53 protein-coding genes (2 of these 53 cut by a window edge) are annotated in these 56734 nt (G+C 71.1%); 31 read left to right on the top strand and 22 right to left on the bottom strand.

Annotated features, from left to right (window positions below; genetic code table 11):
- Positions 1-1493: the 3' portion of a glycoside hydrolase family 76 protein gene (locus tag ACWDGI_RS36110; protein WP_450766443.1), read on the top strand. Its footprint begins 511 nt before the window's first position; the window shows 1493 of its 2004 coding nt (coding positions 512-2004); its start codon lies beyond the left edge, outside the window; it ends in the stop codon at positions 1491-1493.
- A 194-nt stretch (positions 1494-1687) separates the two neighbouring features.
- Here ACWDGI_RS36110 and ACWDGI_RS36105 read toward each other — a convergent pair whose 3' ends face one another.
- Together ACWDGI_RS36105 and ACWDGI_RS36100 are read right to left on the bottom strand one after the other, a co-directional pair.
- Complete coding sequence (locus tag ACWDGI_RS36105) at positions 1688-3079, bottom strand: amidohydrolase family protein (protein ID WP_450766441.1); 1392 nt, start codon at positions 3077-3079, stop codon at positions 1688-1690.
- 55 nt (positions 3080-3134) lie between these two features.
- A complete protein-coding gene (locus ACWDGI_RS36100) occupies positions 3135-3896 on the bottom strand; it encodes an Atu4866 domain-containing protein (protein ID WP_450766439.1) in 762 nt (253 codons plus the stop codon).
- A 271-nt stretch (positions 3897-4167) separates the two neighbouring features.
- On the opposite strand from ACWDGI_RS36100, the gene ACWDGI_RS36095 reads away from it, so the two are divergent.
- From ACWDGI_RS36095 to ACWDGI_RS36080, 4 genes are all read left to right on the top strand, one after another.
- The gene (locus tag ACWDGI_RS36095) at positions 4168-4458 is read left to right on the top strand and encodes an Atu4866 domain-containing protein (RefSeq protein WP_450766465.1); all 291 of its coding nucleotides are present in this window, start codon (positions 4168-4170) and stop codon (positions 4456-4458) included.
- A gap of 213 nt (positions 4459-4671) precedes the next feature.
- On the top strand, positions 4672-5211 hold the full coding sequence (locus ACWDGI_RS36090; protein WP_450766437.1) for a MarR family winged helix-turn-helix transcriptional regulator: 540 nt from the start codon (positions 4672-4674) through the stop codon (positions 5209-5211).
- Positions 5212-5230: 19 nt separating this feature from the next.
- Positions 5231-6136 (top strand): sugar phosphate isomerase/epimerase family protein, encoded by a 906-nt coding sequence (locus tag ACWDGI_RS36085; protein WP_450766435.1) that lies wholly within the window; start codon positions 5231-5233, stop codon positions 6134-6136.
- Entirely contained in the window at positions 6133-6903 is a 771-nt protein-coding gene (locus ACWDGI_RS36080) for an IclR family transcriptional regulator (RefSeq protein WP_450766433.1), read from the top strand. Before ACWDGI_RS36085 ends, ACWDGI_RS36080 begins: the two co-directional genes overlap by 4 nt.
- Before the next feature lie 30 nt (positions 6904-6933).
- Here the strand turns inward: ACWDGI_RS36080 and ACWDGI_RS36075 are convergent, their stop codons facing one another.
- Positions 6934-8364, bottom strand: coding sequence for a carboxylesterase/lipase family protein (locus tag ACWDGI_RS36075; RefSeq protein WP_450766431.1), 1431 nt, complete (start codon positions 8362-8364; stop codon positions 6934-6936).
- Between the two features lie 293 nt (positions 8365-8657).
- On the opposite strand from ACWDGI_RS36075, the gene ACWDGI_RS36070 reads away from it, so the two are divergent.
- The 5 genes from ACWDGI_RS36070 (at position 8658) to ACWDGI_RS36050 (ending at position 12910) form a co-directional block, all read left to right on the top strand.
- A complete protein-coding gene (locus ACWDGI_RS36070) occupies positions 8658-9965 on the top strand; it encodes a Rieske 2Fe-2S domain-containing protein (protein WP_450766429.1) in 1308 nt (435 codons plus the stop codon).
- Complete coding sequence (locus ACWDGI_RS36065; protein WP_450766427.1) at positions 9962-10915, top strand: PDR/VanB family oxidoreductase; 954 nt, start codon at positions 9962-9964, stop codon at positions 10913-10915. Before ACWDGI_RS36070 ends, ACWDGI_RS36065 begins: the two co-directional genes overlap by 4 nt.
- Before the next feature lie 39 nt (positions 10916-10954).
- On the top strand, positions 10955-11188 hold the full coding sequence (locus tag ACWDGI_RS36060) for a hypothetical protein (RefSeq protein ID WP_450766425.1): 234 nt from the start codon (positions 10955-10957) through the stop codon (positions 11186-11188).
- A gap of 175 nt (positions 11189-11363) precedes the next feature.
- Positions 11364-12392 (top strand): LLM class flavin-dependent oxidoreductase, encoded by a 1029-nt coding sequence (locus ACWDGI_RS36055; protein WP_450766423.1) that lies wholly within the window; start codon positions 11364-11366, stop codon positions 12390-12392.
- Positions 12389-12910 carry a flavin reductase family protein gene (locus ACWDGI_RS36050; protein WP_450766421.1) on the top strand — a complete coding sequence of 174 codons (522 nt, stop codon included), beginning with the start codon at positions 12389-12391 and terminating at the stop codon, positions 12908-12910. The genes ACWDGI_RS36055 and ACWDGI_RS36050 overlap by 4 nt, the downstream gene beginning before the upstream one ends.
- Before the next feature lie 34 nt (positions 12911-12944).
- Here ACWDGI_RS36050 and ACWDGI_RS36045 read toward each other — a convergent pair whose 3' ends face one another.
- Positions 12945-13478: a GNAT family N-acetyltransferase gene (locus ACWDGI_RS36045; protein ID WP_450766420.1), complete on the bottom strand. Its 534-nt coding sequence runs from the start codon at positions 13476-13478 to the stop codon at positions 12945-12947.
- 234 nt (positions 13479-13712) lie between these two features.
- On the opposite strand from ACWDGI_RS36045, the gene ACWDGI_RS36040 reads away from it, so the two are divergent.
- On the top strand, positions 13713-14453 hold the full coding sequence (locus tag ACWDGI_RS36040; protein WP_450766418.1) for a 3-oxoacyl-ACP reductase family protein: 741 nt from the start codon (positions 13713-13715) through the stop codon (positions 14451-14453).
- Between the two features lie 102 nt (positions 14454-14555).
- On the opposite strand, the gene ACWDGI_RS36035 is transcribed toward ACWDGI_RS36040, so the two are convergent.
- Positions 14556-15200, bottom strand: coding sequence for a GNAT family N-acetyltransferase (locus ACWDGI_RS36035; protein ID WP_450766416.1), 645 nt, complete (start codon positions 15198-15200; stop codon positions 14556-14558).
- A gap of 272 nt (positions 15201-15472) precedes the next feature.
- On the opposite strand from ACWDGI_RS36035, the gene ACWDGI_RS36030 reads away from it, so the two are divergent.
- Together ACWDGI_RS36030 and ACWDGI_RS36025 are read left to right on the top strand one after the other, a co-directional pair.
- Complete coding sequence (locus ACWDGI_RS36030; protein WP_450766414.1) at positions 15473-17170, top strand: stealth family protein; 1698 nt, start codon at positions 15473-15475, stop codon at positions 17168-17170.
- 15 nt (positions 17171-17185) lie between these two features.
- A complete protein-coding gene (locus ACWDGI_RS36025; protein ID WP_450766412.1) occupies positions 17186-19033 on the top strand; it encodes a stealth family protein in 1848 nt (615 codons plus the stop codon).
- A gap of 184 nt (positions 19034-19217) precedes the next feature.
- On the opposite strand, the gene ACWDGI_RS36020 is transcribed toward ACWDGI_RS36025, so the two are convergent.
- Positions 19218-19868, bottom strand: a complete 651-nt coding sequence (locus ACWDGI_RS36020) for a YybH family protein (protein ID WP_450766410.1) — start codon at positions 19866-19868, stop codon at positions 19218-19220.
- Between the two features lie 36 nt (positions 19869-19904).
- Here ACWDGI_RS36020 and ACWDGI_RS36015 point away from each other — a divergent pair, with 36 nt between their 5' ends.
- A complete protein-coding gene (locus ACWDGI_RS36015; RefSeq protein WP_450766408.1) occupies positions 19905-20039 on the top strand; it encodes a hypothetical protein in 135 nt (44 codons plus the stop codon).
- 367 nt (positions 20040-20406) lie between these two features.
- Here the strand turns inward: ACWDGI_RS36015 and ACWDGI_RS36010 are convergent, their stop codons facing one another.
- Positions 20407-22689: a caspase, EACC1-associated type gene (locus tag ACWDGI_RS36010; protein ID WP_450766407.1), complete on the bottom strand. Its 2283-nt coding sequence runs from the start codon at positions 22687-22689 to the stop codon at positions 20407-20409.
- On the bottom strand, positions 22686-23177 hold the full coding sequence (locus ACWDGI_RS36005) for an effector-associated constant component EACC1 (RefSeq protein ID WP_450766405.1): 492 nt from the start codon (positions 23175-23177) through the stop codon (positions 22686-22688). Before ACWDGI_RS36005 ends, ACWDGI_RS36010 begins: the two co-directional genes overlap by 4 nt.
- A gap of 440 nt (positions 23178-23617) precedes the next feature.
- Here ACWDGI_RS36005 and ACWDGI_RS36000 point away from each other — a divergent pair, with 440 nt between their 5' ends.
- A complete protein-coding gene (locus ACWDGI_RS36000; RefSeq protein ID WP_450766403.1) occupies positions 23618-23917 on the top strand; it encodes an NUDIX domain-containing protein in 300 nt (99 codons plus the stop codon).
- A gap of 121 nt (positions 23918-24038) precedes the next feature.
- Here the strand turns inward: ACWDGI_RS36000 and ACWDGI_RS35995 are convergent, their stop codons facing one another.
- Positions 24039-25220: a magnesium and cobalt transport protein CorA gene (locus ACWDGI_RS35995; RefSeq protein ID WP_450766401.1), complete on the bottom strand. Its 1182-nt coding sequence runs from the start codon at positions 25218-25220 to the stop codon at positions 24039-24041.
- Positions 25221-25421: 201 nt separating this feature from the next.
- On the opposite strand from ACWDGI_RS35995, the gene ACWDGI_RS35990 reads away from it, so the two are divergent.
- The 3 genes from ACWDGI_RS35990 to dmpI all read left to right on the top strand — a co-directional run bounded on the left by ACWDGI_RS35990 (position 25422) and on the right by dmpI (position 27943).
- Positions 25422-26525, top strand: a complete 1104-nt coding sequence (locus ACWDGI_RS35990) for a winged helix DNA-binding domain-containing protein (protein WP_450766399.1) — start codon at positions 25422-25424, stop codon at positions 26523-26525.
- 276 nt (positions 26526-26801) lie between these two features.
- Complete coding sequence (locus ACWDGI_RS35985) at positions 26802-27668, top strand: LysR substrate-binding domain-containing protein (protein WP_450766397.1); 867 nt, start codon at positions 26802-26804, stop codon at positions 27666-27668.
- 92 nt (positions 27669-27760) lie between these two features.
- Positions 27761-27943 carry a 4-oxalocrotonate tautomerase DmpI gene (dmpI, locus tag ACWDGI_RS35980; protein WP_360475260.1) on the top strand — a complete coding sequence of 61 codons (183 nt, stop codon included), beginning with the start codon at positions 27761-27763 and terminating at the stop codon, positions 27941-27943.
- Positions 27944-28041: 98 nt separating this feature from the next.
- Here dmpI and ACWDGI_RS35975 read toward each other — a convergent pair whose 3' ends face one another.
- The 3 genes from ACWDGI_RS35975 to ACWDGI_RS35965 form a co-directional block, all read right to left on the bottom strand.
- Entirely contained in the window at positions 28042-28833 is a 792-nt protein-coding gene (locus tag ACWDGI_RS35975; RefSeq protein ID WP_382542516.1) for a S1 family peptidase, read from the bottom strand.
- A 202-nt stretch (positions 28834-29035) separates the two neighbouring features.
- Entirely contained in the window at positions 29036-31852 is a 2817-nt protein-coding gene (locus ACWDGI_RS35970) for a helix-turn-helix transcriptional regulator (RefSeq protein ID WP_450766395.1), read from the bottom strand.
- 143 nt (positions 31853-31995) lie between these two features.
- A complete protein-coding gene (locus ACWDGI_RS35965) occupies positions 31996-32829 on the bottom strand; it encodes a response regulator transcription factor (RefSeq protein ID WP_450766393.1) in 834 nt (277 codons plus the stop codon).
- A gap of 128 nt (positions 32830-32957) precedes the next feature.
- Here ACWDGI_RS35965 and ACWDGI_RS35960 point away from each other — a divergent pair, with 128 nt between their 5' ends.
- Positions 32958-34628, top strand: a complete 1671-nt coding sequence (locus tag ACWDGI_RS35960) for an AMP-binding protein (protein ID WP_450766391.1) — start codon at positions 32958-32960, stop codon at positions 34626-34628.
- Positions 34625-36238 carry an AMP-binding protein gene (locus ACWDGI_RS35955; protein ID WP_450766389.1) on the top strand — a complete coding sequence of 538 codons (1614 nt, stop codon included), beginning with the start codon at positions 34625-34627 and terminating at the stop codon, positions 36236-36238. The genes ACWDGI_RS35960 and ACWDGI_RS35955 overlap by 4 nt, the downstream gene beginning before the upstream one ends.
- Before the next feature lie 46 nt (positions 36239-36284).
- Here the strand turns inward: ACWDGI_RS35955 and ACWDGI_RS35950 are convergent, their stop codons facing one another.
- Positions 36285-36956 carry a hypothetical protein gene (locus ACWDGI_RS35950; RefSeq protein ID WP_450766387.1) on the bottom strand — a complete coding sequence of 224 codons (672 nt, stop codon included), beginning with the start codon at positions 36954-36956 and terminating at the stop codon, positions 36285-36287.
- Positions 36957-37154: 198 nt separating this feature from the next.
- Here ACWDGI_RS35950 and gcl point away from each other — a divergent pair, with 198 nt between their 5' ends.
- A complete protein-coding gene (gene gcl, locus ACWDGI_RS35945) occupies positions 37155-38939 on the top strand; it encodes a glyoxylate carboligase (RefSeq protein WP_450766385.1) in 1785 nt (594 codons plus the stop codon).
- 299 nt (positions 38940-39238) lie between these two features.
- On the opposite strand, the gene ACWDGI_RS35940 is transcribed toward gcl, so the two are convergent.
- From ACWDGI_RS35940 to ACWDGI_RS35925, 4 genes are all read right to left on the bottom strand, one after another.
- On the bottom strand, positions 39239-39484 hold the full coding sequence (locus tag ACWDGI_RS35940; protein WP_360475240.1) for a hypothetical protein: 246 nt from the start codon (positions 39482-39484) through the stop codon (positions 39239-39241).
- A gap of 441 nt (positions 39485-39925) precedes the next feature.
- Complete coding sequence (locus ACWDGI_RS35935; protein WP_450766383.1) at positions 39926-41383, bottom strand: catalase; 1458 nt, start codon at positions 41381-41383, stop codon at positions 39926-39928.
- A 174-nt stretch (positions 41384-41557) separates the two neighbouring features.
- Entirely contained in the window at positions 41558-42448 is an 891-nt protein-coding gene (locus ACWDGI_RS35930) for a 2-hydroxy-3-oxopropionate reductase (protein WP_450766381.1), read from the bottom strand.
- A 138-nt stretch (positions 42449-42586) separates the two neighbouring features.
- Positions 42587-43444, bottom strand: a complete 858-nt coding sequence (locus ACWDGI_RS35925; RefSeq protein WP_450766379.1) for a TIM barrel protein — start codon at positions 43442-43444, stop codon at positions 42587-42589.
- 133 nt (positions 43445-43577) lie between these two features.
- Between ACWDGI_RS35925 and polX the strand changes: the two genes are divergently transcribed.
- From polX to ACWDGI_RS35880, 9 genes are all read left to right on the top strand, one after another.
- A complete protein-coding gene (gene polX, locus ACWDGI_RS35920; protein ID WP_450766377.1) occupies positions 43578-45317 on the top strand; it encodes a DNA polymerase/3'-5' exonuclease PolX in 1740 nt (579 codons plus the stop codon).
- A gap of 50 nt (positions 45318-45367) precedes the next feature.
- Entirely contained in the window at positions 45368-45898 is a 531-nt protein-coding gene (locus ACWDGI_RS35915) for a YbhB/YbcL family Raf kinase inhibitor-like protein (RefSeq protein WP_450766375.1), read from the top strand.
- 166 nt (positions 45899-46064) lie between these two features.
- A complete protein-coding gene (locus tag ACWDGI_RS35910) occupies positions 46065-46319 on the top strand; it encodes a hypothetical protein (RefSeq protein WP_450766373.1) in 255 nt (84 codons plus the stop codon).
- A complete protein-coding gene (locus tag ACWDGI_RS35905; RefSeq protein ID WP_360475216.1) occupies positions 46316-46684 on the top strand; it encodes a helix-turn-helix domain-containing protein in 369 nt (122 codons plus the stop codon). Before ACWDGI_RS35910 ends, ACWDGI_RS35905 begins: the two co-directional genes overlap by 4 nt.
- Positions 46685-46811: 127 nt before the next feature.
- Complete coding sequence (gene uraD / locus ACWDGI_RS35900; RefSeq protein ID WP_450766370.1) at positions 46812-47324, top strand: 2-oxo-4-hydroxy-4-carboxy-5-ureidoimidazoline decarboxylase; 513 nt, start codon at positions 46812-46814, stop codon at positions 47322-47324.
- A 4-nt stretch (positions 47325-47328) separates the two neighbouring features.
- Entirely contained in the window at positions 47329-47724 is a 396-nt protein-coding gene (gene uraH / locus ACWDGI_RS35895; protein ID WP_450766368.1) for a hydroxyisourate hydrolase, read from the top strand.
- A 4-nt stretch (positions 47725-47728) separates the two neighbouring features.
- Entirely contained in the window at positions 47729-48661 is a 933-nt protein-coding gene (gene pucL, locus ACWDGI_RS35890) for a factor-independent urate hydroxylase (protein WP_450766366.1), read from the top strand.
- Between the two features lie 120 nt (positions 48662-48781).
- The gene (locus ACWDGI_RS35885) at positions 48782-50158 is read left to right on the top strand and encodes an 8-oxoguanine deaminase (protein WP_450766364.1); all 1377 of its coding nucleotides are present in this window, start codon (positions 48782-48784) and stop codon (positions 50156-50158) included.
- A 269-nt stretch (positions 50159-50427) separates the two neighbouring features.
- A complete protein-coding gene (locus ACWDGI_RS35880) occupies positions 50428-51816 on the top strand; it encodes a nucleobase:cation symporter-2 family protein (RefSeq protein WP_450766362.1) in 1389 nt (462 codons plus the stop codon).
- 607 nt (positions 51817-52423) lie between these two features.
- Here ACWDGI_RS35880 and ACWDGI_RS35875 read toward each other — a convergent pair.
- Positions 52424-53761, bottom strand: coding sequence for an MFS transporter (locus ACWDGI_RS35875; protein WP_450766360.1), 1338 nt, complete (start codon positions 53759-53761; stop codon positions 52424-52426).
- A 259-nt stretch (positions 53762-54020) separates the two neighbouring features.
- On the opposite strand from ACWDGI_RS35875, the gene ACWDGI_RS35870 reads away from it, so the two are divergent.
- Positions 54021-54422 carry a winged helix-turn-helix transcriptional regulator gene (locus ACWDGI_RS35870; protein WP_450766358.1) on the top strand — a complete coding sequence of 134 codons (402 nt, stop codon included), beginning with the start codon at positions 54021-54023 and terminating at the stop codon, positions 54420-54422.
- A 201-nt stretch (positions 54423-54623) separates the two neighbouring features.
- Here ACWDGI_RS35870 and ACWDGI_RS35865 read toward each other — a convergent pair whose 3' ends face one another.
- The 4 genes from ACWDGI_RS35865 to ACWDGI_RS35850 form a co-directional block, all read right to left on the bottom strand.
- On the bottom strand, positions 54624-55253 hold the full coding sequence (locus ACWDGI_RS35865; RefSeq protein WP_450766356.1) for a hypothetical protein: 630 nt from the start codon (positions 55251-55253) through the stop codon (positions 54624-54626).
- 268 nt (positions 55254-55521) lie between these two features.
- The gene (locus tag ACWDGI_RS35860) at positions 55522-56130 is read right to left on the bottom strand and encodes a histidine phosphatase family protein (protein WP_450766354.1); all 609 of its coding nucleotides are present in this window, start codon (positions 56128-56130) and stop codon (positions 55522-55524) included.
- A gap of 3 nt (positions 56131-56133) precedes the next feature.
- On the bottom strand, positions 56134-56664 hold the full coding sequence (locus tag ACWDGI_RS35855) for a hypothetical protein (RefSeq protein ID WP_450766352.1): 531 nt from the start codon (positions 56662-56664) through the stop codon (positions 56134-56136).
- A gap of 39 nt (positions 56665-56703) precedes the next feature.
- Positions 56704-56734, bottom strand: the end of a protein-coding gene (locus tag ACWDGI_RS35850; RefSeq protein WP_450766350.1) for a pyridoxal phosphate-dependent aminotransferase. Its footprint extends 1178 nt past the window's final position; only the last 31 of its 1209 coding nucleotides appear in the window; its start codon lies off the right edge, out of view — the gene reads right to left on this strand; the stop codon is at positions 56704-56706.

Raw genomic sequence — 56734 nt, 5'->3', positions numbered from 1 at the left:
CCAGGACGCTGATGTACAACATCACCGACCCCCGCGACCACCGCCGGGGGCTGGTCCGGGCCTGCGGTGACGCGGCAGGCGTGGGCTGCACGAACTGGGTCTACCCCACCGTCTGCGACACCCTCTGCGACGGCACGGGCGCGGGCCAGGCGGCCGGCGACGACCAGCCGGTACCGTCCACCACCCTCTACGGCCGCACGATCCGGCTGCACGTCGACCAGCGGAACTCGATGGCCTGGGCGAGCATCGACACCGGTGGCGCCGGTGACGAGATCTGGCTCGACCGCTCCTGGGACGGCGGCTCGACCTGGCCGGACGGTTCCTCCCTCGGCCGTACCAGCACCCCGTCCGGAGCCACCGGCACCCGTACCGCGATGTACGCCACCCGTGACCCGCGCGGCCTCCTCTACGGCGGCGCGGTCCGCGCCTGCGGGCGGGAGGCGAGCCACAACGAGGGCAGCTGCACCGCCTGGGTCAGGCCCGCGCCGACCCGGGCGCGTGCGGCGGCGGACGCGCTGATGGCGTCCTACGACCCCTACAACGGCTGGTGGCCGAGCAGTTGGTGGAACTCGGCCGCCACGCTCACCTCCCTCATCGACTTCGCGAGGACCACCGGCACGCACGACTACGACTGGGTCGTCGCGCGCACCTTCGACCAGAACAAGGGCGTCTTCGCCGCCGGGGTGCGCAGCTCGGACGCGATCGAGGGCGACTTCATCAGCCGGTCCATCGACGACTCGGGCTGGTGGGCCATCGCCTGGATCGACGCGTACGACTACACCCACGACGCGCGCTATCTCGACGAGGCCGTCACCATCGCCGACTACGTCCAGCAGTACTGGGACACCGGCACCTGCGGCGGTGGCGTGTGGTGGGACCGTGAGCGGACCTACAAGAACGCGGTGACGAACGGGCAGTACCTGTGGCTGACCACCGCACTGCACCAGCGCATCCCGGGCGACACCGTGTGGCTCCAGCGGGCGAGGACGTCCGCCGCCTGGTACCGGGCCAGCGGGATGATCGGCTCGTCGGGTCTGGTGAACGACGGCCTGACCTCTTCGTGCGCCAACAACGGCTCCACCGTGTGGAGTTACAACCAAGGGCTGGCCATCGGCGGCTTCACGGAACTGTGGAGGTCCACCGGGGACAGCTCGCTGCTGACCACCGCGCGAACCCTGGCCGACGCCGCGGTCGGCCGTCCGGCGCTGACCGTCGGCGGAGTGCTCACCGAGTCCTGCGACGTCGGCTCGGCCTCCTGCGACGACAACCAGAAGCAGTTCAAGGGCATTTTCATGCGGAACTTCGCCGACCTGGCGACCGCCACCGGCTCCAGCACCTACCGGAGTTACGTGCAGAAGCAGGCGGACACCCTGTGGGCACAGGACCGGACCTCCCTCAACTCATTCGGCGAGCGCTGGGCCGGCACCAGCCCGAACCAGACCGACTGGCGGACCCAGGCCAGTGCCCTCGGAGCGCTCACCGCCGCCGGGTGAGGACGGAACCGGTCGGCGCCGGGGCGCACTTCGGGCCTGGCCGCAGACGGGTCCTGCACGGGCGCAGGGGCTCGTCCGGGGAGCACGCCGACGGCGACGACGGCGATCAGTTCCAGGCTTGCCATGGCGGATTCCTTCGCTGTGCGTACGTGCGGGGCCGAGCGGCCTGGGACCGCGCGACGGGGCGGGGGCTTTCAGACGGCCGGGGTGTTCAGCACGTACTCGCGCGAGGCGTGCACCTCGGAGCGCAGGGCGGCCAGGTTGACGTCGAGGACCTGTCCGTCCCACTTGCGGGGCTCGCCGTTGACGAGGACGGCGCTGATGTTGCGGGCGTCGGAGCCCAGCACGATCGTGCCGATCGGGTCGTTGAGGGGCATGTTGTTGAGGTCCTCGGCCCGGATGACCAGCAGGTCGGCCTTCTTGCCCGGGGTGAGTGAACCGGTGACACCGGCCAGGCCGTTGGTGCGGGCGCCCTGGAGGGTGGCGAAGTCGAGGACGTCGTGGGTGGTGATGCGGGAGGGCTGCCGGTCGGTGCCGTAGGCGGCGTTGACCGCGCGCATCCGCTGGATGGCGTGCAGGGCCCGCATCTGGGTGAACATGTCGCCGGCCAGGGCGACTTCGACGTCGATGCTCAGTCCGGGGCGGATGCCGACGGACAGCGCCTCGTCGACTGCGGGGACCGCGGTCTCCAGGCCGATCTGGGCGTCCGAGGTCGGCGCGAGGGCCACGGTGGTGCCGGACTCGCCCATCGCCTGCCACGCCTCGGGGGTCAGCCCGGTGGAGTGGATGAGGGTGACGTCGGGGCCGAGGACGCCGTCCTTGGCCCAGCGCAGGACCGCGTCGGAGGACGCGGTGCCGAAGACGGCGTCCACGCTCACCCCGATGCCCAGTTCCCGGGCGGCACGGGCGAGTTCGGGGCCGTAGGCGAGGGCGGGTCCGGCGATCTCGTCGGTGGCCAGGGCCGCCAGGCGCAGGGTGAGCAGCTGGTCGTCGCTGCTGAAATAGCGGTCCTTGAGGCGGGCGAGGTCGCCGGGCCACTGCCGGTCCCAGTCGCCGAAGTGCGGGCCCATGGAGGCGTGCACGCCGCGGATACGGGTGTCGAGCAGCGCCTGGACGGCGGCGTCGGAGTGGTCGCGGGTACGGGAGTTGTGGGAGAAGTCGAGCATGGTCGTGATGCCGCTGTCGATCGCGGTCAGGGCGGCCAGTCTGGTGCCGATGTACATGTCCTGGGGCCGGTAGACCGTGGCGTAGCCGGCCAGGGTGGCCCTCACATAGCCGCCGAGGTCGTCGACGTCCGGCATGATCCGGCGCAACTGGGCCTCCCAGGCGTGCCGGTGGGTGTCGACGAAGCCGGGGGCGAGGACCGTGCCGGTGGCGTCGACGACCACGGCGTCGGCCGCGTCGAGACGGCGGCCGACGGCGGTGATCGTGTCGCCCTCGACGAGGAGGTCGCCGCCGTCGAGGACACCGAGACCGGGGTCCATGGTGACGACGGTCGCGCCGGTGAACAGGATGCGCCGCCGGTCGGCGGGCCGGCGCCGGAGCTCTTCGAGTACGGCGGCGCTGCTGGTGTCGTCGAGGTTCACGAGGGGTCTTCTTTCGGTACGGGGAAGAGGGCGGGGGAGGACGGCAGGAGGGAGGTCAGCCGAGCTTCATGACGTAGCCCGCGTGGTGGAGTTCGTCGCCCCGGAACTCGCCGTAGGCCCAGAAGCCGAGGTCGTCCAGGTAGTCGATACGGTCGCCGTCGACCCAGTACCGGCCCTGGTAGGCGTGCGGGCGCCCGCCCCGGGTCTCGTCGTAGCGGCCGTCGGCGGTGAGTTCCTGGTGCAGGAAGTCGTTCCGGTCGGTCCAGACGCCGACGCGCGGGCTGCCGGTCAGGTCCGCCGCTGCCGGGACGCCCGTCTCGGGCGCGGCGGCCCGGCCGGGGACGCCGGTGCCGGCCCACAGGACCGGGTGCCCGGCCGCGACGAGCGCGCGGACCTGGTCCGGCCGGGTCAGGAGGGTGGCCACCGCACCCGGCACGTCGTCGGCGAGTTCGTCGGGCACCACCAGGAAGTCCGCGGCGTTGCCCGGTGCCAGTGCCGCGACGTACTCGCAGCGCCGGCCGCGGCCGCCGGCCAGCGCCACGGTGTCCATGACGGCGGGGACGATGGTCATGCCGGTGCTGTCGACGACGATGGCGTTGTCGTCCCCGGCCGCGGTGACGATGCCCGGGCCGACCCCCACGATCAGCTCGCCGACGAACAGGATGTCGGCGCCGACCATGGCCCCGATCAACGGGTCCGTCGTCAGGATCCGGGCATTCGTGAACAGGACGGGACGCCCCTCGTCGTTCGAGAGGATCGCGCCGAGGGCCTCGGCGTTCCAGCTCACGGTGTCGGCGTCGGTGAGGGTGATGGTCATTGCGTGCTCCTCGATGGAGTCGCCCCGTCGGTGCGTGCGCTGCGGGAGTGAGCGTCGACGCGAAGTCCGAGGCGCGGGTCCGGCGGCCGGGGAAGCCGCCTGACCATCAGGTTCGTCGCGCGGCGGAACCGGAACCAGGCCGCCTTGTCCCTAGGTGTCGGGCACCCACGATCGGGCCGGCTCGCAATGGTGGGTGCGCGGTACCCAGGAAGCCCTCACCTGGGGATACGGCGGCCTGGTCGCCACCGGCCGCCCGGCCGATCGTAGAAACATGACCAGCGACGACACGCCCCGCGACCCGCACCCGTACGTCGGGATGTGGGTCACCGGCGACGGATTCATCCGCCAGGAACTGCTGCCGAACGGCCGCTACGACGAAGCCCGCGGCAACCGCCCGAGCGCCTACACCGGCAGCTACACCGTCACCGGCGACCACCTCGACTACGTCGACGACACCGGCTTCACCGCCACGGGTGACGTCCGTGACGGCGTTCTCCACCACGAGCACCTGGTGCTCTACCGCGAGGGCGGCACTCCGCACGGCTCCGTCGACGAGGGATAGCCGAAGACTTGGTCACGGCCCTCGTGCCGACGGTGCGCTTCGCTTCGGCCGGGGGCGCGCGGCACTCGTCGCCCCGGCCGGGCGGCTCCCGCGCCCGGACCCGGTGACGGCTCGGCGATTGACGTGCGGAGACGTGAAGAGTTAGGCTTCCATGGAAGTTAGCTTCCGAAGAAGTCCGATGCTCGTGGAGCTCGGTCGAGGAGAGTGGTTCCCGTGGCGCTGCGGGCGGACAGGCATTCCCGGGCCGAGGCATCGGAGCTGAGCGAGAACGCCGCTGCCTGGGCAGGCGAACTGCCCGGTCTGGATCTCACGCCTTTCCTGGTTTCCGCCGGGATCCTGCGCCTCGCGCAGCAGGTCGAGCAGGCCTTCACGGCCCTTGCGCGAAGCAGCGGTATCGGGCCCGGCGACCTCCGCGTGCTCCTGGCGCTTCGCAGGTCCCCACCGCAGTACGCGATGAGCCCGACGGCGTTGTTCAGGCGGCTGATGATCACTTCGGGAGCGGTCAGCAAGCAGGTCGACCGCCTCGCCGAGCTGGGGCTGGTCGAACGCGTACCGGATCCCGAGGTCCTGCGCGGGGTGCTGATCAGCCTTCGGCCGGCCGGGCGCACGATCGCCGAGAACGCGATGCGCCGGATCGCGACGTCCTTCTGCGGCCTGGAGCACCTGAGCGCCGCCGAGGCGAGCCGGGCGATCGACGTGCTCGGCGGCTTGCAGCGGACGATGGACGCGGCCGCCACCACGGAGCGGACATGACGGGCGGGGGAGGGAGGCCATGATGCCACTCGACGTTCCCTATGCCGTGAACGCGACCTCGATGCCGCACTCGACGGTCTGGGAAGACATCGAGAACGTGGCCGCGACCGGCGCGCGCGGCCTGGGACTCTGGGAGCGCAAGCTGGTCGGCGTCTCGGACGCGGAGGTCGCGCACCGGATGCGTGCGGCCGGGATCTCCGCGACCTTCTGCGTGCCGACCGTCAACTGCGTTCTTCCCTCCCAGATCGACCCTCCCGGCGCGCCCCAGGACATCCTGGCCAGACGCGACCTCATCTGCGCGAGCATCGAGCGGCTCGCGGCGTTCGGGCCGGAGGTGATCACGATCGCCCCTGGGGCGTCCGGAGACCCCGACAGACCGGCGGGTCCGCCGGCTGCTCTCCTCGAGGTCCTGCCCGACATCGCGGACGCCGCCGCGGCCTGCGGCGTCCGTATCGGGCTGGAGCTGCTGGCCCGGCGGCGAGGCTCGGCGGTGCCGTCGATGCGCGAGTTGGTCGACCTCGTCGACGCCGTGGGCCGGGACAACGTGGGGATCATGTTCAGCGTCTTCCACAGCTGGTCGGAGCCCGGGCTGCACGAAGACCTGCGCCGGTACGCCTCGCGGATCAACAGCGTCCAGGTCTGCGACATCCGCGATCCGGAGCGATGCGCGTTCGATCGTGAGCTTCCCGGAAGGGGGCGAGGCGTCGCACCGGAGATCATGGCCACTCTCATCGAGGCCGGGTACTGCGGATGGTGGGAGCTGGAGATCTTCTCCGACGACGGAACCTACGGCACGGTACTCCCGGACTCCTACTGGGCCATGCCGCCGCGGCGTTTTCTGCGCCAGGCGCGAGAAGCCTTCGACCGGACCCACGCGGCGGCTCTCGGCATCCTGGCGAACCGGGAAGGCCCGAGGACGCGATGACCATGCCCGAGGACATCCCCGAACGCTCGCTGCCCAGACGCATCTTCGGCCTCCTCGACATCGTCGCCACGGCCCCGCACCCCCTGACGCTGAGTGAGATCGCACGCCGCGCCGGCCTCCCGGTCTCCACGGTCCACCGCTTGCTGGGCGAACTGCTGCAGAGCGCTGTGCTGGTGCGCACGGCGGCCGGCCGGTACCAACTCGGGATGCACATCTGGCGCCTCGGCGCCGCCGCGCCCTGGGAGCGGGAGCTGCGCAGAGCCGCGGCGGCGCACCTGCACGCCCTGGCGCGCCGCACCGGCGCGGGGGTGGCACTGGCGACACTCAGCGGCGACCGCCTGGTGTGCCTCGACACCATTGCCGCCCCCGGCGTCGGCCTGGTTCTCGCCGCTTCCGGCGACGAACTCCCCCTGACGGCCACGAGTGCGGGAAGAGCACTGCTGGCGACCACGGCACGGGACCGGCTGGGCAGCGTGCTGAGCGGACCGCTGCCGCGCCTGACCCCCTTCACTCTCGTGGCCCCGCACCTGCTGGTGGCGCAAGTGGAACGTGCCCGCCGGAACGGCTACGCGACCGCACACAACGAAGCGGCCGCCGGCCAGGCTTCCCTCTCGGTCGAGGTGCCTACCGGGCCGGACCGCGCGCCGATGGCGCTGACCGTGCTGACGCCCGCGCCGCACCACGCGCTCATGCGGATGCTGCCCCCGCTTCGGGCGGCCGCCACCGCCATCTCCGCCGCCGTGGCGTCCCCGCACCCCCAGGCCTGACACGGCCCCGCTGCCGGCCCGGCTTCCGCCTCACAGGAACCGCTGTACGTAGGCGTCGCCGGGCAGCCAGGGGCGCCACGGGTGTTCGGCGCTCGCCGGGGCACCGGTGTGGAGGAAACGGGACATCGCTCGCTGCAACGTGGCGGACAGGTCCGGCGCCCGGACGTCGCGTGCGTAGAGCACGGCGAACTCGGAAGCGGTGAAAGTGCCGAACAGCAGAGGGATCTCGACGGTGTGAGTCGCGCCGAGCCGACCGTCCCAGGCCGGGCTGGGATGCGCGTACCGGGCGCGGAACACCCTCGAACCGGCCGCTGCCGCACGGCCGGCCCACTGGTCGGCCGGCACGGTGTACAACTGCTCGGTGATGACCGCCGCCGCCGCGGTGCTCGGCGTCTCGGCGTGCCGAACCGCAGCCGCGTACCGCTGCGCGACTGCCGGCCCCAGCATCGCGGTGAGTACCGAGACGGCCTTGTCCCGGCTGACGTCCTCGGGCCATCGGTCGTCCACGAAGAAGAAGGTTCCCTCGTCCGCCGTGGTCGTGATCAGGGTCGGACGCCCAGGTGCGGCGGACTGCAGATCGGCGAGCGGACCTGCCAGCCACCCGGTGGCGGTCGGCCAGAAGCGATGTTCGGCGGCGATGTCCCGGGTCGCGGAGAGGATGCGCGCACCGGGCACGGCCACCAGTTCGGGCACCCGGACGCCGAGCCGGGACGCCAACGCCTCGACCGCACGCTCCGAAGCCGCCGGTGACTGCGGAGCCGGGACGCCGCTGTGCAGCACCACCTGGGCGAAGAGGTGGCCGTACGCGGGTGCCAGGGACAGCAGGGCGACGCACATCGCTCCCGCGGACTCACCGCCCAGCGTGACGCGCCCCGGGTCACCGCCGAACGCGGCGATGTTCTCGTGCACCCATTCGAGTGCCGCCACGAGATCGCGCAGGCCGAGGTTGGCCGTGTCCGCACCCGCACCCGCCTCCGCACTCGCCGTGTCCGCCCTCAGCGAATCGTGGCAGGCGAAGCCCAGGGCACCCAACCGGTAGTTGACCGTCACGACCACGGCCGACGCCGCCTCCGCGAGCGACGCGCCGCGCAACGCGGGCACGGAACCCGCCCCGTTCACGAAGGCGCCGCCGTGCACCCAGACCAGTACCGGAAGGCCGGACGGCGCGTCTGCCGGTGTCCACACGTTGAGGCTCAGGCAGTCCTCGTCGGTGGCTCCGGGATCCCCCTGCAGCAAGCGGGCGCGGGCACTCCCGGGTTGCAGGGGCGCCGCACCGAACCGGGTGGCATCGCGCACGCCGCCCCAGGCGGGGGCGGGCCCCGGCGGCAGGAACCTCCGTGGCCCGACGGGCGCCGCCGCATACGGGATGCCGAGGAACTCGTCGACGGTTCCCGTGCGACGGCCTCGCAGACGGCCGGTGCGCACGTCGATCTCGACCGAATCCCTGGGCGTAACTCTCATGTCTCGGCTCCCAGCCGGCTACGAGCGGGCCCGACGTCCTGACCGGCCACCGCTCCTCCTCGAACAGGCCGTCCGGCGTTGAACGGGCCGTCCGGCGTTGAGCCTGTCAGCCAACGCCCTCGTCCCAGGGCTCGGCAAGCAAGGTTTTCCGCCTCGCGGGAAACGGGACCGGGCCCGCCGGGGCCGTTGACATCGGCCGAATCCGCACTTAGCTTCCAGGGAAGTTAACTTCCATGGAAGTAGCCGCGTGGGCGGCCACAACGGGGGACCACCAGCGACGAAAGGACCCCAGCATGCTCACCACCGAGGAGAACGAGATCCTCACCCGCGTAGGACCCGACACCCCCATGGGCCGCATGATGCGCCGGTTCTGGTTCCCGATCTGCACCTCCGCCCAACTCCCCGCGCCCGACAGCGACCCCCTGCGCACCAGCCTGCTCGGCGAGAAGCTCGTCGTCTTCCGTGACTCCTACGGCCAGGTCGGCGTACTGGAAGAGCTGTGCATGCACCGCGGCGTCTCCCTGGCCCTCGGCCGAGTCGAAAAGGGCGGCATCCGCTGCCTCTACCACGGCTGGAAGTTCGCGGCGGACGGCACCGTTCTCGACACTCCCAACCACTGCAACGCCCGCTTCCGCCAGCGCGTGAAGGCCCCGGCCTTCCCCGTCCACGAGGCCGGCGGACTGGTGTGGACCTACATCGGTCCCAAGGACCAGCAGCCGCCCTTCCCTCATTACGCGTTCATGGACGGCCCGGCCGAGCACCGCGCCGTGATCCGGCTCAACACGCCGGCCAACTACCTCCAGCTCTTCGAAGGCGGCGTCGACAGCTCACACGTCGGCATCCTGCACAGCGACCAGGCCAATCCGACGTGGATGGACGACCGGTTCACCGCTCGCGACGACGAGGACTTCAACCCCGGCGCCCTGGCCAGCGGCGACAACGCGCCCGCCATCGACGTCGAGGACACCGCCTTCGGCTTCCACTACGTGGCCAAGCGGCAAGGACCCCCCGCCGCGGACGGCTCGCCCACCCACAGCATCCGCGTCACCCCGGCCATCCTGCCCGTCACCCGCATCATCCCCGCCCCCGCCTTCCAGTTCTTCGTCTTCGAAGTCCCCCAGCACGACACGGTCACCAGCACCTACATCGTCGCCCACGGTCCCAAGCCCATCGACCGCGCCGAGATCATCCGCATCATGGGTCTCAAGGAACCGTTCTGGAACGACGAGGACTGCGACTTCCGCGCCACCTGGGCCGACGGACTCGGCCAGGACCGCTCCCGGATGACCACCGACTGGACCGGCTTCGACGGCATCGAACAGGAAGACGCCATCCTCGCCATCAGCATGGGCCCCATCCTCGACCGCAGCAAAGAACACATGGTCGCCGCCGACCGCGCCGTCATCCACCTCCGCGCCCGCCTCCTCGAATCCGTCCGTCACCACGAAGAAGGCCACGACCCGATCGCCCACGGCATCGGCCTCACCGGCGTACGGTCACTGCCGGACACGGTGATCGCAGCCGACGACCGCTGGCAGGACCTGGTCCCGGGCAACGTCGATGCCGGCACGACCACCACGGCGGAGACCACGCAATCATGATCAACACCGTCGTGCGCAGCACACGCCAGGCCGCCGACGGCGTGCGGCTTCTCGAACTCGCACCGGTCGACGGCGGCCCGCTCCCCGCGTTCGCCGCCGGCGACCACATCGACGTCGAACCGGCGCCCGGACTGACCCGCAGCTACTCCCTGCTCGGCGCCCCGGGACCGAACCCGTCGTCCTACCAGATCGCGGTGGCTCTCGACCCGGCGAGCAGGGGAGGCTCTCGCGCTGTCCATGAGTCCGTCCAAGCCGGCTCTCGCCTGGTGATCAGCGCGCCGGTCAGCGATTTCCCCCTCACCGAAACCGCCCCGCACAGCGTCCTGATCGCCGGTGGCATCGGCATCACCCCCATCCTGAGCATGGCCCGCCGGCTCACCCGGCTCGACGCGTCCTGGGAGGTGCACTACGCGGCTCGCTCACGCCACACCGCCCCGTTCCTCCCCGAGTTGACCGCCCTTGCCGCATCCGGCGCCGGCCACCTGCGGACCTACCTCGCCGACGAGGACGGGCCACGCACACTCAAGATCACCTCTCTGGTGGCCGACACCCCTGGCGCAGCCCACCTCTACTGCTGCGGACCGGCTTCGATGCTGGCCGACTTCGAGGAGGCGACCCAGGGACTCGAACCGGAACGCGTGCACCTGGAACGGTTCCGGGGAGACCCGCCGACCGCCTTCGGCCGAGGCTTCACCGTGGAACTCGCGCGATCCGGCAAGACCCTCCACATAGCCCCCGACGAGACCATCCTCGACGCGGTGCTCGACGCGGGTGTCGACGTCGGCTTCTCCTGCATGGAAGGCATCTGCGGCTCCTGCCGCACGCCCGTGCTCTCCGGGGAACCCGAGCACCACGACACCGTCCTGACACCGCAGGAACGCGCCGCCGCCGACACCATGTTGATCTGCTGCTCCGGCGCCAGAGGCACGCGCCTCGTCCTCGACCTCTGACCACACCACCCCAGACCGCCACCACCACAAGGGGAGCAGATGAACACCGACGGATGGATCTGCTCGGTACTCGATCGCGCCAGCGCCCAACTGCTCGCCCTCGAGTACCTCGGCGTCCACCCCACCGAACTGCGGGTCAGCAGTTCCGTCTACCGCAGCCTCCTGCGGTTGCGGCACCGCGAGCTGACCGACGGCAACCCCCTCCTCGTCCTCGGCACCCCGGTCACCGAGGACCCCCGGCTCACCGCCGACGCCTTTCTTCTCCGGCCGTGAGCGCCCGGCCTGTCACAGACCTCCCCCCGAGAACTCCCCCAGCACGCCGGTGAATTCGGTGACCTGACCGAGTACTTGCCGTTTCCCACCGGGCGGGAAGGTTCGCTCGGTCCTTTCCCGGACCCCTGACAGGCTGGCAGCAATCCGAACGCATCACCAAAGGACCCGGAACACCATGACATTCAGCTTCGGAATCTTCGACTCCTTCGATCTGGGTGACTCCACTCCCGGTCAGGTCATCGCGGACCGCCTCGACTTCGCCGTCGCCGCCGAGAACGCCGGCATCGAGCACTACCACGTGACCGAACACCACGGCACCACGCTGTCGGTATGCCCGTCGCCCAACCTGTTCCTTGCGGCGCTCAGCCAGCGCACCGCCACGATGCGGTTCGGCGCCCTCGTGCACGTCCTGCCCGCCTACGACCCACTGCGCCTCACCGAGGAGATCGCCACCCTCGACCAGATGAGTCACGGGCGACTCGACGTCGGCGTCGGCAGCGGGGTCAGCCCCTACGAGCTGGCGTTCTTCGGCGTCGCCTCCGATCAGGCGCGCGCCCTCCACACGGAGACACTGGAGGTCCTCACGCAGGGGCTGAGCACCGGTCGCATCGACCACCGCGGCCGCCTGCTGCGGGACTACGACGTCGAGCTGTCCATAGGCCCCGTCCAGCGTCCCCACCCCCCGCTGTGGTACGCGTCGAGCAACACCAGGACGGCGGAGTGGGCGGGCGCCAACAACGTGAACTTCGTCGGCCGATGGAACGGCGGCGAGTTCCCCGCGGCCGCCGAGACCTACTGGCGCGCCTGGCGCGACCGCCAGGAGACCACGCCGGACAGCACACCGCCGCGCGTGGGCGTAGCCGCCGGCGTCTACATCGCCGAAAGCGACCAGGAGGCACTGGCGCGCTACACCAAGGCGAACGACGTCTTCGCCCGTCAGGTGACCAAGCTGTGGCACCAGCACGGCGACCACCGGCTCGACGGCTTCGCCGACGCCGAGGACGCCGTGCGCCAGGGCACGGCACTGATCGGGTCAGCCGCGACGGTCCGCGATCTGCTCGTGGAGCAGGTTCAGCAGGCTGCGGTCAACTACTTCGAGGCGACACTGGCGTTCGGGGACCTGACTCCCGAAGAGGCCAGGGCCAACCTGGACGCGTTCGCGACGACCGTCATGCCCGCCGTGCGCGAAGCGGCCGCCCGATGAGCGCGCCGGCTCGGGCACGGGCCGGCGGCCCCGCCGCCTTCCGTTCCGTCCTCGGCACCTTCTGCACCGGAATAACCGTCATCACGGCGCTGGGACCCGATGGACCGCTGGGCTTCTCCTGCCAGTCCTTCGCCTCGCTGTCCCTCGACCCACCGCTCATCCTGATCAGCCCTTCCAGGAAGTCGACGACCTGGCCGAAAATGCGGGAGATCGGGCACTTCTGCGTCAACGTCCTCGCGGAGGAGCACGAGCGGCTCAGCGGACAGATGGCTCGCCCCGGAACCGACAGGTTCGCAGACGTCGAATGGGACACCACCCCCCTCGGCGCACCGCGTCTCGGCGGTGCCCTCGCCTGGCTCGACTGCGCCGTCACCGCGGAGTACGACGGGGGTGACCACACCATCGTCGTGGCCGCGGTCCACGACCTCGGCGCCTCGCCGCACGGCAACCCGCTGCTCTACTACCGGAGCAGGTACGCCGCCCTCGGCCAGGACGGAGAGCGAGCGGGGTCTTCGTGAGGTTCTGGGGTTGATGATCGACGGCCCGGCCGGCTCAGCCCTGGAACTCGGTGAGGTCGATGCTGTGAACGCGCAGTGGATAGCCGTACACCGGGTGCGCCGTCTCTCGTTCCGGCACCATGCCGAGCTTGCGGACGACGTTCTCGGAGGCGTCGTCACCGAGACGGTTGATGCTGATGACGCGGTCGAGGCCACGGTCCTGGAGCGCGAATTCCAGCGTGGCCTGGGCGGCTTCGGATGCGTACCCCTGGCCCCAGAACTGCGAGCCGAGCCGCCAGTTGATCGCCACGGCGGGCAGGACCTCCGGCAGGAACTCGGGCACGGACAGACCCGTGAGGCCGGCGAGCTCGCCCGAGGCGAGCAGCTCGACGGCGAAGAGCCCGAAGCCTTCCTCGTCCCACTCCTCCTCCCACCGCTCGATGGCTTCCGCGGTCTGGTCCAGGTCGCGCACCGAGCCGTCGTCGATCCAGCGCATGACCCGGGGGTCCGCGTCGATGTCCGCCATGGGCACGAGGTCGTCGTCATGCCAGCGACGGAGGAGAAGGCGGGGGGTACGGATCTCGGTCATGGCCCTCATCCTGCCGAAGGCGACGGCCCCATGGGTAATCGACACCAACCCCCAGCGCCGCTCCGGGACGGCCCTGACCTCTGATTTCGCAGAAGCTTCGGGCGGGGGAGAACGCCGGCGCAGGGTGTCCGACGCGAGCGGCACCTGTTCCACGCGGTGTTCGCGACCGACGATCCGAACGCGGGGTCGGTTTCCCGCCAGCCCGCGGTGCCGGTGTCGGCGATGCTCGACGTCATGAACCGACTTGAGGGAAACACGGCCTTGATCACGGGCGGCAGCCGGGGCATCGGCGCCGCTGTGGCATTACGGCTGGCCGAAGAAGGCGCCGACATCGTCCTGACCTATGAGAACAGCGCGGAACGCGCCACCCGGGTGGTGGAGCGGATCAAGGCCGGAGGGCGCCGGGCACTGGCCGTCCATGCCGACAGCGCCGTCCCCGGGGCACTCACCGCCGCGGTGGACGAGGCGGCCGCGACGTTCGGCGGACTCGACATCCTGGTCAACAACGCCGCGGTCTTCCTCGTCGGCCCGCTCGAGGACCTGGGGCCGGCGGAGATCGATCGGACCCTGGCGGTGAACGTCCGGGCGCCGTTCGCGGCGTCCCAGGCGGCAGCGCGTCACATGGGCCGGGGCGGCCGCATCATCAGCATCGGCAGCAATGTCGCCGAGCGTGCGGTCTTTCCCGGACTGGCGCTGTACTCGATGAGCAAGACGGCGCTGATCGGGATGACGAAGGGCCTGGCCCGGGAACTCGGTCCGCGGGGAGTCACCGTCAACCTGGTGCATCCCGGGCCCACCGACACGGACACCAACCCCGCTGACGGGCCGAACGCCGAGGCGATCGCCGGCTTCACGGCTGTGGGCCGCTACGCGGAACCGGCCGAGATCGCGTCCACCGTCGCCCACCTGGCGAGTGCGGACGGCGCGTACATCACCGGAGCCTCGATCCATGTCGACGGCGGCTTCACCGCCTGACCCGCGCTGGTCGAACCGGCGCGGACGCCGCCAGGTCACAGCCCGGCGCTGCCGCCGCAGCCGACGAACCCACCGGAAAGACCACGAAACCGAACCGGCGTACTAGCCGATGCCCAGGACGGGCAGGCACTCCTCGACGCCGGTCAGCTCGATGTCGTCCCGGCGGATCCGCTCCCACGCGTCCCGGGTGAGCCGCCACCGCTGGATGCGCGCGGGCTCACCGCGGCGGGTGTCCCAGTCCGTGCCGTTCGGTTCGTAGCCCAGACCACGGGAAACGCGGTTGGACGCTTCGTTGTCGACGAAGGCGTCGCTGCCGGCCTCGCGTGCGCCCAGCCCGGCGAAGGCCAGCTGCAGGACCGCCGATCTCATCTCCTTGCCGAGCCCCTGTCCGCGGCTGCCGGGGGCCAGCCACGAGAAGCTGGACACCGTGCCGAACCGCGCGAAGTCCCTGCCGATGAGGTCCTGCATGCCGACCGGTTCACCGTCGACGAGCACCGCGAAGTACAGCCGCCACGCATCCGGGCGCACGCGGGCGCGGCCGGCCCAGACGGCGCGCAGCCATCGCCATTCCCGTTCGGGGCTGTCGGCGTAGAACGAGATCGGGTCGTCGAACGGCCACGGTTCGGCGTCGGCGACCCCGGCCCGCACGAGCGGCACGAGACGTTCCAGCAGCTCGTCGGAGGCGCCGGCCAGCGTCAGGCGCGGTGTGCGGACTTCGACGTTCAGCGGGGGATAGGTATGGTCCACGGCCGGACGGTAGCCAGCCTGCCCGGCCGCCGCATCCGGATTTCCCCAGGCGCCGGAGGGGTGCCACCACCGCGTCGCCCGGCCGGGAGACCCCGCTCCCCGCCACCGGTGAGGGTGGGGTCGGTGACTTGTAGCACATACATGTATGAGTGGGGTGTGTGCAAGATCCGTTTTTCCTTAATTCTCTGAGAAAATTTCTACAACCATCTGCCCTAGGTGTCCGTCTGGTTAACGCAAGGCTGTGTAGAGGTTGATGTAGAGGAGCTCAGAACGTGACGGTGCGTTCCTTTGCCCGGCGGGTACGACCGCGAGTCGAGCGGAAGGCCGCCGAGAAGGTGTGGCAGCTGCGTACCCTGCGGCGCCGCCGCAGGGCAGCGGTCACGGACCCGGTGCTCCGCCCGGTGGCGGTGCGCGGCCAGCAGCTCTACGGACGGGTCGTGACCCGGTTCACCGCCGCCGATGCGGCCGCCGCCAACCTCGGCCTGGTCCTCGCCGCGCTGGAGCAGGAGGGCATCCCCTACTTCCTGGTGCCGGCCTCGCGCACCCGCCACACCATCGGCGTGAACGCCCTCGACCGGGAGCGTCTCCTCACCGCCCTCGAGGCGCGGAACGCGGGGAAGGCGGTGTTCATCGGCAGACCGCTGCCCGGCGGAAAGCTCAAGCACCCCGCCCTGTTCATGGACGGTGTCCTGCCGGCCCCGCTGCGTACGGCCCCGGTCCTGCGCGTCGGGGAGAACCTCCTGGGCCCCGCGGGCCAGCTGCTCGCCGGCCCGGAGCTCGCCTGCGACGTCGAGTTCTGGGAGGACGGCGCAGAACTCCTCGCCTCCGACAAGGGCCCCCGGCGCCTGGCCGCGGTCCAGCCGCAGGCGTCCGAGGACATCTTCGCGGAGTCCCTCGTCGCGCCGCGGAACAACGGCATCACGGACGTCCTGCCGGCGTCCGAGCAGAAGCCGGCCATGGTGCGGATCGGCGACCGGGAACTGCCGAGCTTCGCCGCCCTCACCCAGCCGACCGTGAACGACGTGACCTTCCCCGTCGACGTCGTATACACCTGGGTGGACGGCGAGGAGCCGGAGATGCGCGCCAAGCGCGCCCGGTACCAGGAGCGCGGCACCGCCGAGATCCTGGACAAGGAGACCAACGCGTCCCGCTACACCAGCCACGACGAGCTGAAGTACTCACTGCGCTCGCTCGCCATGTACGCCGACTTCGTCCGCCACATCTACGTCGTGACCGACGGCCAGAAGCCGCACTGGCTCGACGACACCGCCCCGGGGATCACGGTCGTCGACCACCGGGACATCTTCCCGGCGGACGTCCTGCCGGTGTTCAACTCGCACGCCATCGAGACCCGGCTGCACCACATCCCCGGACTGTCGGAGCACTACCTCTACTTCAACGACGACGTGTTCGTCGGCCGCCGGGTCACCGCGGAGCACTTCTTCCACGGCAGCGGTCTGATGAAGATCCCGGTGTCCCCGCTCAAGATCGGCGTCGGCAAGCCGCACGCCGAGGAGACGGCGACGAACTCCGCGAGCAAGAACGTCCGCCGGCTGCTGCTGGAGAGGTTCGGGCGGATGACCACGAACAACTTCATGCACACCCCGCTGCCGCAGCAGCGGGAGACCCTGCGGGCCCTGGAGGAGCTCTTCCCGGAGGACATCCGCCGCACCACGGCGTCCCGCTTCCGTTCGCCGCAGGACATCGCCCTGACGGCCCCGCTGCTCTACCAGTACGCGCTGATGACCGGCCACGGCGTGCCGGGCCGGTTCGGCTTCCGGTACGTCAACATCAGCCGCCCGGACGCGGAGGCCCGCCTGGCCGATCTGCGCCGCAACCGCCGCTTCGACTTCTTCTGCCTCAACGACGTCGACGTGCCGCCCGAGGAGCGGGAGCGGGTCGGTCTCCGGATGAGTGAGTTCCTGGAGGACTACTTCCCCTTCGCGAGCCCCTTCGAGAAGCAGGACTGACGGGGGTCGGGGGGCATGGACATCCGTCACCGTTTCACGGCGCCCGCGGGCCTGCGCGCCGCCGGCAGTCTTCTGGTACGCCTGTGGACCTGGGTGTCGGCCAGGCTCTGGGCGCTGCGCACGACCCGGGCCCGGCGACGCCTGCGGGCCGCCGTCCCCGGAACGCGGAGGATCACCCTCGGACCGGCGCGGCTGTACGGCCGTACGGTCGCCGCGTACACCGCCTCGGACGCCGTCGAAGCCGATCTCGAGCGCGTCTGCACCCTCCTGGAAGGGCTGCAGGTCCCGTACTTCCTGGTTCCGTCCGATCACGGGTACGGCGCGCCGCGGCAGATCGTGGGCGTCGAGGAGTCGTACCGCGGCGCGGTCCTCGCCCGGGCCGCCCAGCGTTTCGCGGGTACCGCCGGGTACGTCGGTGCCGTCGGACCGGACGACGCCGTGACGTCCGCGGTGCTGTGGGCCGACGGCAGGCTGCCGCGGGCCCTGCGGCGGGCCGCGGTGCTCCGCACCGGTGTGGTGCGCCTCGGCCCGGCAGGGCAGGTGCTCAGCGGCCTCGAAACGGGGTGCGACATCGAGTTCTGGCGGCACGGCCGGGATCTCGGCGCCGTCCCGGACACGGCCGCGGGCATCGCCCCGGGTACGGCTGCGGGCACCGATCCCGCCTGGCTCACCGTGCCCGGCAGCCGCCTGCCGGACGTCTTCGGCCCGGCGCTCGTCGCTCCGCGCCGCAACCCGGTGGCGGAGGTGCTGCCGGTGGCCGCGCGGCAGCCGGCGGCGGGTCGCCGCCGCACCGTCCCTACGTTCGCCCCGTTCGCCGAGCCGGGCATCGACGAGGTGCTGTTCCCCGTCGACGCCGTGTACACCTGGGTCGACGGGGACGACCCGGCGATGGCCGCGAAGCGCCGCGCCCATCAGGAACACTCCGACAACGTCATCGCTCCGCGCGAGACCGGCGCCTCCCGTTACACCAGCCATGACGAACTGAAGTACGCGCTGCGCTCACTGGAGATGTACGCCGGGTTCGTCCGGCGCGTCTACCTCGTGACCGACTCCCAGATCCCCGCCTGGCTGGACGCGGACGCGGAGGGTCTGACGGTGATCGACCACCGGGACATCCTCCCGGCCGACGCGCTCCCCGTCTTCAACTCCCACGCCATTGAAAGCGGCCTGCACCGCATCCCCGGCCTGTCGGAGCACTACCTCTACTTCAACGACGACGTCTTCATCAACCGCCCGGTGGGCCCCGGGCACTTCTTCCACGGCAACGGCATCGCCCGTATCCCGCTGTCCCCCCTGAAACTCGGGGTCGGCGCCCCGCACCCGCTCGAACCGGCCCCGAACTCCGCCGGCAAGAACGCCCGCGAGGTGATCAGGCGCTTCCACGGCAGACACGTCACGCACAAGTCGCTGCACACCCCGCATCCCCAACTGCTCTCGGTCATGCGGGAGATGGAGAGCCTCGGCATCGAGGAGCTGGAACGGACCGCCTACTCGCGCTTCCGTTCCATCTCCGACGTGGCCCCCGCGTCCACGCTCCACCACCACTGGGCGATGGCGACCGGCCGGGCCGTCCCCGCCGACTACCGCTTCCGCTACGTCCAGCTGGGCACACCGGACATGCGCCGCCGGCTGGCCCGCCTCGCGGCCGGCGAGGACATCGACTTCTTCTGCCTCAACGACGTGGACACGCCCCCGGAGACCAGACCGGCCGCCCAGGCCGCGATCCACGCCTTCCTGGAGCGGAAGTACCCGTTCCCGAGCCGCTTCGAAGGAGCACCCCGCAGTACCGCCCGCCCAGTCCCGTCGCTCACGACGCGAGTCCCCTCCCAGCCGACGCGGGAGGAAGCACAGCGCCGCGAGTGAACCGGCCCGGAAACGGGCCCGGACCCCACCGAGGCCGCCGGCCGCCGAGCGCAACCCGCGCCGGCCGCCGGCCGGCCGGCTCCGACGGAAACGTATCGGAGTGCGCCGAGCCCTGGGAGGGGCGGGCGGTCTGTGCTTCCGTGCCGGGCCGCCCGACGCTTCCGTGCCGGGCCGCCCGACGCGATCAGCCGAAGAACGGGTCGTCCACGACGTGCACCCAGCCGCCGCCCGGCTGGCGTCGGAGGATCTCGGTGGTGGTGGAGACCACCGGCTCCGGTCCGACCCCGGTGAGGGTGGCGGTGTTCGACACCAGGGCGACGTCGTCGACCTGTCGGATCTCGCGCGGTTCGAGCTTGAGGCGGGCACCGCTGTCGACCATCTGCCGCATGGCCGTGCGGATGGCGTCCGTGCCCACCAGGTGGGTTCCGGGAGTGGGGACGAAGTGGGCGTTCGGCTCGTAGAGCGACACCAGACCCTCGACGTCACCGGCCTCCAGGTACTCCATGTACAAGGTCCCCACCTGCTGGGGCGTCTCGGCACGGCGCCGGGCGGTGACGCCGACCGGCTTGTCGCCCCAGCCGGCCGCGTCGATCAGGTCGTACCAGTTGGGATAGGCGCCGTAGGGCAGGTGGCGACGCAGCAGGTCGCCGATGAAGGTCGTCGGGGACGCCTTGTGGGGCTTGGCCACGGCCTGGGTGACGATGAGGTCGCTGAACCCGTGGGCCAGGTCATGGCGCGGCAGCAGGGCGTGCACTTCGTCGGCGAGGCCGGCCGGAAGGCTCTCCCGCTGGATCCCGAGGATGTCGGTGGCGATACCCGCCTGGGCCAGCGCCACCTCCGTGCCCTTCCGCGAGGCGATGCCGTCCGAGGTGTGCAGAGCGATGGCGTCCCAGGCGACGGCGACACGCTCTTCCTCGACTCCGCGCTCGCGGAGGAACGCCGCGGCGAGGTCGGCGCCGTCGACCTCGAAACGCTGGTCGCCGTTGCTGCCCTCCTCGCTCAGTGACGGCCAGCGACATCGCCACCGCCGAGGCGCTGGGGCGTCGCGTCGCGGACGCCGCCGCCACGTGGGCGGCCGGCCGCGCCGCACGCGCCGCCTGATCGCGGGCCCTTCGCCCCGGCCGCCGGGTTGAGCGTCTGGCCGATGCCCTCGCCCGCCCGCACTGTGCCCCCTACGTGGGCCGCCGCTCCTGAGTCCCCGAATCGAGCGCGCCTCTCTGATCATCGGCCTGTCGTCCGGCGCCCGTGGCCGGCCGAGTGTGGTTCGCGCGATGGCGGCGGGGCGGTCGGCCGTCGGGACTGCCCCGCCGCCGCCCGCCCTTGGTGACCCGACATGCCCATCCGCAGGACATGACGCTGCGCGTTTCCGGATGTCAGTGGGCTGGTGGAAGCCACCCAGGGGGCGGGGGAGGGGCGTAGGGTCCCTTGGGCATGGAGTGGAGCCAGTATGCGATCTTGATGCGGGTGTCGGAGGTGTCGGGGTGGTCCTCCCCGAGACTGCGTGCCTGATCGGCCGCGACCTGGTGCAGGAGGTTGGTGGCCCGGACGGTGTCGCCCAACTGTCCGATGGAGACGGCATGTCCCACTCGCGCACTGAAAGTGGCGCGGTGGTCCGGACCCAGTACCCAGGCGAGGTCGTCACCGACCTCGGAGTAGATCTGGGCCGCCGCCGCGTGGTCCCCGATCTGGCCGGTGTACGTGGCGAGATTCAGGCGGCTTTGCAGGGCGTCCAGGTTCTCGCGAGGCAGAACCCGCGCCTCGATCTCCACGAGGTCGCGGTAGAGCCGATGCGCGCGGGACGGATGACCCAGTTCACCCGTCCATTCGGCCAGCCACCGGTGACAGTTCAGAGTGTCGTTGTGCTCGGACCCCAGGACGCCGGTCATGTCCTCCACCAGACCTTGCAGAAGGTTGGCGGCTTCCTGGTTCTGTCCGTCGGCGTGAAGCGTCAGGGCCAGGTTTCTTCGAGGGACGAAGGTACTGGTGTCCCGGCGTCCCGTACGGGCTTCCCGCGCCTGGCAGACCTCTCGGAACAGCCTGATGGCCGTTGTCCTGTCGCCTGAGTTGGACAGGTGAGAGGCGTGGTAGTGGCGAACCTCCACGGATTCGGGCGAGTCCGGACCGCAGACGCGCTCCATGTCGGCGAGGAGTGTGCGGGAGAACTCGGCGGCCGCGGCGAAGTCCCCTGACTGACCGATCGCGTCCATGTGGTTCTTGCGTTCACGCAGCGTCGCCGGGTCGTCGGGCCCGAGAAGACGTTCTGCGACATCCGCCGCCTGGCGGTACAGGTCAGCGGCGGTGGCGGCTTGCCCTTTGGCGAGGGCGTTGTCCGCCAGGGAGCTCAGACAGGCGCGTACGCGAAATGAATCCCTGCCGAGCGTGCGGGTGTACCTGTCGATGAGGTCCTCGTAGAGAGCGCTTGATTCGTCGATCTGTCCGGCCACGCCCTTGAGGTAGGCGAGACTCTCCCTGGCCCGGAGGGTGTCCTCGTGGTCGGGGGACAGGGTGCGGGCACGAATGGAGTGGACGTCGGTCAGGATGGCGAATGCCTCGTCGTCCTGCTGACCGCGGAAAAGGTTGTGGGCCAAGGTGATGCGGCTGCGCAGGGTGCCGGAGTTCTCTGGGCCGAGCACGCGGGTGAAGTCGACGACTACCTCGCGGGAGTGGCTGATGGCGACGGAGGGGCCCGATTGCTCGTCATATCCCAGCCAGTTCGCCAGTGTCTCCCGCAGGGCAAGGGTTTCCGGGTGGTCGGCGCCCAGCCGCAGAGTGCGGCGCGACACGGCTGCGCGGGCCAGCTCGACGGCAGCGCGGACATCGGCCCTACCGGCTTCCCGGATCTGTTCGGTCAGTTCCTCCACGGAGGTGAGAGGGCTCGTGTCGTCCGCTGGAGTGCCGGCCGCCCCTGTGCGGTTGCGACTGATCGCGATCATCGCCGCCGTACGTTCGGACGCCTGCTGCGGCAGGGGCAGTCCAGCTGAACTGAACAGTCGGCGCAACTCGGTGTAGATGGCTCCCACGGCCAGCAGGTCGGGACCGCCCGCGATGCCGCGTTCGAGGACGTTCAACAGGGCGCCGGTAAAGGAGGTGTAGGTGTCTCCGACGGGCGCCTGCGCCAGGGCCATGGCGGGAACCGATGTCATGACGTAGGTGCCGTCGATGTCCACCTGGCCGATGATGGAGGTTTCGGTGGCCGACATGACTCCTGAGATCGCCAACCCCGAGTGACAGCTGTCGAGGATCAGCACACGTGAACGCGCCCGTGTTCGGGAGAACGCCTCCCGGACCAGGCGGTAGGGCAGTCCCGTCCACTCGGCGAGCTCGGGATCGGTCCCTGCCAGCGCCAGGTACAACTCCCGGTCCTGTCCGGCGATCAGACCGTGCCCGGCGTGATAGACGAGGAAGACGTCCTCGGCGGCGGCGGCCGCGCTCAGCAGCGGTTGGGCGAGAGCCCCCTGGTCCCGTGGATTCTCGATCACCAGGCACCGGTCGGAAGCGAACGAGCCGTTGTCCTGATGGGTCAGCGCGGCGTGCAGGGCGTGGACGCCCCGTCCGACCGACGGAAGGTCCTCCAGCCTCTCGGACTCGTAGCTGCTGACCCCGATCAGCACCGCCCGCGAACCGACGGCATCGGGCAACCGGACCATCTCACTCATGCCACGTCCCCCTCGTGTGCCTCTGCGGTTCCCCTGCTCGGCTTTGATCCCGGTGCGTCCGCCTGGCGCGTGGGCTGCCCATCGACGATCGCCGGAGTTCCGGGTGCCTGTTCTGCTGGAGGGGGCGGAGCATCGAGGTGCAGGTCCACGACCGCTTTGATGAGGGTGTCGGCATCCCGGACACGGTCACCGTCGATCTCCACCCGGCGGCCGTCCGAGGCAATCAGCCGGATGCGCACCTTGCTTCCCCTGGGCTGCCGACACCACACCACCAGGGCCTGCGCCAGAACGGTGCCGACCCCGCCGGCACCCAACGCGACCGCCAGAACCTCGGTCAGCCCGCCACCCGCCATCTGCCCCGGCCCGGCCGGCGAGCTCACGGACTCCACCCGCCCCCGCAGAGCATCTTGCAGGTTCAGCCACTTGAAGAGATCTTCCACAGCCCCGTCGTCGTCCCCGACGACCTCGACAAGCACACGGGAATCCATGCACGCCCCCTCGCCCCCGTAACGCGCATCACGTGACTTTTCACGATAGCGACTCGGCCGTCGGCCCAACCCTCCTTTGTGACATGTTGATCCGGCCCGGAGTCCGGGATATCCGGCTGGAGTCCCATGCCGGCCACCCATGCGCCCCGCGCCCCACACTGCATGGACGTCAGGCCGGAAGGGCAGCACGCCGTGGTGGGCGGCGGGCTTGAGCGAGACACACGTGGCGGGTGGCCGGTCGGCGCGCCCGCCGTCGTGGCCGACTTTCTGTGGCAGAGGCCAGAACCCCCACAGTCATGGGCACGGCACGCACGTGAGGACCCGTTCCTGCCGGGGCTGACGAGTCGCCGCCATGAGACAGGCGGCATGTTCGACGCCTACGCCGAGAACTTCGACGCGGTATGGGCGACAGCAACCCTCGTACGAGAGGAAGGCTGACCGTGGCCCGTACCGAGTACTACGACGACCCCAACGCACCCAAGCCGAACAGCCTGGTCGTCGCCGCCTCCGCCGTCGTCACCGACGACCTCGGGCGCATCCTCCTCCAGCGCCGCCGCGACAACGACCTGTGGGCCCTGCCCGGAGGCGGCATGGACCTCACCGACTCCCTGCCGGGCACGGCCGTCCGCGAGGTCAAGGAAGGGACCGGCCTCGATGTCGAGATCACCGGCCTGGTCGGTACCTATACCGATTCGGCCCCACGGCGACGACGTTCCCGCTGGCTGCGATGTACGACCTGAACTGGACCGACCACGTGCCCAAAGGGCTGTGGTTCTCCGCATATCGGTGCTGCAGCGAAGCAGCTTCCGCAGCAGATGTGTGAGCAAAGTGTGAACAGGAACTCGAGCGCAGCGCGAGCGGCTAGAGCCAGTCCTTGCGCTTGAAGATGAAGTACAGACTGGTGCATACGACCGCCATCAGGACGATGGCGAAGGGATAGCCGAGTACCCAGTGCAGCTCCGGCATCTCCCTGAAGTTCATCCCATAGATCGTCCCTACCAGCGTCGGCGCGAACAGAATCGCCGCCCACGAGGAGATCTTCTTGATCTCCTCGTTCTGTTCGAAGCCCGCTTCCGCCAACGCTCGCATTTCCGCGTTCTGTTGCTGGGTGACCAGGGTCGCGTTGACCGTGAGGATCTCCGTGAGGGCCTGGCGGAAGCCGTCCACGCGTTCGCTGATGTGGGTGACGTGGTCGGCGACGTCGCGGAGATAGCGCTGGAGTTCCTCGTCCGTGTCGTACTTGGCGAAGCCGGCGATCAGGCTGTGCAGCATGCCGACCAGGGGGCGGGTGGCGCGCTGGAACTCGACCATCTCGCGGGAGAGTTCGTAGATGCGGCGGGAGACCTCCGGGTCGCCGCGGAAGACCTCCGTCTCGATCTCGTCGATGTCGTTCTGGACGCCCTCGACGACCGGGGCGTAGCCGTCCACCACCGCGTCGAGTATGGCGTAGAGGACTGCCTCCGGGCCGAGTTTGAGCAGGTCGGGGCTGTCCTCCATGCGGTGGCGGACCGCCGAGAGGTCGGGTGCCGCGCCGTGCCGCACCGTGATCACGAAGTCCGGGCCCACGAAGACGTGCAACTCGGCGAAGTCGACCTCCTCCGGCGCGTCCAGATAGCGGGCGGCACGCAGGACGACGAAGAGCGTGTCGCCGTACCGCTCCAGCTTCGGGCGCTGGTGTGCCTCCATCGCGTCCTCGACCGCGAGCGGGTGCAGGTCGAACTCGGCGGCCAGGGAGAGGAGTTCGTCCGAGGTGGGGCGGGCCAGACCGATCCACGCCATCCCCGCGGGCTGGTCGCGCAGTTCGCGGTACGTCTGCGCGAGAGTCGCGGGCGTCGACACCCGCACCCCGTCCCGGTACAGCGCCGCCTCCACCACGCTCGGCGGCTCGCCCGGTGTCGCCGCCGTCGCGGAGCCCGGCTCCGGCAGCTCGGCCGTGTCTTGGTCCGGCGGCAGGGCGCGGCGCCAGACGGACCTTCTGGTGTTCCGGCCGTTCCTGCCGTTCCCGGAACTCTTCGAGGCCGGGCTGGGGCGTCGCTCGGACATCGCGGCCGCCTCTCGATGGGACTGCATCGGCGTGACCCGTGTGATCGTAGTGGTCGGGCGCGGTCAGGTGTGGTCAGGCGTGATCACCGGGTCTTCGAGCAGGATATACGGGGCATACAGGCCCGGCGGAGGGAATCAAGGACGGGATTCGGTGAGAGAAGCGGACAGGATCTGTCCGCGACGGGCGTTAGCGTGCACGCTATGACGAAGACGTCGACTGGCCCGCTCCTCGGCACCCGCGCCCTCAACCGTGCCACCCTCGACCGTCAGCTCCTGCTGCGCCGCTCACCCCGGTCGGTCAAGGACGCCGTGGCACACCTCGTCGGTCTGCAGGCGCAGAACGTGAAGCCGCCGTACCACGCCCTCGCCGCCCGCCTGGACGGCTTCGACCCCGAGCGGCTCTCACAGCTGATGGCGGACCGGGAGGTCGTGCGTATCGTCACGCTGCGGTCGACCATCCACACCCACACCGCCGACGACGCCCGCACCCTGCGCCCGCTCGTCCAGCCCGCCCGGGACCGGGAGCTGACCGGCTTCCACAAGGGCCTCGCCGGCGTCGACCTGGACCGGCTCGCCGTCCTCGCCCGTGACCTGGTCGAGGCCGAGCCGCGCACCATGGCCGAGCTGCGCCAGGTCCTCCTCGCCGAGTGGCCCGACGCCGACCCGCAGTCACTCGCCATCGCCGCCCGCTGCGTCCTGCCCCTCGTCCACGTCCCCCCGCGCGGCCTGTGGGGCCGGTCCGGGCAGGTCGCCCTGACCACCGCCGAGCACTGGCTGGGCCGCCCGGCCGCACCGGCCCCGGCGCCGGACGGCACCGTGCTCCGCTATCTCGCCGCCTTCGGCCCGGCCTCCGTCAAGGACATGCAGATCTGGGCCGGACTCACCCGGCTGCGCGAGGTCTTCGAACGGCTCCGGCCCCGTCTCCTCGCCTTCCGGGACGAGCACGGCGTCGAACTCTTCGACCTGCCCGACGCACCCCGCCCCGACCCCGAGACCCCCGCCCCGCCGCGCTTCCTCCCCGAGTACGACAACCTCCTCCTCTCGCACGCCGACCGCACCCGGGTCATCCCGCCCGAGCACCGGGGCCGCCTCTGGCAGGGCAACCAGCCCCACCGCGCCCTGCTCGTCGACGGCTTTCTGGCGGGCGTGTGGAAGCCGGTGGACAACACCCTGGTCATCGAGGTCTTCGGGCCGCTGAACCGGGCTCAGCGGGCCGCCGTCCTGGAGGAAGGCGAGCGGATGCTGGCCGTCCTGCACCCCGGGACGCCGTACGACATCCGGTTCGGAACCGTCGTAGCCCGGTGATCTCCCAACTCTGCGCGATCGCCGTGACGCCTCCCGTGCCGCCCGCTCGGAGCACGTTCGCGTGATGCCGCCCGCGCCGCTCGCTCGGAGTAGGTTCGCGTGACGTGCGCCCGTGCCGCCCGCTCGGAGTACGTTCGCGTGACGCCTCCCGTGCCGCCCGCTCGGAGCACGTTCGCGTGACGCCTCCCGTGCCGCCCGCTCGGAGCACGTTCGCGTGACGTGCGCCCGCGCCCCTCATTCGGCGCACATACGAGCGGGGCCTCTAGAGTCGGGGCCATGGAACTGCGGCAGCTCACCTACTTCGTCGCCGTCGCCGAGGAGTTGCACTTCGGGAGGGCCGCCGACCGGCTGCACATCGTGCAGTCCGCGGTGAGCATGCAGATACAGCGGCTGGAGCGGGAGCTGGGCGCCGAACTGTTCGACCGTTCGCCGCGCCGGGTCCGGCTCACCGGCGCGGGGGAGCGGCTGCTGCCCGAGGCGCGGGCGGTGCTGGCGGCGGCCGAGCGGGCCCGGGCCGCCGTCGCCCCGCCGACCGGGCTCAGGATCGGCACCAGTACGGGGCTCGGCGCGCACCTGGACCGGGTGCTGGCCGCGTTCGCGCACCACGCGCCGGACGTGCCCGTCGAGCTGTACTCGCTGCCGGTCGCCGAGCGCCTCGCGAGGGTCGCGGGCGGGCGGCTGGACGCCGCGTTCGTGCGCGCCGTGGAGCCGGTGCCCGGTGTTCGGGTCCATCCGCTGTGGCCCGACCCCCTGGTGGCCGCCGTCCCCGCCGGCCACCCGCTCGCCGGACGCCCGGAGATCGGCGTCGGCGAACTGGCCGGGCTGCCCCTGGCGCTCACCGAGCGCCGCAACAACCCGGCCCTGGTCGACCTGGTCGTCGGTGCCTGCCGGGACGCCGGCTTCGAGCCGACGCCCGGACCGTCGACCGGCTCCCTCCAGGACACCCTCGCCAGCATCGGCACCCGCCCCCTGTGGACGGTCGTCTACGCGTCCCACGCGCGCGTGCTGCACAGCCCGAGGGTGACCTTCGTACCGTTCCGGGCGCCCGGCCTGGCCCTGCCGACCGGTCTCGCCGTGTCCGCCGTCGCGCCGCCTCCGCACCTGGACGCCCTGCTGCTGGCCTGCGACGATCACGAACGCTGATCGCTGCGGTCGCGACCTGCTTCTTGGTCACGGACGCACCGTGCGATGGACTGGACCCACCGAACAGGAAGCGCACTCGGAGGAGTTCAGCGATGCCGATCGTCACCATCCAGCAGGGCCCCCGCGACACCGAACTCAAGCGGGACCTCGTCAAGCGGGTCACGGACGCCTTTGTCGACGCCTACAAGATCCCCGCCGAGACCGTGCAGGTGTGGATCCACGAGGTCCCGGCGGACAGCTGGGGCGCGGCGGGCAGACTCACCGCCGACAAGTAGCCCGGCCGGGACATGGATAGGGGGCGTTGCGGGCTGCTCGTGGTAGCCCGCAACGCCCCCTGGTCACTCACCCGAGCGAGGCTCGGGAGGTCTTCTGGTTACGAGTTGACCTGCGTGGTCACCAGGTTCGAGAAGGTGGTCAGCCGGGTGTAGACACCCGGGTAACCGGCCTCCGCGCACCCCTCTCCCCAGGAAGTGATCCCTGCCAGGACGCCCCCGATGAGCAGGGGACCGCCGCTGTCGCCCTGGCAGGTGTCTACGCCACCGGAGGTGTATCCGGCGCAAACCATGTCGGTCTGGACGAAGTCCGAACCGTAGGAGCTCTTGCAGCTGGTGTCGGACACGATCGGGACGGTCGCGGTCCGCAGCTGGTTGGAGGAGCTGCCGTTCTCCGAGGTGGTGCCCCAGCCGAGGATGCGGGCCGTGGTGCCGGCCGCGTACACGCTGGTCTGGGAGGAGCTGACGTACGACACCGGGGTGTACGACATCGCCGTCGAGAGGGTGAGGACCGACACGTCGTCGCCGTTGGTGGCGTCCGTGTAGTCCGGGTTGATCCAGATCTTGCTGACCCGGCTGACCGTGCCGTTGGTGCCGTTCAGGTTCGTACGGCCGCCGACCACGCGGACGCTGCTGGTGCTCTCGCCCTCCATGCAGTGGGCGGCGGTCACCACCTTGGTCGCCGACACCAGGGTGCCGCCGCAGAACTGGCTGCCGGACGCGTCCGTGATCTGCATCATGAACGGGTACGCGGTGGTCGTGGTCGTCGTGCCGCCGACGATCGGCTGGGGGGCGGCTGACGCGGTGGGGGACGCGATCAGCGCGGTCGCTGCGGCGGCAGCCGTCGCCGCCAGGACGGCGGCGGTCTTTCTGGCGCGGTTGAGCCCGAACATGAGTCTCCTCAGTGGGGGTTGCCGGTGGGGGGTCGCGCGGGTGTGGGGGGTGCACGGGGGTCGCGGGACCGACCCCCGTATGCCCGGGCGAGCGGCACATCCATAAGCTAGAACCCGGAACCCCACCCTCCCAATGAGGGAACCCCCTAGGGGGATGGGGGAGGGAAAACCCTCGGTCCGCCTCAGTTAACCGGGAGCGCTCTCACTTCGCGCGCCGCCCTGCCGCCAAACGGACTATGTCCACGCGCGATCGGATGCCCAGCTTGCGGTAGACCCGGGTGAGCGTCGCCTCCACCGTCTTGACGCTGATGAACAGCCGGGCGGCGATCTCCCGGTTCGTGGCACCCTCCATGACCAGCGCGGCGACCTGACGCTCCATCGCGGCCAGCCCCTCCAGGGTCGCGGCCGGCTCGGCCGGCGCCTCGACCGCCGGCTCGGGCTCGGACCCGGGCACCGAGACGGCCTCGTCCACCTGGCGCAACCACGGCAGCGCCCGGCACCGCCGGAACAGCCGGGTGGCCTCGTCGTACGCCGTGGGGGAACGACGCTCGCGCAGCGAGGCCAGGGCGAACGCGGCCCGGGCCTCCTCCAGGCCGTAGCCCAGTTTGGCGAACTGGTGCTGAGCCGAGGTCAGCTGGGCCACGGCCGCCTCGTGCTCGCCGTGCGCCGCCCGGACGAGTGCCTCGGCCCGGTCCAGAACGGCGAGAACACTCTCCCGGCCGAGCCTGAGCGCGTGCTCCCGGGTGACGTCGATGACGTCCTGCGCCTCGGCCGTCTCACCCACCCGGACCAGCGCCTCGGCCAGGTCGCCCTGCCAGCGGCCGCGCGCCGGGTCGGTGATGCCGAGGCTCTGCTCCAGCTCCCGCACCCGGCGCAGCGAGCGCACGGTGCCCGCCGGGTCGCCCGCCACCAACTGGGCGTATCCGAGGGCGCCGAGAGCCCGGGACAGGTACATGGTGTCGCCGTCCTGTTCGGCGTGGTCCACCGCCTCCCGGGCCAGCGCCAGACCCCGGTCCACGTCACCGCCGGAGGCCTCGGCCAGCGAGGTGAGCATCGCGGAGGCGGTCTCGCCGATCCCGCAGTCGTGGGCCAGGTGCAGGCCCTCGCGGGCCAGGTCGAGGGCCCGGCCGCAGTGCCCGGAGCGCAGTTCGGTCTCGGCGAGCCCGCGCAGGAAGTGCACCTCGCTCTCCACCTGGCCGCGCCGGCGGACCTCGCGCAGCAGCGCGGTGACCGTGGCCCGGGCCTCGGCCAGCTGATCGCCCATCACCAGCCAGCGGAACCGGGCGCTGCCGGCCCCGTTGTGATGGCACGACACGTTCGGGTCCTGCGGTTCCTTCAGCGCGCGCTTGATGGTGGCGGGTGCCCCCGGATGGCCCATCAGGGTCTCGACCTGGGCCTGCAGGGACAGCGCGAGCAGCTCGGTGCGCCGGTCGTCGCCGCGCGCGGCGAGGCCGGCGGAGTGCGCGGCCGCCTGCCGGGCCTCGGTGAAGTCGCCCTCCACGATCAGGGCCCGCCAGGCCAGCTGGTAGTGGACCTTGCCGAGCAGCCGCGGGTCGTCGCCGGCGTCGGCGAGGGCGTGCGGGAAGGCCGCGTCGACCTCGGTCATGGTGTGGCCGGCGGAGTCGATCACCAGGATCCAGGCCCGCACCCGGTCGGCGGGCCGGGTGGCCCGGGTGAGCACCTCGCGGGCGATGTCCTGGGCGAGGTCCACCTCGCCGGCGCTGATCGCGTCCTCGGCGGCCAGCAGCCGGCGCTCGTCCGGGCCCGGTCTGTTGTCCCCCGGCGTGTGCCGGGCGGAGAGCAGCCCGAGCTGTGCGGCCACCGAGGGTGCGCCCCGGTCCCGGGCCTGGGCCGCGGCCTCGGCGAGCCGGGCGGCCACCTCCGGGTCGGTACCGGTGGCGGCCAGGGCCAGATGCCGGGCCCGCTCGATCGGGTCGGAGGCGGCCGTGGACAGCGCCGCGTGCGCGGCCCGGCGCTCCTGCGCGGGGGCCTCGGCGTACAGCGCGGCGGAGATGAGGGGGTGCGCGAAGCGTACGGCCGGACCCTCCGGCTCGGTGGCCAGCAGCCCGAGTTCGGCCGCCTGGGCGCACTCGGCCTCGGCGTTCTCCCGGCCGGCCGCGTGCAGCAGGGCGTGCGTGGGCCGGGCGCCGGCGCTGGCCACCAGGAGGGTGCGGCGGGCCTCGACGGAGAGCATGTCCAGGCGGGTGAGGACCAGGGCGCGCAGCGAGGTCGGCACCGGCAGCGGCTCGCCGGGCCGGGGCGGGGTGGGGTTCTCGGCGAGGGCGCGGCCGAGCTCCAGGGCGAACAGGGGGTTGCCGCCGCTGGTGCGGTGGATCTCCCGGACCGCGGCCCGGGTCAGCGCCGCGTGGCCGCGGTGGTCGAGGAGGTCGGCGACCTGCCTGCGGGTGAGCGGGCCGAGGCGGACGGCGACGGTGTCCGGCGGTGACGCGCGTAGGTGACGGTCGTACTCCTGGCCCTCCGTGCGGACCGCGCAGAGCAGTTGGACCGGGGTGCCGCCGAGGCGGCGGGCGGCGAAGCCGAGGAGTTCGGCGCTGGCCGGATCCAGCCACTGGAGGTCGTCGGCGACGATCAGTACCGGGCCCTCGGCGGCCAGTGCGCGCAGTGCCGACAGCACCGCGAGGCGCAGGGCGAGGCCGTCGCGCTGGAGGGTGGACTCGCCGCGGCCGGTGAGCGCCGACTCCAGGGCGGTGCGCTGGGCGCCGGGCAGGTGGGGCGCGACCTCGTCGAGGACCAGCCCGAAGAGGTCGGCGAGGGCCAGAAACGGAAGATGGGATTCGGACTCGGTGGCCGAGCAGCGCAACACGGTGCGCGCCGCGCCGGCGTATTCGGCGTCCAATGCCCCCAGGACGGTCGATTTCCCTATTCCGGCGGGCCCGTGCAGGAGCACGCTGCCGCCCGAGGTGAGCTGTTCACGCGCGGCCGAGAGCAGCTCCGCCCGGCCGATGACCAGGTCGGGGCGGCATCGGGCAGGCTCCTGGAAGTCCCGTCGCACGGTCACCGCTCCCCTCGTGTGTCGTGTTCGGGCCAAATTCTAGGCAACGAACCCTGAAATCCGGCCGAACGGCATGGTGAGGGAAATAACAGCGGCCTTGCATCGGGTAATTCAAAGCGCGCATGCATGAATGGAATGGGTTCCCTCCGCTACGGCAACAACCCCGTCCGACGAGCCGCCGACACCGCCTCCCCCCTGGTGTGCGCGCCCAGTTTCCGCATCGCCGAGCGCAGATACCCCTTGACCGTCTCGGGCCGCAGGCCGAGCCGCTCGGCCACCGCCGCGTTGGTGGCGCCGGCCGCCACCCAGGCCAGCACATCCAGCTCCCGGGGCGCCAGCGTCCTCTCGGCCGCAGGCGCCGGGGCGGCCAGCAGTCCGCAGGCGGCGAGGAGTTCGGCGCGCAGCTCGGGGTCGGGGATCCGCGGGGCCAGCGCCCGCAGTGCGGCATGCGCCTCCCGCACCTGCTCCCAGGCGGCCCCCGGATCCGCCCCGGCGGCGGGCTCCGGCCGCGCCGCCGCCAGCAGGCCCCGGGCCTCGTCCCGTACGACGAGGGCCTGCTCCACGTCCCGCGCCGCCGCCACCGCCGCGCCCAGCGTGCGGTCACCCAGCGGCTGGGCGGTGCGCAGCGCGCCGTACAGCACGCCCCGCACCCGGCGCCGTACCACCACGGGCACCGCGAGCACCGAGCGGATGCCCTCGGCCGCCACCGGGATGTCGTACTCGTGGCTGATCTGCCGGGAGACGGAGTAGTCGGTGACCGCGCACGGCCGGGCCAGCATGACCGCCTTGCCGCCCAGTCCGTTGCCCGAGCTGACCGCGAGCGAGCGCAGGGCGGCCGTGTTGGCGCCGCTCAGCTCGCTGATCCGGACCTGCGGCCGGTCGGCGTCGACGAGCCCGCCGAAGGCGATCGGGAGCCCGGTGGCGCGCCGGAGTCTGGCCAGCGCACCGCGTATCTCCACCGCCCCCGCGACCTCTGCTGCCACCTGTCCTGCCCCTTCGACCCCGGCTTCGTGCTGCCCACACCCCCGTTCGGGGGTAGTGAGACATGCATCACGGATTACACGATGCCAGAGAGCCGCCCGGCAATGGTCCGGTACCGAAGGAGACGCGTATGACGAGTGCGACGGAGGACTTCCGCAGGGCACGGGACTTCCTGCTGGAACACCGATCGGACTATGCCACCGCCTACGAGGGCTTCGTGTGGCCGCGGCCGGACCACTTCAACTGGGCGCTCGACTGGTTCGACGTCATCGCCGAGGGCAACGACCGCACCGCCCTGCACATCGTCGAGGAGGACGGCACCGAGACGAAGCTGTCCTTCGCCGAGCTGTCCGAGCGCTCCGACCGGGTCGCGAACCATCTGCGGGCGCGGGGCGTCGAGCCGGAGGACCGCGTCCTCGTCATGCTCGGCAACCAGGCCGAGCTGTGGGAGACCGCGCTGGCCGCGATGAAGCTGCGCGCCGTCGTCATCCCGGCCACCCCGCTGCTCGGCCCGGCCGACCTGCGCGACCGGGTCGACCGGGGCCGGGTGAAGCACGTCATCACGCGCGCCGAGGACACCGCCAAGTTCGCCGAGGTGCCGGGCGCGTACACCCGGATCGCGGTGGGCGGGCCGGCGGAGGGCTGGGAGGCGTACGAGGACGCGTACGTGGCGTCCGCCGAGTTCCTGCCGGACGGGCCGACGCTCGCCGACGACCCGCTGATGCTCTACTTCACCTCGGGCACCACCGCCCGGCCCAAGCTGGTCGAGCACACCCACACCTCGTACCCCATCGGCCATCTGGCCACCCTGTACTGGATCGGCCTCAAGCCCGGCGACGTCCATCTGAACATCTCCTCGCCGGGCTGGGCCAAGCACGCCTGGTCGAACCTGTTCGCGCCGTGGAACGCGGAGGCGACCGTCTTCATCCACAACTACAGCCGCTTCGACGCGGGCCGGCTGATGGCCGAGATGGACCGGCACGGGGTGACCTCCTTCTGCGCTCCGCCGACGGTGTGGCGGATGCTGATCCAGGCCGACCTGACCCAGCTGCGCACCCCGCCCCGTGAGGTGGTGGCGGCCGGCGAGCCGCTCAACCCCGAGGTGATCGAGCAGGTCCGGCGGGCCTGGAACGTCACCGTCCGGGACGGGTTCGGGCAGACCGAGACGGCCGTACAGGTCTCCAACAGCCCCGGCCAGCCGCTGAAGACCGGGTCGATGGGCCGGCCGAGTCCGGGATACCGCGTCGAACTGCTCGACCCGGTGTCGGGCGCGCCGGGGGCGACGGAGGGCGAGATCGCCCTCGACCTGTCGGCGGGGCCGGTGGGCCTGATGACCGGCTACCACGGGGACGCGGACCGTACGGCCGAGGCGATGGCCGGCGGCTACTACCGCACCGGTGACATCGGCGCCCGGGACGAGGACGGCTACATCACCTACGTCGGCCGCGCGGACGACGTGTTCAAGGCGTCCGACTACAAGATCAGCCCCTTCGAGCTGGAGAGCGCGCTCCTCGAACACGAGGCGGTGGCCGAGGCGGCCGTCGTCCCGGCGCCGGACGAGCTGCGGCTGGCCGTGCCCAAGGCGTACATCGTCCTCGCGGCGGGCTGGGAGCCAGGACCGGACACCGCGAAGGTGCTCTTCGAGCACTCCCGCCAGGTCCTGGCGCCGTACAAGCGGGTCCGGCGGCTGGAGTTCGCGCCGCTGCCCAAGACCGTGTCCGGCAAGATCCGGCGGATCGAACTGCGCGAGGCGACCGCCGCGGGCTCGGCCGGGGAATACCGTGAGGAGGACTTCCGGTGAGCACCTCGTACACACACGGCACGAGCGGGACCGTGCTGCTCGGCGACACGATCGGCGCCGACCTCGACCGGGCCGTCGCGGCCTGGCCGGACCGGGAGGCACTCGTGGACGTGCCGTCCGGACGGCGCTGGACCTACGCCCGGTTCGCCGCTGACGTCGACCGGTTGGCGTACGCCCTGCTGGCGAGCGGCGTCGCCAAGGGCGACCGGGTGGGCATCTGGGCGGTCAACTGCGCCGAGTGGGTGCTGGTGCAGTACGCCACCGCGCGCATCGGCGCGATCATGGTGAACATCAACCCGGCCTACCGCACCCACGAGGTCGAGTACGTCCTCAACCAGGCGGGGATCTCCCTGCTGTTCGCCTCCCTCAGCCACAAGAGCAGCGACTACCGGGCGATGGTGGAGGAAGTGCGGGGCAGGTGCCCGGAGTTGCGGGAGGCCGTGTACATAGGGGATCCGAGCTGGGATGCGCTCATCGCGCGCGGTACACCGGAGCGGAGTGCCGAACTGACGGCCCGCACCGCGGAGTTGTCCTGCGACGACCCGATCAACATCCAGTACACCTCGGGGACGACCGGCTTCCCGAAGGGCGCCACCCTCTCCCACCACAACATCCTGAACAACGGCTACTTCGTCGGAGAGCTGGTCTCCTACACCGAGCAGGACCGGATCTGCATCCCGGTGCCCTTCTACCACTGCTTCGGCATGGTGATGGGCAACCTGGCCGCCACCTCGCACGGCGCCTGCATCGTGATCCCGGCCCCGTCCTTCGACCCCGAGGCCACCCTGGAGGCCGTCCAGCGGGAGCGCTGCACCTCGCTGTACGGCGTACCGACCATGTTCATCGCGGAGCTGAACCTCCCCGGCTTCGCCTCGTACGACCTTTCCACGCTGCGCACCGGCATCATGGCGGGCTCGCCCTGCCCGGTCGAGGTGATGAAGCGGGTGGTCGCGGAGATGCACATGGCGGAGGTCTCCATCTGCTACGGCATGACCGAGACCAGCCCGGTGTCCCTGCAGACCCGTATCGACGACGACCTGGAACACCGCACCGGCACGGTCGGCCGGGTGCTGCCGCACCTGGAGGTGAAGATCGTCGACCCGGCCACCGGTGTCACCCGGCCCAGGGGAACGGCAGGCGAGCTGTGCACCCGGGGTTACAGCGTGATGCTCGGCTACTGGAACGAGCCCGAGAAGACCGCGGAGGCCGTCGACCCCGGGCGCTGGATGCACACCGGCGACCTGGCGATGATGCGTGACGACGGATACGTCGAGATCGTCGGCCGGATCAAGGACATGATCATCCGGGGCGGCGAGAACGTCTACCCGCGCGAGATCGAGGAGTTCCTCTACGCCCACCCCAAGATCCGTGACGTCCAGGTGGTCGGGGTGCCGCACGAGAGGTACGGCGAGGAGGTCCTGGCCTGCGTCATCCCGCACGACCCGGCCGAGCCGCTCACCCTCGAGGAACTGCGGGCCTTCTGCGAGGGCCGCCTGGCCCACTACAAGGTGCCGAGCCGGATCCAGATCCTGGAGAACTTCCCCATGACGGTGTCGGGGAAGGTGCGGAAGATCGAGCTGAGGGAGACGTACAGCGCCGGCGCTCCGTAGGGGCGCGGGGAACTGCGCGACCAGCCCCCACCGGGCCCGCAGGTGATCACCGACCTGAGGCGTGCAGTTCATCGGCGGGACCGTTGACCGGCTGAGGCGTCCCCGTGAGGTCCAGCACGAAGAGCGGTATCCCCAGCGCGTCGGCCCGCTCGCGCGCGTCCTCGGCGTACCCCGCGAGGGAGAAGTACACGCAGCCGGAGTCCTCCGTCATCGCCGTCAGCCACAGGCACTCCACATCCCGCAGTGCGGCCGGCCGCACGGTCGGGTCCACCTGGGCGACCAGGCCGCGCGCGGCCAGGCCTATGCCGGACGGCGGTCGCTGGTCGGCGCGGCGTATGTCCCGGTAGCCGAGCCAGCGCAGATAGAGCGCGGCTGCGGTGACCGCGTCCCGGGCGGTCCGGATCGTGACCGGCTGGAAGGGCGTCCGCGGCTCGGGGGCCGGCGCGGGCGCGGACCCGGTCCCGGCGACCGGGACGCGCAGCACCGCCCCGCACGGGCAGCCCAGCTCCGGCTGTGGCCACTGGTCCCGGCGGCCGCAGGAGCCGCAGCTCACCGTCACCCAGTCCTCGTCCCAGGAGCGGTGCGCCACCGGGGTCGGCGCGGTCCCGCCGTCGAGGGACGGGGTGACCGGGGCACCGCAGGCGCAGGGGTACGACGGCGCGATGTAGACGTGCTCGCGCCGACAGGCCGGACAGCGCACCGGCACGGTCTCGGACATGGCCCCACCCCAGGCGTCGCGTCGGTTCGGCGGTCCCATGGTGCTCCCGTCGGGGCCCGGTTGTCCCTCCCTTGACGACGTTCGTCCCCGCGCCTACATTGATTTCAGATAGTAGAAGTTAATTTCCGTATTGCGGAATTATGCTCACCGCGGGGCGCGACGGGAGCAGGCATCCGACAGCCGAAGCAGGAGTACTCCATGGCTCGAATGACCGCTGCCCGTGCGGCAGTTGAGATCCTCAAGCGCGAGGGCGTCAGCGCCGCGTTCGGGGTGCCGGGCGCGGCGATCAACCCGTTCTACGCGGCGCTCAAGGCCTCCGGAGGCATCGACCACACCCTCGCCCGCCATGTCGAGGGCGCCTCGCACATGGCCGAGGGCTACACCCGGACCCACCCCGGCAACATCGGCGTCTGCATCGGCACGTCCGGTCCGGCGGGCACCGACATGATCACCGGGTTGTACTCGGCCACCGGTGACTCCGTCCCGATCCTCTGCATCACCGGCCAGGCGCCGACCGCGGTGATCCACAAGGAGGACTTCCAGGCCGTCGACATCGCCTCGATCGCCAAGCCGGTGACGAAGATGGCGGTCACCGTGCTGGAGGCGGCCCAGGTCCCCGGCGTCTTCCAGCAGGCCTTCCATCTGATGCGCTCCGGCCGCCCCGGCCCGGTCCTGATCGACCTGCCGATCGACGTCCAGCTCACCGAGATCGAGTTCGACCCGGAGACCTACGAGCCGCTCCCCGTCTACAAGCCGGCCGCGACCCGCGCCCAGATCGAGAAGGCGATCGGTCTGCTGAACGCCTCCGAGCGGCCGCTGATCGTCGCGGGCGGCGGAGTCATCAACGCCGACGCAGCCGAACTGCTGGTGGAGTTCGCGGAGTTGACAGGGGTTCCGGTGGTCCCGACCCTCATGGGCTGGGGCGTGCTCCCCGACGACCACGAGCTGAACGCCGGCATGGTGGGCCTGCAGACCTCGCACCGCTACGGCAACGCGACCTTCCTGGAGTCCGACTTCGTCCTCGGCATCGGCAACCGCTGGGCCAACCGGCACACCGGCAAGCTGGACGTCTACACGGCCGGCCGGAAGTTCGTGCACGTCGACATCGAGCCGACCCAGATCGGCAGGATCTTCGCCCCCGACTACGGCATCGCCTCCGACGCCAGGGCCGCGCTGGAGCTCTTCGTCGAGGTGGCACGGGAGTTGAAGGGCGCGGGCGGGCTCCCCGACCGGAGTGAGTGGGCCGCCGCGGCCCAGGAGAAGAAGGCGACCCTCCAGCGCCGGACCCACTTCGACGACATCCCGATCAAGCCGCAGCGTGTCTACGAGGAGATGAACAAGGCCTTCGGCCCGGAGACCCGGTACGTCTCCACGATCGGCCTCTCGCAGATCGCCGGCGCCCAGATGCTGCACGTCTTCAGGCCGCGGCACTGGATCAACTGCGGCCAGGCGGGCCCCCTCGGCTGGACGATCCCGGCCGCGCTGGGCGTGGCCAAGGCCGACCCGGAGGCCTCCGTGGTGGCCCTCTCCGGCGACTACGACTTCCAGTTCATGCTGGAGGAGCTGGCGGTCGGCGCGCAGCACAAGATCCCGTACGTCCACGTCCTCGTCAACAACTCCTACCTGGGCCTGATCCGCCAGGCGCAGCGGGCGTTCGACATCGACTTCCAGGTCAACCTGGAGTTCGAGAACATCAACTCGCCCGAGCTGGGCGTCTACGGCGTCGACCATGTCAAGGTCGCCGAGGGTCTGGGCTGCAAGGCGATCCGGGTGACCGACCCGAACGAGCTGGGCGCGGCCCTCGAGCAGGCGAAGAAGCTGGCGCAGGAGCACCGGGTGCCGGTGGTGGTGGAGGCGATCCTGGAGCGGGTCACCAACATCTCGATGTCCACGACCAACGACATCGGCAACGTCGTCGAGTTCGAGGAGCTCGCGACCGAGCCCGGGCATGCGCCGACATCGATCAGGACGCTGAAGGTCTGAGCCCGCCGCTGAAGGCCTGAGCCGCCACACGACAGCCGGGGCGCGACGGCCAGGGCACGAGAGCCGGGGCGCGAGTGCCGGGGTGACGGCCAGGGCACGAGAGCCGGGGGTACAACAGAGCGGGCGGTCCATCCCGAGGGATGGGCCGCCCGCTCTGTGCTGTGGGTGACACGGGGCCCGCCGCCCCCGTGCCGGCGAGCTCCGTGTGCAGTGAATATGCCCCACGACTGCGGCGGTTGAAGCATGCTGAACATGATTCAGAGCTTGATTTGAGGATTCGCCATCCGCTTTACCCGGGTTCAGGGGCTTTCGGGATGCTCGGTGAGTCCCGGCCAGTCGTCCGGTCCGCCGCCCTGCCACTCGATGAGGTCGCTCTCCTCGACCTCGATCCGGTCCAGGTCGGCCATCCGCAGGATCTCGACCACGTCGTCGAGATGCGAGGCGATCCCCAGGGTCACGTCGGCCTCGGTGACCCGCCGGGAGCCGTCCAGGGCGGGAGCGTGCACGACGATATGGGGGAATTCCGTGGGTGGGTGTGCTGTCATGCCTTCAGCGTGCTGCGGCCGGGGCGGATGCGCACGCCGAAGCGCGGACGCGGGTACGCCGAAGCGCGGACGCGGGTACGCCGAAGCGCGGACGCGGGTACGCCGAAGCGCGGACGCGGGTACGCCGAAGCGCCGGAGCGGAGGACGCGGACGGTTCCGCATCCGGCGCTCCGGCGCTCGGTCGGGCCTCTTCGGCTGTGGCCGTCCGACGGCGCGAGGCTGGGCGCGACAGGTCGTTCGCGCCGCCGGACGGGGTCTGGGTACGGCTGGGACCGCGGCGGGTGCGACGGAGCCGGGGCGGCCTTCCCTCAGGTCGAGAAGGGCGCTCGGTTCCTTCACCACCGCACTGGCTCGCACGCCGCCGCGGTCCTTGCCACGCCCGCGCACCTCCGTCCGGCCACCCCTCATCCGGGCCGTCCGGCTGTGCGCGGGCCGTCTGTGTCAGTCCTCGCGCAGGGCGTGGACCGCCTCCTCCACGCGCTTGCCGTACTCCGGGTCGGCGGCGTGGAAGTGGGCCAGGTTCTTCTCGATCACGTCGTCGCGGGTGACCTGCGAGAGGCCGCCGGCGATGTTCGCGACCAGACGCCGCTTCTCCTCCTCGGACATCAGCCGGTACAGCTCGCCCGCCTGGTAGAAGTCGTCGTCCTTGGTGTGCAGCGGGGCCTCATGGGTGCCGGTGTGACCGGCGACGGCCAGCGGGGCGGCCAGCGGACGGCCGGTCTCCACCGGGCCGTCGTACGAGTTCGGCTCGTAGTTCCTGGCGTTCCTGCCCTGCGCGTTGGCGGCCATGAAGCCGTCCCGGCCGTAGTTCTGCGCGGTCGTCGCCTTCGGTGCGTTGACGGCCAGCAGGGTGTGGTTGACGCCCAGGCGGTAGCGGTGCGCGTCCGCGTAGGCGAACAGCCGGCCCTGGAGCATCTTGTCGGGGGAGGGGCCGATGCCCGGCACGAAGTTGTTCGGGGAGAAGGCGGCCTGCTCGACCTCGGCGAAGACGTTGTCCGGGTTGCGGTCCAGGACCAGGCGGCCGACCCGCTGGAGCGGGTGGTCCCGGTGCGGCCACACCTTGGTCACGTCGAAGGGGTTGAAGCGGTAGTCCGCCGCCTCGGCCGCCGGCATGATCTGGACGTACAGGGTCCAGGACGGGTTGACGCCCCGCTCGATGGCCTGGAGCAGGTCCGTCTGGTGCGAGTTGGGGTCCTTGCCCGCGAGCTCCGCCGCCTGCTCACCGCTCAGGCTGCGCACGCCCTGGTTGGTCTTGAAGTGGTACTTCACGAAGAAGGCCGCGCCCTCGGCGTTCGTCCACTGGTAGGTGTGCGAGCCGTAGCCGTTCATGTGCCGGTACGACGCCGGGATGCCGCGGTCGCCCATCAGCCAGGTCACCTGGTGCGTGGCCTCGGGGGAGTGCGCCCAGAAGTCCCAGACGTTGTCCGGCTCCTGGCGGCCCGTGAAGGGGTCGCGCTTCTGCGAGTGGATGAAGTCGGGGAACTTGATGGGGTCCTTGATGAAGAACACCGGGGTGTTGTTCCCGACGAGGTCGTAGTTGCCCTCCGCCGTGTAGAACTTGACGGCGAAGCCGCGCGGGTCGCGTACGGCGTCGGCGCCGCCGAGGGAGTCGGCGACCGTCGAGAACCGCAGGAAGACCTCGGTGCGCCCGCCGACCGTGCTCAGGAAGTCGGCGTGGGTGAAGCCGGTGACGTCGTCGGTCACCTCGAAGTAGCCGTACGCGCCGCTGCCGCGGGCGTGCACCACGCGCTCCGGGATCCGCTCGCGGTTGAAGCGGGCGAGCTTCTCGAGGAGGTGCTGGTCCTGGAGGAGGAGCGGGCCGCCGACGCCGGCGGAGGCGGAGTTCTGGTTGTCGGCGACCGGGGCGCCGGACTCGGTGGTGAGCACGCGCTTCGACATCGTGGACCTTCCGTGCGGGTGTCAGCGGAAATCCATTTCCGCTTTGTGGAGCCTAGGATCGGGTCGGCTGGGGCGTCAACAGTTTGTTGAAGTGGTTTCCGGGCGGCGCCGTCGCCTGGGCGCGACAGGACAGTTGTCAGCGGCGGCGCCGCCCGGAAGTCGTGGGGTCGCGGCTCAGACCTGGGCGCCGGAGAGGCGCTCGACCGCGCGCAGCAGCGCGGAGTGGTCCAGGCCGCCGTCGCCCTGCGCGCGCAGGGAGGCGACCAGTTGGGCCACCACGGCGCCGACCGGCAGGGCGGCGCCGACGTTGCGGGCCGCGTCGGTCACGATGCCCATGTCCTTGTGGTGCAGGTCGATCCGGAAGCCCGGCCTGAAGTCGCGGTTCAGGAAGTTGTCCTTCTTCCGCGCCAGCACGGTCGAGCCGGCCAGTCCGCCGCCCAGGACGTCCAGCGCGGCCGTCAGGTCCACGCCGGACTTCTCCAGGAAGACCACGGCCTCGGCGCACGCCTGGATGTTCACGGCGACGATCAGCTGGTTGGCGGCCTTCACGGTCTGACCGGAGCCGTGCGGACCGCACAGCACGATGGTCCTGCCCAGTGCCTCGAAGATCGGCTTCGCGGTGTCGAAGTCGGCCTGCTCGCCGCCGACCATGATGGACAGCACGGCCTCGATCGCCCCGGCCTCGCCGCCGGACACCGGCGCGTCCAGGACGCGGATGCCCTTGTTCCCGGCCGCCTTCGCCAGGTCGACGGAGGTCTGCGGGGTGATGGACGACATGTCGACGATGAGCGCGCCGGACCGTGCGTGCTCCAGGATGCCGTCCGGGCCGTAGGCGATGGCCTCGACCTGCGGCGACGCGGGCACCATCGTGATGACCACGTCCGCGTCCCGCACGGCCTCGGCGATCGAGGCGGCCGCGGTGCCGCCGGCCGCGGCCAGCCGGTCCAGCTTGTCCTGCTCCAGCGTGAAGCCGGTGACGTCGTAACCCGCCTTGATCAGGTTCTCGGACATCGGGGAGCCCATGATGCCGAGGCCTATCCAGGCGATCTTGGGGAGTGTGCTCATAGGGAGTGCCTCTCTTACTGCTGTGATACGTCTGCTGCGCGGCGGGCGTCGTCAAAAGCGGCCCGTCCGGCGCTTGAGGACGAGGCCGTTCAGGCCGAAGCGGGGGTCTGGGGGCGGCGGCCCCCGGTGACGGTCACCTCAACGGGCGGCGCGCCGCTCCACCGGCAGCCAGCCGAAGGTGTCCGCGCTCGGGCGGTCGCCCGGCTTGTACTCCAGGCCGACCCAGCCGTCGTAACCGGCCTTCCGCAGCTGGTCGAGCAGTTCCTCCAGGGGGAGCGAACCCGTCCCCGGGGCGCCGCGGCCGGGGTTGTCGGCGATCTGCACGTGGCCGGTCTTCGCGGCGTACCGCTCGATCACCGACGGCAGGTCCTCGCCGTTCATGGACAGGTGGTAGAGGTCCATGAGGAAGCGCGCGTTGCCGAGTCCCGTGGCCTCGTTGACCTTGTCTACGACGCCGACGCCGGCCGGTGCGCTCACCAGCGGATACCGCGGCGACTCGGGGCGGTTGAGGGTCTCGATCAGGAGCACCGCGCCGATCCGGTCGGCCGCGCGGGCCGCGAGCGCCAGGTTCTCCAGGGCCAGCGCGTCCTGCTCGGCCGGGTCCACGCCCTCGACGCGGTTGCCGTACAGGGCGTTGAGCGCCTTGCAGCCGAGCGACTGCGCGAAGCCGGCCGCCACCTCGATGTTGGCGCGGAACCTCTCCGACTCCGCGCCCGGGATCGACAGGGCGCCCCGGTCGGGGCCGGGCAGCTGTCCGGCGTAGAAGTTCAGGCCCGTCAGCTGCACGCCCGCGTCCTCGATCGCGCTCTTCAACGCGTCGAGCTCGGACCGCTCGGGGGTGGGGGAGTCGACCCAGGGCCACCACAGCTCGACCGCGCCGAAGCCGGCCGCGGCGGCGGCCGCGGGGCGCTCCAGGAGCGGGAGTTCCGTGAAGAGGATCGACAGGTTGACGTTGAAGCGCTGCTCTGCGGCTGCGCTCGATTCAACACCTGGCATGGGGGCCGGCGCTCCCTTCCACTGTCTGTGTTTCCGTATTACGGAAGTTGGTTTCTGCTTAATGGAAGACTGCCTGTGAGCCGGGAGAGCTGTCAAGAGCGCCCGCGCAAAAGCCGCGCCCTACCCTGAAGGCATGGCACGGTCCAACGACGAGGTCGCCGCGCTGTTCCAGGAGTACGCGGACCTGATCTCCATCACCGGTGGAGACGCCTTCCGGGCGCGGGTCTACGAGAAGGCCGCCCGGGCGGTCGGCGGTCACCACGCCGATGTCGCCACGCTCGACCTCAAGGGGCTCCAGGAGATCCCGAACGTCGGGAAGTCGATCGCCCAGAAGGTCCTGGAGTTCTTCGACCAGGGCAGCGTGTCCGCCGTGGAGGAGCTGCGGGCGAAGATCCCCGCCGGGGTGCGGCGGCTGACCGCCATCCCCACGCTCGGCCCCAAGAAGGCCATGGCGGTCTACGAGGAGCTGGGCGTCTCCTCGGTCGAGGAACTGGCCGAGGCCATCCACCAGGAGCGGCTGCGCGACCTCAAGGGCTTCGGACCGAAGACCGAGGAGAACCTCCTGCACGGCATCGAGCTGCTCCGGTCGGCCGGCGGCCGGGTGCAGCTGGACGTCGCGATGGACCTGGCGGAGAGCATCGTCGAAGCGCTGTCCGCGGTGACCGGCTGCGAGAAATGCACCTACGCCGGTTCCCTGCGCCGGTACCGCGAGACGATCGGTGACATCGACATCCTGGCCGCGGCGAGGAGGTCGGCGCCGATCATGCGGGCGTTCACCGAGCTCCCCTACGTCACCGAGGTCATCGGGCAGGGCGAGACCAAGACGTCGGTCCGCACCAGCAAAGGGCTCAACGTCGACCTGCGGGTCGTACCGCCGGACTCCTGGGGCGCGGCGCTCCAGTACTTCACCGGCTCGAAGGCCCACAACATCCGCACCCGCGAACGGGCCGTGCACCAGAAGCTGAAGCTCTCCGAGTACGGGCTCTTCGACACCGAGAGCGGCGAGAAGATCGTCTCGGAGACCGAGGAGGAGGTGTACGGCCGCCTCGGCCTGCCCTGGATCCCGCCGCCCCTGCGCGAGGACCGCGGCGAGATCGAGGCGGGGCTGCGGGACGAGCTGCCGGAGCTGGTCACCGAGGCCGACCTGCGCGGTGACCTGCACACCCACACCGACCTCACCGACGGGCTCGCTCCGCTGGAGGAGATGGTGGCGGCGGCCGCCCGGCGCGGCTACGCGTACTACGCGATCACCGACCACGCGCCCGACCTGGCCATGCAGCGCATGACGGACGAGCGGACGCTGGCCCAGCGGGAGCGGGTGCGCGAGTTGGACGGCACCTACCCCACCAAGGGCCGGCGCGGCGGGCTGCGGCTGCTGCACGGCACCGAGCTGAACATCGGCCCCGAGGGCGAGGTGGACTGGCCGGACGACTTCCTCGCCGGGTTCGACCTGTGCGTGGCCTCGATCCACTCGCACTTCAACCAGGAGCGCGACGCGCTGACCCGGCGGCTCGTGCGGGCCTGCGAGAACCCGTACGTGCACATCATCGGCCACCCCACCACCCGCCTCATCGGCAGGCGGCCCGGCGTCGACGCCGACCTCGACGCGGTCTTCGCCGCCTGCGCCCGCACCGGTACGGCCCTGGAGATCAACGCCCACCCGGACCGCCTCGACCTGCGCGACGAGGACATCCTGCGGGCCCGTCGGCACGGCGTGAAGTTCGCCGTGAACAGCGACGCCCACGCCGTCCCCCATCTGGCCGTCATGCGCTACGGCATCGGCACGGCCCAGCGCGGCTGGCTCACCAAGGACGACGTGATCAACACCTGGCCGGAGCGACGGCTGCGGAGCTTCCTGCGCAAACGCGGCTGAGCCGGGAGGCTGCCCCCTGGCAACTCCGTACCGATTTCCGAAGGATTGCCATGATCAAACCCTATGGCCCGTACGATTTCATGCCGGAGATCGGGACTTTCTCGTTGACCTCGGAGTCAGTGGAGAACGGTGGGCGACTCGCCCGCGAGCAGGTGAGCGGCATTCTGGGGGCGGGCGGGACGGACGTCTCGCCGCAGCTGAGCTGGTCCGGTTTTCCCGCGGAGACGCGGAGTTTCACGGTGGCGATGTTCGACCCGGACGTGCCGACCGCCTCCGGGTTCTGGCACTGGGCGGTGGCCGACCTGCCCGCTTCCGTGACCGGTCTTCCGGCCGGGGCGGGCGACGGCAGGGAGCTGCCCGGCAAGGCGGTGACGCTGGCCAACGACGCCGGCCACCGGAGATACCTCGGCCCGGCGCCACCGCTGGGCAACGGCCCGGATCGCTACTTCCTCGTGGTCCACGCCGTCGATGTCGAAGAGCTGGGAGTGTCCGAGACGTCGACCCCCGCCTCCATGGACTTCCTCCTGTTCACCCACGCGATCGCGAGAGCAGCCATGTACGGCACGTTCGAGCGGGCCTAGGACTTACCGCCGCACAACGGGCCGGGCGGAGGGGGGCTCCGGTCGGCTAGGGTCGGCTCGTGGCGGACGCAGCGGCTCCGTCGCGGTGGAAGTGACTGGCCCGGGGTGTGTCGCGGCTGTGCAGCGGTCGGCGAAGCGCAGGTCAGGGACGTTTTCTGGGGGCGCAATGCGATTGAGAGTGGAGTTCACGACCGAGCCCTTCGATCTCGACGAGGCACCCGCGCACGCGCTGGTCGCCCGTGCCGTCATCGAGGGTGCTCAGCTGGACGCGGTGGATGTCGGACCGTTCGGGAACACGGCGGAGGGCGGCGCCGACGCCGTGCTCACCGCCGTGGACGCGCTGCTGCGTCAGACCCTGGAGGCCGGGGCCACCCGGATCTCGCTCCAGGTCAACGTGGTGGGGGAGGACGGCGACAAGTGACCGGAAACGCGGACGAGCCCTTCATCACGGCAGTGAAGCCGCTGGTCGACGCCATGGGCGGGGAGTTGCTCCCGCCCGACGAGGCCGGCGCCGACGACGTGGTGCTCGCCTGGGAGGGCGTCGACGTGGTCGCCGTACGGCTGCCGCAGCTCGCCGACTCGCTCGACCACATCCTGGCCGCCATGGAGCGCAAGCAGGGCAAGCCGCTGGCCGACCTGGACCGCAAGGCGAAGCAGGAGGTCGTGCGCATACTGGAGGCGCGGGGCGCCTTCTCCGTACGGCACGGTGTGGAGACCGTGGCGGGTGCGCTCGGCGTGAGCCGCTTCACCGTCTACAACTACCTCAACCGCGAGAAGGAGAGCTGACCCGCGGTTCGGGCCCCGGGGGTTGTTACGCGGAATTTTCAACAAAGTGTTGACGCTGGGTTCCGGAGGGCGTTAGCTAACGGCAGCCCGTTCAGCACGAAGGCCGCCTACGGCCACGGAGGCTCCCGTGACGTCGACTTCCACGCCCCCGGGTCTGGCCCGGTTCAATGATCTGGAGGAGCACGCGGCCCTCGCCGCCCTCCACGAGGCGTGTGCCTCCACCGCATGGGCCCGGCGCCTGCTCGCCGCCCGCCCCTACGCCGGCCCCGAGGACCTCTGCTCCGCCAGTGACGCGGCCATGGCCGACCTCGGGCCGGCCGACCTGGCGGAGGCCATGGCCGGACATCCGCCGATCGGCCGCCCAAAGCCCGGCGACCCCACCTCGGCCCGCGAGCAGTCCGGCATGGCCGGCGCCACCGAAGCGCTCAAGGCGGAGATGCTCGAACTCAACCTGGCGTACCAGGAGAAGTTCGGCCATGTCTTCCTGATCTGCGCCACGGGCCGCGGCGCACAGGAGATGCGGGACGCGGTCAAGGAGCGGATCGGCAACGCGCCCGAGCAGGAGCGGGAGATCGTCCGCGCCGAACTGGGCAAGATCAACCGCATCCGGCTCGCCCGACTCGTCGCAGAGGACGCCTGACACCATGAGCACCAGCACCACCGCCTCCGTGTCCACCCACATCCTGGACACCTCGCTCGGCCGTCCCGCCGAGGGCGTCGCCGTCCAGCTGTCCGCCCGCGAGGGCCGTGACGCGGGCTGGCAGGCGCTCGGCGGCAGCGCGACCGACACGGACGGCCGGTGCAAGGACCTGCCGGCGCTGCCGGAGGGGACCACCCACGTACGGCTCGACTTCGCCGTGGAGCCGTATTTCGAGAAGAAGCAAGCCGATGCGCAGCAGGACGCCCCCGCGAATCGGGACAGCGGACCGGCCGTGTTCTTCCCGGAGGTGGCGATCACGTTCGCCGTCGTACCGGGCGAGCACTACCACGTACCGCTGCTGCTCAACCCGTTCGGCTACTCCGTTTACCGAGGGAGCTAGCTACATGCCTACCATTCTTGGACAGAACCAGTACGGCAAGGCCGAGAACCGGGTCGTAAAGATCACGCGGGACGGGGCCACCCACCACATCAAGGACCTGAACGTGTCGGTGGCGCTCTCCGGCGACATGGACGAGGTCCACTACTCCGGCTCCAACGCCAACGTCCTGCCGACGGACACCACCAAGAACACGGTGTTCGCGTTCGCCAAGGAGCACGGCATCGAGTCGGCCGAGCAGTTCGGCATCCATCTGGCCCGGCACTTCGTGACCAGCCAGGAGCCGATCCGGACGGCCCGGATCCGGATCGAGGAGTACGCCTGGGAGCGCATCGAGGCCTCCGACGCCAACTCCAGGTTCATCGGCGCGGACGAGGTCAAGCACTCCTTCGTACGCAAGGGCCAGGAGACCCGGCTCACGCAGATCACGTACGACGGTTCGCGGTGGGAGGTCATATCCGGCCTCAAGGACCTCGTCGTGATGAACTCGACCAACTCCGAGTTCTGGGGCTACGTCAAGGACAAGTACACGACCCTCCCCGAGGCCTACGACCGCATCCTCGCCACCCAGGTCTCCGCTCGCTGGCGGTTCAACTGGACCGACGACGAGCAGAAGATGCCGAGTTGGGAGAAGTCCTACGAGCAGACGAAGAAGCACATGCTCCAGGCGTTCGCCGAGACGTACTCCCTCTCGCTCCAGCAGACGCTGTACCAGATGGGTTCGCGGATCATCAACAACCGCGGCGAGATCGACGAGGTCCGCTTCTCGCTGCCGAACAAGCACCACTTCCTGGTCGACCTGGAGCCGTTCGGTCTCAAGAACGCCACCGAAGACGGGGCCGTGTACTACGCCGCCGACCGGCCCTACGGCCTGATCGAGGCGACCATCCTCCGGGACGGCTGCGAGGCGAAGATCCCGGTGGACCTCACCAACCTCTGATCCGCCCCCACATTCTCGGCACCCGCGGCCGGCGACGCCCAGCGATCCGGCCGCGGCACTCAAATCCCCGGGGTCCTGCCGTGCCCTCACCACAAGTCCACTGAGCGAAAAGGACGAATCATGGCAGCAGACCAGCGCACCGTCATCGAGAACTGTTCGATCGCGACCGTCGACGCCCACGACACCGAGTACGCGAGCGGGTACGTCGTGATCGCCGGCAACCGTATCGAGTCGCTCGGCGCGGGCCGGGCACCCGAGGGCCTGGAGAACGTCGTACGCCGTATCGACGCCACCGGCCATCTGGTGACGCCCGGCCTGGTCAACACCCACCACCACTACTACCAGTGGATCACCCGGGGCCTGGCCACCGACCACAACCTCTTCAACTGGCTGGTCGCGCTGTACCCGACCTGGGCGCGCATCGACGAGCCGATGGTGTACGCGGCCGCCCAGGGCTCGCTCGCGATGATGGCCCGCGGCGGTGTCACCACCGCGATGGACCACCACTACGTCTACCCGAAGAACTCCGGCGACCTCTCCGGCGCCGTCATCCGCGCCGCCCGCGAGACCGGCGTCCGCTTCACCCTCGCCCGCGGTTCCATGGACCGCAGCGAGAAGGACGGCGGACTGCCCCCGGATTTCGCCGTCGAGACCCTCGAAGGCGCCCTCGCCGCCACCGAGGCGACCGTCAAGGAGCACCACGACCCCTCCTTCGACGCGATGACCCAGGTGGCCGTCGCTCCCTGCTCGCCGTTCTCCGTGTCCACCGAACTCATGCGACAGGGAGCCGAGTTGGCCCGCCGGCTCGGGGTGCGCCTGCACACCCACGGCTCGGAGACCGTCGAGGAGGAGCAGTTCTGCAAGGAGCTGTTCGGGATGGGCCCGACCGACTACTTCGAGTCCACCGGCTGGCTCGGCGAGGACGTGTGGATGGCGCACTGCGTCCACATGAACGACTCCGACATCGCGGCCTTCGCCCGCACCGGCACCGGTGTCGCCCACTGCCCGTCGTCCAACGCCCGTCTCGCGGCCGGCATCGCCCGCGTCCCCGACATGCTCGCCGCCGGCGTCCCGGTCGGCCTCGGCGTCGACGGCACCGCGTCCAACGAGTCCGGCGAACTCCACACCGAACTGCGCAACGCGCTGCTGATCAACCGCCTCGGCGCGCACCGGGAGGCCGCCCTCAACGCCCGCCAGGCACTGCGCCTCGGCACTCACGGCGGCGCCCAGGTCCTGGGCCGGGCGAGCCAGATCGGCTCCCTGGAACCCGGCAAGCTCGCCGACCTGGTGCTCTGGAAGCTGGACACACTCGCCCACGCCTCCATCGCCGACCCGGTGACCGCCCTGGTCTTCGGCGCGGCCGCCCCGGTCACCGCCTCCTTCGTGAACGGCCGTCAGATCGTCGAGGACAACCGCCTGCTGCACGTCGACGAGGACGCGATCGCCCGCGCCACGCGGGCGGAGGCCCAGCGGCTGGCGCACATCGCCGGACAGTAACTCCCCGTCTCCGTAGAGCACTTGAAGTACGGAGTCGCGGTACGGCACTTCAGCTGTACGGCACCTAGCGGTACGGCACTTCAGCTCCGGCCAGGAGGGACGGCTCCCGGCCGGCAGCCGTGGACCCCAGCGGGGTCCATGGCGCCGTCTCCTGGGCGCGTGCTTCCTCGCGCGCGCCCAGGAACGGTCCCTCCGTCCCCCTCGGTCCCGCACGACCTCCCTGAAACCCGCGTCAGAGCCGACGCGTACCCGACCGGAGGAGAGCCGCCGTGTCCTCGCACCCCGTCGACGAGAAACTCCCGCCCCTGAAAATGGCCACCACGGGCCTTCAGCACGTGGCCGCCATGTACGCCGGAGTCGTCGCCCCGCCCCTGATCGTCGGCGCGGCCATCGGCCTGTCCGGCACCGAACTGACCTTCCTCACCGGCGCCTGCCTCTTCACCGCGGGCCTCGCCACCTTCCTGCAGACCCTCGGCATCTGGAAGATCGGCGCCCGGCTGCCGTTCGTCAACGGCGTCACCTTCGCCGGGGTCGCCCCGATGACCGCGATCGCCGCCTCCACCCACGACAAGTCCGACGCCCTGCCGGTCATCTTCGGCGCGGTGATCGTCGCAGGCCTCCTCGGCTTCCTCGCCGCCCCCTTCTTCAGCAAGGCGGTCCGCTTCTTCCCGCCCGTCGTCACCGGCACGGTCATCACCCTCATCGGCGTCTCACTGCTTCCGGTGGCCTTCGGCTGGGCACAGGGCCCCGACCCGGCGGCGCCCGACTACGGGGCGGCCAAGTACCTGGGCCTGGCCGCCGCGACCCTTCTCATGGTCCTGCTCCTGCGCCGCTTCACCCGGGGTTTCGTCAAGCAGGTCGCCGTCCTGATCGGCCTGGTCGCCGGCACGGTCGTCGCACTGCCGTTCGGCGTCACGGACTTCGGCCCGGTCGCGGACGCGGACGTCGTCGGCTTCCCGACCCCCCTCCACTTCGGCGCCCCGCAGTTCCACATCGCCGCGATCCTGTCGATGTGCGTCGTGATGGTGGTCTCGATGACCGAGTCGACCGCGGACATGCTGGCGCTGGGCGAGATCGTCGAACGGCCCGCGGACGAGCGGACGATCGCGGCCGGGCTGCGCGCCGACACCCTCGGCTCGGCGATCAGCCCGCTCTTCAACGGGTTCATGTGCAGCGCCTTCGCCCAGAACATCGGCCTGGTCGCGATGACCCGGATCCGCAGCCGGTTCGTGGTCGCGGTCGGCGGCGGCTTCCTGGTGCTGATGGGCCTGTGCCCGATGGCTGCCTCGCTGATCGCCGTCGTTCCCCGGCCGGTGCTGGGCGGGGCGGGCGTGGTCCTCTTCGGCTCGGTGGCGGCCAGCGGCATCCAGACCCTGGTCAAGGCCGGGCTGGAGAAGGACGAGAACGTGCTGATCGTCGCCGTCTCGCTCGCCGTGGGCATCGTCCCGATCACCGCACCGGACTTCTACCACGCCTTCCCGGAGACCGCCCGGATCGTCCTGGACTCGGGCATCTCGACGGGCTGTGTGGCGGCCGTGGTGCTCAACCTCGTCTTCAACCACCTGGGCCGGCGGCACGCGGAAGCGAAGGGAACGGCCTCCGAAGCCCCGGAGACCCCGGGGGCCGCGCCCCTCGTATCGCCTCAGTCGATCTCGTAACCGTCCGCGTGCGGACGAACCGGCCGAGCGTGCCGAGACCGTCCATCTCGGCGCACGCCACGACCGGGCCGAAGCAGAAGCGGTGTCCGAAACGGCGGTTGGGACCGGTGCGGCCACCTGGGAATGCCGTCGGCCGCCGTCAGGATTCGCTGCGCGCGGGAGGGGACCCGGCCAGGCCATGAACCCGTCGGTGTCCTGCGTGCCGGCGACGGCCGCGCCGATGCTCAGCATGGAGTAGGGCCCCGGGATCGGGCCGTCGGCCCCGATGCCGACGGAGATGCAGCAACCGGGCCTGACGCGACGGACGGACATGGTCCCGCAGCAAGGCAGCCACGGCCGCCGTCGCGTATCCGCGGGAAGCGCTCGGGGCGGGCCAGCCGGTGCCCAACATGACCGGGGACGGCGCCTCGGGCGTGATCGACCCGCGCGACATCGCCGAGGTCGCGGTGCGGGCCCTGCTCGACGCCGGACACGCCGGACGGACGTACGTCCTGACCGCTGGGCCGCCCGGCCCGGACCTTCCGTGCCTGGGTCGAGGACAACAAGAGCCTCTTCCCCGGGAGTTGAGGGGTCCCGGCACAGGGCCCGCAGCGGCCGTGGTACCGGCTCACCGGTTCCGCGGCCGCAGGACCGCCGCCGCCAGCACCAGGGCGGCCAGCGCGATCCCGGTGGCCGCCCGGAACGCCAGCCGGTAGCCCTCCGCCGTGGCGGGGATCAACTCCGCACCCCGGTCGAGGAGATCGCCGGTGCGGCTCGCCGCCAGCGTGCTCAGTACCGCGAGCCCCAGCGAACCGCCCACCACCTGGGTGGTGTTGAACAGCCCGGACGCCAGACCCGCGTCCTCCGCACGCGCCCCGGACATCGCCAGCCCGGTCAGCGCCGGCATCGCCGCGGCGAATCCGGCGGCGAGCAGCAGCAGCGGCGGCAGCACGTCGACGGCGTACGAGGCGCCGACCGGCATCCGGCTCAGCAGGGCCGTCCCGGCGACGATCAGCGTCAGGCCGCAGAGCAGGACCCGGTACGCGCCGTAGCGGGCGATCGTCCGCGCGGACAGCCCCAGCATCAGCAGCCCGATCGCCACCGGCGCTGGCAGGAACGCCGTACCGGTCGCCAACTCTCCGTAGCCGAGGACACGTTGGAGGTACAGCGCGCCGAGGAACTGGAAGCCGTACATCGTCGCGATCATCAGCACCTGTACGGCGTTGGCACCGGCGAGCAGCCGGGAGCGCAGCAGCCGCAGGCGCAGCAGCGGGCGCCGGGCACGTGCCTGCCGCAGGGTGAACGCCGCGAACAGGGCGACGGCCAGGGCCGTCAGGAGGAGAGTGGCCAGCGGGCCGCGGTCGCCGGCGCCGACGATGACGTACACCGTGAGCATCAGGGCGCCGGTGACCAGCGCGGCGCCCGGGAAGTCGGCGCCCTGGCGCAGGCCGGCGCCCCGCTCCGAGGTGAGGATCCGGGTGGCCACGAGCCAGGCGGCCAGCCCTGTCGGCAGGTTGATCAGGAAGATCCAGTGCCAGCTCAGCGCCTGGGTGAGCGCCCCGCCCAGGAAGGTGCCGAGCGCGCCGCCCGCCGCGCCCACCGCGCTGAACACCGCGATGGCCCGGCCCTGTTCACGCGGCTCCGGGAAGAGGGCGACCAGCATGCCGAGCACCACCGCGGAGGTCATCGCCCCGCCCACGCCCTGCATCGCCCGCGCCGCGATCAGCACCCCCTGCCCGGTCGCCACCGCGCACAGCAGGGAGGCGACCGTGAACAGCGCGAGGCCCGTCGTGAACATCCGCTTGCGGCCCAGCAGGTCGCCGAGACGCCCCGCCAGCAGGAGCAGCCCGCCGAACGGGATCAGGTACGCGTTGACGACCCAGGCCAGCCCGGGACCGCTGAAACCCAGGTCGCGCTGGATGGCCGGCATCGCCACCGTGACGATGTTGCCGTCGAGGACGGTCATCAGGGTCCCCGCGCACAGAACGGCGAGGGACGCCCAACGGGGGTATGTTCGGGGGAGTGCCACCGGGGCCGCCGGTGTCGGCGTCGGTGTTCCGGTCGTGGTCGACATGGCCTCAGGCCTCCGCAATCGCCGTAGAAACTCACCAGGCAGCTGAACAGTCACCAGGCAGCTGAACGGGAACCGATCGTGCACAAGGTGCACGACTTGTAACGGAGTTCATGGTGAGTGACCATGGGGGGAGACGTAAGGAGGCAGCTCGATGTCCCAGAGGAACACCGGTGTAACCGTCCAGGTCGTGAATGCGGGCTCCTGCCCGGTCCGCGAGGTTCTTGACAGGGTGGCCGGCAAATGGAGCGTCCAGATCCTGGTCGCGGCCTCGCACGGACCCATCCGCTTCACCGAGCTGGAGCGCGGTATCGAGGGCATCAGCCGCCGGATGCTGACCCTCACCCTGCGCAACCTGGAGCGCGACGGGCTGGTGACCCGCACCGTGTATCCGACTGTGCCGCCGAAGGTGGAGTACGGACTCACCCCGGTGGCCCTGGAACTGCACGAGACGCTGCAGCGGCTGACCGACTGGGCCGAGCACAACCGCGGCTACATCGCGCAGGCGCGGGCGGACTACGACGCCGAGCACCAGCCCGAACTGCTCGACGCGTAGCCTGCGTCGACGGCGTGGCCGGTGTCGACCGCGTGGCCGGTGTCGACCGCGTGGCCGGTGTCGGACCGGGCGGTGGCGGTGCGCCGGACCCGCAGAAGCCGAACAGGTCCGGGGCCGAGGCCGGTTCCCTGAAGACCTCTTCTCACGCACGATGTCCCGGGTACGACGCGCTGATCCTTTGCCGGCGTCCTGGCGCGACCGTCACACCCGGCGCGGCGAAGCCAGCAGATGGCGCGTGCGGGTCCGCGGCTCCGTGTACTCGCCGGTCTGCCACCCCGCCCGCTCCAGGGTGGCCGCGCATGCCCGCAGCGGTTCGCCCGCCGGCGCGTACACGGCGACCGCCTCGGGCTGCGGGGTCGCCCGCACCCGGTAGCCGGCGGTCGCCGGTCCCTCGGGCGGGTGCCCGGCCGCCTCCAGGGCGAGCGCGGCGGCCCGCACCAGATGCGTACGCTCCCAGCCGCACGGCCGGTCCGTGGCACCGTCGGGGTTGGTCATCCGGCGCAGCTCCAGAAGCCCCTGCCAGGCGCTGTGCACCTCCCGTGCCCGGGCGGGCTCGTCGGCGGCGGCCTCCTCACCGCCGACCCGCGCGGCGAACACCCGGTCCGGCTCGGCCGGGACCACCGCGGGGGGCTGCGGAGCCGCCGCCTCCTCCTCCCGTGTCCGATGCCCCGCGGGCGTCAGAAAGTGGTCGTGCGGCGGCCGCGGATGCCGAAAGGCGAGCCCCCGCTTCACCAGCGCCGCCAACTGCGCCTCCGTACCCCGCAGCCGCCCGCTCACCGGATCGGCGGCATCGATGACCCGCCGCTGCGCGGCGGTGGGCGGTCGGGTCATGGCAGGCTCCTCTCCGGCGTCGACCGGTACGGACGCGTACGTCGATCCGTACGAACGCGTACCGATCCGTCCCTCGAAGGCTACGACCGCGCACTGACACTCGACCGGACGAACATCATCGACCGCCGTCCGCCGTCCGCCGTCCGCCGTCCGTCGTCCGCTGACCGCCGTCCGCTGACCGCTGAGCGCCGACCGCCGAGCGCCGTCCGCTGACCGCGGAGCGCCGTCCGCCGTCCGCCGTCCGCCGTCCGCCGTCCGCCGAGCGCCGTTACCGGCCCGGCTCGCCCGGTCGGATGTTCCAGCCCGCGATGACCGGGCGGTCGTGTTCCGTGCCGAGACGGCACAGGGTGCCGGTCGCCAGTTGGAAGAGGGCGCCGTCGGCCGGGGGCAGGCCGAGACGGCGGGCGGTCAGCACGCGCAGGAAGTGGCCGTGGGCGACCAGCAGCACGACCCCCTCCGTGTTGGCGAGGGCGGCCTCGACCTTGGACAGCATCCGGTCGGCCCGCTCCCCGACCTGCTCCGGGGTCTCCCCGGGGTGCTCCGGCGGCCCGGGCGCCACCCCGTCGGTGAAGAGGAACCAGCCGGGCCGGGTGCGCTGGATCTCCACGGTGGTCACGCCCTCGTAGCCGCCGTAGTCCCATTCCCGCAGGTCGGTGTCGACCCGCGCGTCGGGCACGCCGATCAGCTCGGCGGTCTCCCGGGCTCGCTGGAGCGGGCTGACGAAGGCGGCGCCGATGCGGTGCGAGCGGATCAGCGGCATCAGCCGCCGTGCCTCCTCCCGCCCGTGCTCGGTGAGGGGCACGTCGGTCCACCCGGTATGCCGTCCGGACCGCGACCACTCGGTCTCACCGTGCCGGACGAGAAAGACATCAGCCATACGTCAGAGGCTATGAGCCCAGCGCTCCAGTTCGGCGAAGTCACGCGCCCGCAGACCGTGGCGGGAGTCGACCGGAAGGAGTAACGCGGGGGCGTCGTGATGGTCGGCGACATGGCGGACGTCCAGGTCGGTGACCATGTCGTCCACCCAGACGAACGGCCGCCCCGCCGCCCACGCCACGACGGTCCGCGTCTTCCAGTACAGCCCGTCCGGATCCTTGGCGAACAGCTCGGGCCACTCGATGACGGGCAGTTCGGGGAGCCCGACGGCCGGACCGATCATCTCGTTGGCCTCGTGCATCCAGGTGGTGGCCCAGACCGGCTCGTACGGCAGCGCGAGCAGCCGCGCCCCGTGCCCCGGGTGCAGCCGCACCCGCAGGCCCCGGCGGAGCCTTCGGGAGCCGGGCCGCTGGCGGGCGGACCAGTTCGCCGGGTGCAGCCTGTGGGTCACGTACCCGCGATGCCGCAGCAGCCGGGCCCGGAACGGGTTGAGGGGTCCGTCGACGTCGAGGAGGAGCAGCGGGCGCTGGGTCATGGGGAGGGGCTACCCGGGTTGCCGGTCCCGGGCACCGTGCTACTGCCGGTATCCGCTCAGGAACCGCCCG

Source organism: Streptomyces sp. NPDC001220 (genome assembly GCF_053597895.1).
The sequence above is the reverse complement of the archived record's forward strand: the minus strand, read 5'-3'. Positions and strand labels throughout refer to the sequence as shown.

Bases quoted from the DNA above. Each gene is read 5' to 3' on its own strand.
- dmpI (WP_360475260.1), top strand. From the start codon at position 27,761: ATGCCGATCGTCACCATCCAGCAGGGCCCCCGCGACACCGAACTCAAG.
- ACWDGI_RS36040 (WP_450766418.1), top strand. From the start codon at position 13,713: ATGAACCGACTTGAGGGAAACACGGCCTTGATCACGGGCGGCAGCCGG.
- ACWDGI_RS36045 (WP_450766420.1), bottom strand. From the start codon at position 13,478: ATGACCGAGATCCGTACCCCCCGCCTTCTCCTCCGTCGCTGGCATGAC.
- ACWDGI_RS36070 (WP_450766429.1), top strand. From the start codon at position 8,658: ATGCTCACCACCGAGGAGAACGAGATCCTCACCCGCGTAGGACCCGAC.
- ACWDGI_RS35935 (WP_450766383.1), bottom strand. From the start codon at position 41,383: ATGTCGAAGCGCGTGCTCACCACCGAGTCCGGCGCCCCGGTCGCCGAC.
- ACWDGI_RS35985 (WP_450766397.1), top strand. From the start codon at position 26,802: ATGGAACTGCGGCAGCTCACCTACTTCGTCGCCGTCGCCGAGGAGTTG.
- uraH (WP_450766368.1), top strand. From the start codon at position 47,329: ATGAGCACCAGCACCACCGCCTCCGTGTCCACCCACATCCTGGACACC.
- ACWDGI_RS35990 (WP_450766399.1), top strand. From the start codon at position 25,422: ATGACGAAGACGTCGACTGGCCCGCTCCTCGGCACCCGCGCCCTCAAC.
- ACWDGI_RS35950 (WP_450766387.1), bottom strand. From the start codon at position 36,956: ATGTCCGAGACCGTGCCGGTGCGCTGTCCGGCCTGTCGGCGCGAGCAC.
- ACWDGI_RS35860 (WP_450766354.1), bottom strand. From the start codon at position 56,130: ATGGCTGATGTCTTTCTCGTCCGGCACGGTGAGACCGAGTGGTCGCGG.
- ACWDGI_RS35925 (WP_450766379.1), bottom strand. From the start codon at position 43,444: ATGCCAGGTGTTGAATCGAGCGCAGCCGCAGAGCAGCGCTTCAACGTC.
- ACWDGI_RS35910 (WP_450766373.1), top strand. From the start codon at position 46,065: ATGCGATTGAGAGTGGAGTTCACGACCGAGCCCTTCGATCTCGACGAG.
- ACWDGI_RS36055 (WP_450766423.1), top strand. From the start codon at position 11,364: ATGACATTCAGCTTCGGAATCTTCGACTCCTTCGATCTGGGTGACTCC.
- ACWDGI_RS36095 (WP_450766465.1), top strand. From the start codon at position 4,168: ATGACCAGCGACGACACGCCCCGCGACCCGCACCCGTACGTCGGGATG.
- ACWDGI_RS35915 (WP_450766375.1), top strand. From the start codon at position 45,368: ATGATCAAACCCTATGGCCCGTACGATTTCATGCCGGAGATCGGGACT.
- polX (WP_450766377.1), top strand. From the start codon at position 43,578: ATGGCACGGTCCAACGACGAGGTCGCCGCGCTGTTCCAGGAGTACGCG.
- pucL (WP_450766366.1), top strand. From the start codon at position 47,729: ATGCCTACCATTCTTGGACAGAACCAGTACGGCAAGGCCGAGAACCGG.
- ACWDGI_RS35940 (WP_360475240.1), bottom strand. From the start codon at position 39,484: ATGACAGCACACCCACCCACGGAATTCCCCCATATCGTCGTGCACGCT.
- ACWDGI_RS35865 (WP_450766356.1), bottom strand. From the start codon at position 55,253: ATGACCCGACCGCCCACCGCCGCGCAGCGGCGGGTCATCGATGCCGCC.
- ACWDGI_RS36060 (WP_450766425.1), top strand. From the start codon at position 10,955: ATGAACACCGACGGATGGATCTGCTCGGTACTCGATCGCGCCAGCGCC.
- ACWDGI_RS36085 (WP_450766435.1), top strand. From the start codon at position 5,231: ATGATGCCACTCGACGTTCCCTATGCCGTGAACGCGACCTCGATGCCG.
- ACWDGI_RS36050 (WP_450766421.1), top strand. From the start codon at position 12,389: ATGAGCGCGCCGGCTCGGGCACGGGCCGGCGGCCCCGCCGCCTTCCGT.
- ACWDGI_RS36025 (WP_450766412.1), top strand. From the start codon at position 17,186: ATGGACATCCGTCACCGTTTCACGGCGCCCGCGGGCCTGCGCGCCGCC.
- ACWDGI_RS36100 (WP_450766439.1), bottom strand. From the start codon at position 3,896: ATGACCATCACCCTCACCGACGCCGACACCGTGAGCTGGAACGCCGAG.
- ACWDGI_RS36075 (WP_450766431.1), bottom strand. From the start codon at position 8,364: ATGAGAGTTACGCCCAGGGATTCGGTCGAGATCGACGTGCGCACCGGC.
- ACWDGI_RS35855 (WP_450766352.1), bottom strand. From the start codon at position 56,664: ATGACCCAGCGCCCGCTGCTCCTCCTCGACGTCGACGGACCCCTCAAC.
- ACWDGI_RS36005 (WP_450766405.1), bottom strand. From the start codon at position 23,177: ATGGATTCCCGTGTGCTTGTCGAGGTCGTCGGGGACGACGACGGGGCT.
- ACWDGI_RS35975 (WP_382542516.1), bottom strand. From the start codon at position 28,833: ATGTTCGGGCTCAACCGCGCCAGAAAGACCGCCGCCGTCCTGGCGGCG.
- ACWDGI_RS36080 (WP_450766433.1), top strand. From the start codon at position 6,133: ATGACCATGCCCGAGGACATCCCCGAACGCTCGCTGCCCAGACGCATC.
- ACWDGI_RS35885 (WP_450766364.1), top strand. From the start codon at position 48,782: ATGGCAGCAGACCAGCGCACCGTCATCGAGAACTGTTCGATCGCGACC.
- ACWDGI_RS35995 (WP_450766401.1), bottom strand. From the start codon at position 25,220: ATGTCCGAGCGACGCCCCAGCCCGGCCTCGAAGAGTTCCGGGAACGGC.
- ACWDGI_RS36065 (WP_450766427.1), top strand. From the start codon at position 9,962: ATGATCAACACCGTCGTGCGCAGCACACGCCAGGCCGCCGACGGCGTG.
- gcl (WP_450766385.1), top strand. From the start codon at position 37,155: ATGGCTCGAATGACCGCTGCCCGTGCGGCAGTTGAGATCCTCAAGCGC.
- ACWDGI_RS35870 (WP_450766358.1), top strand. From the start codon at position 54,021: ATGTCCCAGAGGAACACCGGTGTAACCGTCCAGGTCGTGAATGCGGGC.
- ACWDGI_RS36010 (WP_450766407.1), bottom strand. From the start codon at position 22,689: ATGAGTGAGATGGTCCGGTTGCCCGATGCCGTCGGTTCGCGGGCGGTG.
- ACWDGI_RS35875 (WP_450766360.1), bottom strand. From the start codon at position 53,761: ATGACCGTCCTCGACGGCAACATCGTCACGGTGGCGATGCCGGCCATC.
- ACWDGI_RS35930 (WP_450766381.1), bottom strand. From the start codon at position 42,448: ATGAGCACACTCCCCAAGATCGCCTGGATAGGCCTCGGCATCATGGGC.
- ACWDGI_RS35960 (WP_450766391.1), top strand. From the start codon at position 32,958: ATGACGAGTGCGACGGAGGACTTCCGCAGGGCACGGGACTTCCTGCTG.